This window comes from Nocardia otitidiscaviarum NBRC 14405 (assembly GCF_000308635.1).
Lineage (GTDB): Bacteria > Actinomycetota > Actinomycetes > Mycobacteriales > Mycobacteriaceae > Nocardia > Nocardia otitidiscaviarum.
Genome location: NZ_BAGD01000039.1, coordinates 1 through 56,187, shown reverse-complemented (window position 1 = coordinate 56,187; position 56,187 = coordinate 1). Strand labels below are relative to the sequence as shown.

58 protein-coding genes (1 of these 58 only partly in view) are annotated in these 56,187 nt (G+C 68.2%); 21 read left to right on the top strand and 37 right to left on the bottom strand.

The window, feature by feature from the left end; genetic code table 11:
- From ON31_RS06825 to ON31_RS06810, 4 genes are all read right to left on the bottom strand, one after another.
- Window positions 1–954 carry the 5' portion of an acyl-CoA dehydrogenase gene (locus ON31_RS06825; protein WP_039810597.1) on the bottom strand. The gene continues 204 nt to the left of window position 1, outside the view, so only the first 954 of its 1,158 coding nucleotides appear in the window; its start codon is at window positions 952–954; its stop codon lies off the left edge, out of view.
- A gap of 170 nt (window positions 955–1,124) precedes the next feature.
- Complete coding sequence (locus tag ON31_RS06820; protein ID WP_081592272.1) at window positions 1,125–1,880, bottom strand: TetR family transcriptional regulator; 756 nt, start codon at window positions 1,878–1,880, stop codon at window positions 1,125–1,127.
- Window positions 1,881–1,936: 56 nt separating this feature from the next.
- Entirely contained in the window at window positions 1,937–2,452 is a 516-nt protein-coding gene (gene purE / locus ON31_RS06815; protein WP_039810491.1) for a 5-(carboxyamino)imidazole ribonucleotide mutase, read from the bottom strand.
- On the bottom strand, window positions 2,445–3,668 hold the full coding sequence (locus ON31_RS06810; RefSeq protein ID WP_039810489.1) for a 5-(carboxyamino)imidazole ribonucleotide synthase: 1,224 nt from the start codon (window positions 3,666–3,668) through the stop codon (window positions 2,445–2,447). The genes purE and ON31_RS06810 overlap by 8 nt, the downstream gene beginning before the upstream one ends.
- A 65-nt stretch (window positions 3,669–3,733) precedes the next feature.
- On the opposite strand from ON31_RS06810, the gene ON31_RS06805 reads away from it, so the two are divergent.
- Complete coding sequence (locus ON31_RS06805; RefSeq protein WP_029925691.1) at window positions 3,734–4,276, top strand: GtrA family protein; 543 nt, start codon at window positions 3,734–3,736, stop codon at window positions 4,274–4,276.
- 3 nt (window positions 4,277–4,279) lie between these two features.
- Here the strand turns inward: ON31_RS06805 and ON31_RS06800 are convergent, their stop codons facing one another.
- The 3 genes from ON31_RS06800 to ON31_RS06790 all read right to left on the bottom strand — a co-directional run bounded on the left by ON31_RS06800 (window position 4,280) and on the right by ON31_RS06790 (window position 6,894).
- Window positions 4,280–5,587 (bottom strand): sensor histidine kinase, encoded by a 1,308-nt coding sequence (locus ON31_RS06800; RefSeq protein WP_029925689.1) that lies wholly within the window; start codon window positions 5,585–5,587, stop codon window positions 4,280–4,282.
- 69 nt (window positions 5,588–5,656) lie between these two features.
- On the bottom strand, window positions 5,657–6,334 hold the full coding sequence (locus ON31_RS06795) for a response regulator transcription factor (RefSeq protein ID WP_029925688.1): 678 nt from the start codon (window positions 6,332–6,334) through the stop codon (window positions 5,657–5,659).
- A gap of 35 nt (window positions 6,335–6,369) precedes the next feature.
- The gene (locus ON31_RS06790; protein WP_039810487.1) at window positions 6,370–6,894 is read right to left on the bottom strand and encodes a PH domain-containing protein; all 525 of its coding nucleotides are present in this window, start codon (window positions 6,892–6,894) and stop codon (window positions 6,370–6,372) included.
- A gap of 147 nt (window positions 6,895–7,041) precedes the next feature.
- On the opposite strand from ON31_RS06790, the gene ON31_RS06785 reads away from it, so the two are divergent.
- Together ON31_RS06785 and ON31_RS06780 are read left to right on the top strand one after the other, a co-directional pair.
- Window positions 7,042–7,995: an acyl-ACP desaturase gene (locus ON31_RS06785; protein ID WP_039810484.1), complete on the top strand. Its 954-nt coding sequence runs from the start codon at window positions 7,042–7,044 to the stop codon at window positions 7,993–7,995.
- Between the two features lie 74 nt (window positions 7,996–8,069).
- Complete coding sequence (locus ON31_RS06780; RefSeq protein WP_051036941.1) at window positions 8,070–8,942, top strand: serine/threonine-protein kinase; 873 nt, start codon at window positions 8,070–8,072, stop codon at window positions 8,940–8,942.
- Here ON31_RS06780 and ON31_RS06775 read toward each other — a convergent pair.
- Window positions 8,920–9,717: a biotin--[acetyl-CoA-carboxylase] ligase gene (locus ON31_RS06775; RefSeq protein ID WP_039810482.1), complete on the bottom strand. Its 798-nt coding sequence runs from the start codon at window positions 9,715–9,717 to the stop codon at window positions 8,920–8,922. The genes ON31_RS06780 and ON31_RS06775 overlap by 23 nt on opposite strands.
- Window positions 9,718–9,842: 125 nt before the next feature.
- Between ON31_RS06775 and ON31_RS06770 the strand changes: the two genes are divergently transcribed.
- Window positions 9,843–10,298, top strand: coding sequence for an acetyltransferase (locus tag ON31_RS06770; RefSeq protein ID WP_195119780.1), 456 nt, complete (start codon window positions 9,843–9,845; stop codon window positions 10,296–10,298).
- Window positions 10,299–10,785: 487 nt separating this feature from the next.
- On the opposite strand, the gene ON31_RS06760 is transcribed toward ON31_RS06770, so the two are convergent.
- From ON31_RS06760 to ON31_RS06745, 4 genes are all read right to left on the bottom strand, one after another.
- Window positions 10,786–11,142 carry a hypothetical protein gene (locus ON31_RS06760; protein ID WP_039810477.1) on the bottom strand — a complete coding sequence of 119 codons (357 nt, stop codon included), beginning with the start codon at window positions 11,140–11,142 and terminating at the stop codon, window positions 10,786–10,788.
- Between the two features lie 15 nt (window positions 11,143–11,157).
- Window positions 11,158–11,538: a DUF1707 SHOCT-like domain-containing protein gene (locus tag ON31_RS06755; protein ID WP_039810474.1), complete on the bottom strand. Its 381-nt coding sequence runs from the start codon at window positions 11,536–11,538 to the stop codon at window positions 11,158–11,160.
- Between the two features lie 91 nt (window positions 11,539–11,629).
- Entirely contained in the window at window positions 11,630–13,429 is a 1,800-nt protein-coding gene (locus tag ON31_RS06750) for an acetyl-CoA carboxylase biotin carboxylase subunit (RefSeq protein ID WP_039810472.1), read from the bottom strand.
- A gap of 135 nt (window positions 13,430–13,564) precedes the next feature.
- On the bottom strand, window positions 13,565–14,461 hold the full coding sequence (locus ON31_RS06745; protein ID WP_029925670.1) for a sulfurtransferase: 897 nt from the start codon (window positions 14,459–14,461) through the stop codon (window positions 13,565–13,567).
- 166 nt (window positions 14,462–14,627) lie between these two features.
- On the opposite strand from ON31_RS06745, the gene ON31_RS06740 reads away from it, so the two are divergent.
- Window positions 14,628–15,461: a helix-turn-helix transcriptional regulator gene (locus ON31_RS06740; RefSeq protein ID WP_029925668.1), complete on the top strand. Its 834-nt coding sequence runs from the start codon at window positions 14,628–14,630 to the stop codon at window positions 15,459–15,461.
- Here the strand turns inward: ON31_RS06740 and ON31_RS06735 are convergent.
- From ON31_RS06735 to ON31_RS06715, 5 genes are all read right to left on the bottom strand, one after another.
- Complete coding sequence (locus ON31_RS06735; protein WP_039810471.1) at window positions 15,369–16,025, bottom strand: Maf family protein; 657 nt, start codon at window positions 16,023–16,025, stop codon at window positions 15,369–15,371. The two genes, ON31_RS06740 and ON31_RS06735, sit on opposite strands and share 93 nt — an antisense overlap.
- A gap of 75 nt (window positions 16,026–16,100) precedes the next feature.
- The gene (locus ON31_RS06730) at window positions 16,101–16,415 is read right to left on the bottom strand and encodes an acyl-CoA carboxylase subunit epsilon (protein WP_039810587.1); all 315 of its coding nucleotides are present in this window, start codon (window positions 16,413–16,415) and stop codon (window positions 16,101–16,103) included.
- Between the two features lie 215 nt (window positions 16,416–16,630).
- On the bottom strand, window positions 16,631–18,271 hold the full coding sequence (locus tag ON31_RS06725) for an acyl-CoA carboxylase subunit beta (protein WP_039810469.1): 1,641 nt from the start codon (window positions 18,269–18,271) through the stop codon (window positions 16,631–16,633).
- Between the two features lie 263 nt (window positions 18,272–18,534).
- Window positions 18,535–19,875, bottom strand: a complete 1,341-nt coding sequence (lat, locus tag ON31_RS06720; protein ID WP_081592270.1) for an L-lysine 6-transaminase — start codon at window positions 19,873–19,875, stop codon at window positions 18,535–18,537.
- A 64-nt stretch (window positions 19,876–19,939) separates the two neighbouring features.
- Window positions 19,940–20,392, bottom strand: coding sequence for an Lrp/AsnC family transcriptional regulator (locus ON31_RS06715; RefSeq protein WP_029925658.1), 453 nt, complete (start codon window positions 20,390–20,392; stop codon window positions 19,940–19,942).
- A 55-nt stretch (window positions 20,393–20,447) separates the two neighbouring features.
- On the opposite strand from ON31_RS06715, the gene amaB reads away from it, so the two are divergent.
- Window positions 20,448–21,977, top strand: coding sequence for an L-piperidine-6-carboxylate dehydrogenase (gene amaB, locus ON31_RS06710; RefSeq protein ID WP_039810582.1), 1,530 nt, complete (start codon window positions 20,448–20,450; stop codon window positions 21,975–21,977).
- 21 nt (window positions 21,978–21,998) lie between these two features.
- Here the strand turns inward: amaB and ON31_RS06705 are convergent, their stop codons facing one another.
- Complete coding sequence (locus ON31_RS06705) at window positions 21,999–22,847, bottom strand: SDR family oxidoreductase (RefSeq protein ID WP_039810466.1); 849 nt, start codon at window positions 22,845–22,847, stop codon at window positions 21,999–22,001.
- Window positions 22,844–23,806, bottom strand: a complete 963-nt coding sequence (locus tag ON31_RS06700) for a patatin-like phospholipase family protein (RefSeq protein WP_039810579.1) — start codon at window positions 23,804–23,806, stop codon at window positions 22,844–22,846. Before ON31_RS06700 ends, ON31_RS06705 begins: the two co-directional genes overlap by 4 nt.
- 68 nt (window positions 23,807–23,874) lie before the next feature.
- Between ON31_RS06700 and ON31_RS06695 the strand changes: the two genes are divergently transcribed.
- Complete coding sequence (locus tag ON31_RS06695; protein ID WP_051036940.1) at window positions 23,875–24,525, top strand: TetR/AcrR family transcriptional regulator; 651 nt, start codon at window positions 23,875–23,877, stop codon at window positions 24,523–24,525.
- On the opposite strand, the gene ON31_RS06690 is transcribed toward ON31_RS06695, so the two are convergent.
- Complete coding sequence (locus ON31_RS06690) at window positions 24,476–25,021, bottom strand: histidine phosphatase family protein (protein ID WP_029925649.1); 546 nt, start codon at window positions 25,019–25,021, stop codon at window positions 24,476–24,478. The genes ON31_RS06695 and ON31_RS06690 overlap by 50 nt on opposite strands.
- Window positions 25,022–25,135: 114 nt before the next feature.
- Between ON31_RS06690 and ON31_RS06685 the strand changes: the two genes are divergently transcribed.
- The 6 genes from ON31_RS06685 to ON31_RS06660 all read left to right on the top strand — a co-directional run bounded on the left by ON31_RS06685 (window position 25,136) and on the right by ON31_RS06660 (window position 32,571).
- The gene (locus ON31_RS06685) at window positions 25,136–29,659 is read left to right on the top strand and encodes an ATP-dependent helicase (protein WP_085996351.1); all 4,524 of its coding nucleotides are present in this window, start codon (window positions 25,136–25,138) and stop codon (window positions 29,657–29,659) included.
- A gap of 18 nt (window positions 29,660–29,677) precedes the next feature.
- Window positions 29,678–30,448 (top strand): DNA-formamidopyrimidine glycosylase family protein, encoded by a 771-nt coding sequence (locus ON31_RS06680; RefSeq protein ID WP_039810465.1) that lies wholly within the window; start codon window positions 29,678–29,680, stop codon window positions 30,446–30,448.
- An 85-nt stretch (window positions 30,449–30,533) separates the two neighbouring features.
- On the top strand, window positions 30,534–31,115 hold the full coding sequence (locus ON31_RS06675) for a Uma2 family endonuclease (RefSeq protein WP_039810462.1): 582 nt from the start codon (window positions 30,534–30,536) through the stop codon (window positions 31,113–31,115).
- A gap of 127 nt (window positions 31,116–31,242) precedes the next feature.
- Window positions 31,243–31,722: a MarR family winged helix-turn-helix transcriptional regulator gene (locus ON31_RS06670; protein ID WP_039810461.1), complete on the top strand. Its 480-nt coding sequence runs from the start codon at window positions 31,243–31,245 to the stop codon at window positions 31,720–31,722.
- 85 nt (window positions 31,723–31,807) lie between these two features.
- On the top strand, window positions 31,808–32,128 hold the full coding sequence (locus ON31_RS06665) for a DMT family transporter (RefSeq protein WP_039810458.1): 321 nt from the start codon (window positions 31,808–31,810) through the stop codon (window positions 32,126–32,128).
- A 32-nt stretch (window positions 32,129–32,160) separates the two neighbouring features.
- Window positions 32,161–32,571, top strand: coding sequence for a DMT family transporter (locus ON31_RS06660; protein ID WP_051036939.1), 411 nt, complete (start codon window positions 32,161–32,163; stop codon window positions 32,569–32,571).
- A 103-nt stretch (window positions 32,572–32,674) separates the two neighbouring features.
- On the opposite strand, the gene ON31_RS06655 is transcribed toward ON31_RS06660, so the two are convergent.
- From ON31_RS06655 to ON31_RS06640, 4 genes are all read right to left on the bottom strand, one after another.
- Entirely contained in the window at window positions 32,675–32,941 is a 267-nt protein-coding gene (locus ON31_RS06655) for a DUF4235 domain-containing protein (protein ID WP_039810455.1), read from the bottom strand.
- A gap of 4 nt (window positions 32,942–32,945) precedes the next feature.
- A complete protein-coding gene (locus tag ON31_RS06650) occupies window positions 32,946–33,251 on the bottom strand; it encodes a DUF3618 domain-containing protein (RefSeq protein ID WP_039810452.1) in 306 nt (101 codons plus the stop codon).
- Window positions 33,248–33,685, bottom strand: a complete 438-nt coding sequence (locus ON31_RS06645) for a phage holin family protein (RefSeq protein ID WP_255222007.1) — start codon at window positions 33,683–33,685, stop codon at window positions 33,248–33,250. Before ON31_RS06645 ends, ON31_RS06650 begins: the two co-directional genes overlap by 4 nt.
- A 159-nt stretch (window positions 33,686–33,844) precedes the next feature.
- Window positions 33,845–34,450, bottom strand: a complete 606-nt coding sequence (locus tag ON31_RS06640; RefSeq protein WP_039810449.1) for a dihydrofolate reductase family protein — start codon at window positions 34,448–34,450, stop codon at window positions 33,845–33,847.
- Between the two features lie 237 nt (window positions 34,451–34,687).
- Here ON31_RS06640 and ON31_RS34535 point away from each other — a divergent pair, with 237 nt between their 5' ends.
- Complete coding sequence (locus ON31_RS34535) at window positions 34,688–35,659, top strand: DUF6630 family protein (RefSeq protein WP_051036938.1); 972 nt, start codon at window positions 34,688–34,690, stop codon at window positions 35,657–35,659.
- A 154-nt stretch (window positions 35,660–35,813) separates the two neighbouring features.
- On the opposite strand, the gene ON31_RS06630 is transcribed toward ON31_RS34535, so the two are convergent.
- Window positions 35,814–36,149: a hypothetical protein gene (locus tag ON31_RS06630; RefSeq protein WP_039810447.1), complete on the bottom strand. Its 336-nt coding sequence runs from the start codon at window positions 36,147–36,149 to the stop codon at window positions 35,814–35,816.
- Between the two features lie 183 nt (window positions 36,150–36,332).
- Between ON31_RS06630 and ON31_RS06625 the strand changes: the two genes are divergently transcribed.
- The 3 genes from ON31_RS06625 (at window position 36,333) to ON31_RS06615 (ending at window position 39,649) form a co-directional block, all read left to right on the top strand.
- Window positions 36,333–37,712, top strand: coding sequence for a serine hydrolase domain-containing protein (locus tag ON31_RS06625; RefSeq protein WP_039810445.1), 1,380 nt, complete (start codon window positions 36,333–36,335; stop codon window positions 37,710–37,712).
- A gap of 34 nt (window positions 37,713–37,746) precedes the next feature.
- Window positions 37,747–38,481 carry a MerR family transcriptional regulator gene (locus ON31_RS06620; protein ID WP_039810443.1) on the top strand — a complete coding sequence of 245 codons (735 nt, stop codon included), beginning with the start codon at window positions 37,747–37,749 and terminating at the stop codon, window positions 38,479–38,481.
- 958 nt (window positions 38,482–39,439) lie between these two features.
- Window positions 39,440–39,649 (top strand): hypothetical protein, encoded by a 210-nt coding sequence (locus ON31_RS06615; protein WP_218007291.1) that lies wholly within the window; start codon window positions 39,440–39,442, stop codon window positions 39,647–39,649.
- 440 nt (window positions 39,650–40,089) lie between these two features.
- On the opposite strand, the gene ON31_RS06610 is transcribed toward ON31_RS06615, so the two are convergent.
- From ON31_RS06610 to ON31_RS06600, 3 genes are all read right to left on the bottom strand, one after another.
- Complete coding sequence (locus ON31_RS06610) at window positions 40,090–40,545, bottom strand: hypothetical protein (RefSeq protein WP_039810439.1); 456 nt, start codon at window positions 40,543–40,545, stop codon at window positions 40,090–40,092.
- A 621-nt stretch (window positions 40,546–41,166) separates the two neighbouring features.
- Window positions 41,167–41,646 (bottom strand): DUF4265 domain-containing protein, encoded by a 480-nt coding sequence (locus ON31_RS06605; protein ID WP_039810565.1) that lies wholly within the window; start codon window positions 41,644–41,646, stop codon window positions 41,167–41,169.
- A 234-nt stretch (window positions 41,647–41,880) separates the two neighbouring features.
- Window positions 41,881–42,228 carry a hypothetical protein gene (locus ON31_RS06600; RefSeq protein WP_174385103.1) on the bottom strand — a complete coding sequence of 116 codons (348 nt, stop codon included), beginning with the start codon at window positions 42,226–42,228 and terminating at the stop codon, window positions 41,881–41,883.
- Window positions 42,229–42,237: 9 nt separating this feature from the next.
- On the opposite strand from ON31_RS06600, the gene ON31_RS06595 reads away from it, so the two are divergent.
- Window positions 42,238–42,672 carry an SMI1/KNR4 family protein gene (locus ON31_RS06595; RefSeq protein WP_051036936.1) on the top strand — a complete coding sequence of 145 codons (435 nt, stop codon included), beginning with the start codon at window positions 42,238–42,240 and terminating at the stop codon, window positions 42,670–42,672.
- 415 nt (window positions 42,673–43,087) lie between these two features.
- A complete protein-coding gene (locus ON31_RS06590) occupies window positions 43,088–43,546 on the top strand; it encodes a hypothetical protein (RefSeq protein WP_039810434.1) in 459 nt (152 codons plus the stop codon).
- A gap of 65 nt (window positions 43,547–43,611) precedes the next feature.
- On the opposite strand, the gene ON31_RS06585 is transcribed toward ON31_RS06590, so the two are convergent.
- The 4 genes from ON31_RS06585 to glpD form a co-directional block, all read right to left on the bottom strand.
- Window positions 43,612–43,917 (bottom strand): transcriptional regulator, encoded by a 306-nt coding sequence (locus tag ON31_RS06585; protein WP_039810432.1) that lies wholly within the window; start codon window positions 43,915–43,917, stop codon window positions 43,612–43,614.
- Window positions 43,905–44,375 carry a hypothetical protein gene (locus ON31_RS06580; RefSeq protein WP_147287052.1) on the bottom strand — a complete coding sequence of 157 codons (471 nt, stop codon included), beginning with the start codon at window positions 44,373–44,375 and terminating at the stop codon, window positions 43,905–43,907. The genes ON31_RS06585 and ON31_RS06580 overlap by 13 nt, the downstream gene beginning before the upstream one ends.
- A gap of 414 nt (window positions 44,376–44,789) precedes the next feature.
- Window positions 44,790–45,377 (bottom strand): hypothetical protein, encoded by a 588-nt coding sequence (locus ON31_RS06575; RefSeq protein WP_039810427.1) that lies wholly within the window; start codon window positions 45,375–45,377, stop codon window positions 44,790–44,792.
- 165 nt (window positions 45,378–45,542) lie between these two features.
- A complete protein-coding gene (gene glpD / locus ON31_RS06570; RefSeq protein WP_039810424.1) occupies window positions 45,543–47,282 on the bottom strand; it encodes a glycerol-3-phosphate dehydrogenase in 1,740 nt (579 codons plus the stop codon).
- Between the two features lie 194 nt (window positions 47,283–47,476).
- On the opposite strand from glpD, the gene glpK reads away from it, so the two are divergent.
- Complete coding sequence (glpK, locus tag ON31_RS06565) at window positions 47,477–48,973, top strand: glycerol kinase GlpK (RefSeq protein ID WP_039810422.1); 1,497 nt, start codon at window positions 47,477–47,479, stop codon at window positions 48,971–48,973.
- Window positions 48,974–48,982: 9 nt separating this feature from the next.
- On the opposite strand, the gene ON31_RS06560 is transcribed toward glpK, so the two are convergent.
- From ON31_RS06560 to ON31_RS06540, 5 genes are all read right to left on the bottom strand, one after another.
- A complete protein-coding gene (locus tag ON31_RS06560) occupies window positions 48,983–49,696 on the bottom strand; it encodes a chymotrypsin family serine protease (protein WP_051036935.1) in 714 nt (237 codons plus the stop codon).
- A gap of 144 nt (window positions 49,697–49,840) precedes the next feature.
- Window positions 49,841–51,028 (bottom strand): aminotransferase-like domain-containing protein, encoded by a 1,188-nt coding sequence (locus ON31_RS06555; protein ID WP_039810556.1) that lies wholly within the window; start codon window positions 51,026–51,028, stop codon window positions 49,841–49,843.
- Between the two features lie 169 nt (window positions 51,029–51,197).
- Window positions 51,198–52,493 (bottom strand): DUF8176 domain-containing protein, encoded by a 1,296-nt coding sequence (locus tag ON31_RS06550; RefSeq protein WP_051036934.1) that lies wholly within the window; start codon window positions 52,491–52,493, stop codon window positions 51,198–51,200.
- A gap of 91 nt (window positions 52,494–52,584) precedes the next feature.
- Window positions 52,585–53,670, bottom strand: a complete 1,086-nt coding sequence (locus ON31_RS06545) for a hypothetical protein (protein ID WP_157533607.1) — start codon at window positions 53,668–53,670, stop codon at window positions 52,585–52,587.
- 199 nt (window positions 53,671–53,869) lie between these two features.
- Window positions 53,870–55,273, bottom strand: coding sequence for an NAD(P)H-quinone dehydrogenase (locus tag ON31_RS06540; RefSeq protein WP_039810419.1), 1,404 nt, complete (start codon window positions 55,271–55,273; stop codon window positions 53,870–53,872).
- Between the two features lie 265 nt (window positions 55,274–55,538).
- Between ON31_RS06540 and ON31_RS06535 the strand changes: the two genes are divergently transcribed.
- Window positions 55,539–56,018, top strand: a complete 480-nt coding sequence (locus tag ON31_RS06535; RefSeq protein ID WP_029925601.1) for a gamma-glutamylcyclotransferase family protein — start codon at window positions 55,539–55,541, stop codon at window positions 56,016–56,018.
- Window positions 56,019–56,187: the final 169 nt, after the last annotated feature.

The following is a 56,187-nucleotide window of genomic DNA, read 5'->3' as shown; positions in this document are numbered from 1 at the left end:
GAGGTTCTGCTCGCCGCGCTCGGCGCGGGCGGCGGAGGTGTAGACCATGAGGCGGGCGGCCTCCACCTTCATGGCCATATCGGCCAGCATGAACTGGGTGTTCTGGAAGTCGGCGATGGCCTTGCCGAACTGCTTGCGGTCCTTGGTGTAGGCGATGGCCGCGTCCAGCGCGCCCTGGGCCAGGCCGACGGCCTGCGCACCGATGGTGGGGCGGGTGTGGTCCAGGGTCTGCAGGGCGGTCTTGAAGCCGGTGCCGGGTTCGCCGATGATGCGGTCGCCAGGGACCTTGCAGTTCTCGAAGTACAGCTCGGCGGTCGGGGAGCCCTTGATGCCCAGCTTGTGCTCCAGCGGACCCACCACGAAGCCCTCGTCGTCCTTGTGGACCATGAACGCCGAGATGCCGTTGGCGCCCTTGTCCGGGTCGGTCACGGCCATGACGGTGTACCAGTCGGACTTGCCGCCATTGGTGATCCAGCACTTGGAGCCGTTGATGATCCAGCCGTCGCCGTCCTGGCGGGCGCGGGTGCGCATGGAGGCGGCGTCGGAACCGGCCTCGCGCTCGGACAGGGCGTAGGACGCCATCTTGCCGGCCACGATGTCGGCGAGGACCTGCTGCTTGAGTTCCTCGGAGCCGTTGAGGATCAGGCCCATGGTGCCGAGCTTGTTCACCGCCGGGATGAGCGAGGAGGATCCGCAGACGCGGGCGACCTCTTCGATCACGATGCACGTGGCGACGGAGTCCGCGCCCTGGCCGCCGTAGGCCTCGGGCACGTGCACGGCGTTGAAACCGGCGGCGTTGAGGGCGGTCAGCGCCTCCTCCGGGAACCGGGAGTTGCCGTCGACGTCCTTGGCGTAGGGCGCGATCTCCTTCTCGGACAGACCGCGAATGGCCTCGCGCAGCTCGTGGTGGAAGTCCTCGAGCTGGAACAGATTGAAGTCGGGGTTGCCCGCCATGAGTTCACTCCTGGTTCGTGGTTTCGGATCGCCGCTGCTCGCCAGCGCCATCTCCAGCATCTCGGCACTCAGTGCCAACCGTCGCCGAGTATACGCCGCCAAATCGCGGCCACGTGCGGTTACTACCCCATCAGGCTGTGGCACGCAGTGTCAGATTCGACACGTGCGGATCAGTCCAGGGTATCCAGGCGACGGGCCAGCAGATCGGCGACCTGCCGGGGCGACAGCGTGCGCGGGAAGACGGCCACGACCAACTGGTCGGATTCGTCCGTGGCGTCCACACCGCCCCGCGGAATGGCATCCAGTGCCGCCCGCAGATCGGCCGGGCTCGCATCGGACTCCCCGCGCACCATCCGGCGCAGCAGATAGTTGTGCGTCGCCGTCACCGCCGCGGTGAACTGCACCAACGCCAGATCCGACTCGCCGCGCAGGCGTTCGCGCAGGTAGTCGGTGAACAGCCGCTCGTAGCGGAAGACCGTCACGATCTCGCGCTCCCGCAGCGCGGGCACCTGCCGCACCACGCGATACCGCCGCGCCGCCAGCTCCCGCCACTGCGTGAACCGCTCGAACACCCCGACGACCGCCGCGAGCACACCCGCCCACGGATCGCCGTCCCACCCGTCCAGGAACTCCCGCGCCTGCGCCAACTGTGATTCGTGATCGGCGAAGACCACATCCTCCTTGGCCCGGAACTGCCGGAAGAAGGTGCGCCGGGAGATCCCCGCCGCCTCCGCGATCTCATCGACCGTCGTCGCCTCGTACCCCTTCTCGGCGAACAACCGCAACGCCTGATCGACCACGGTCAACCGCCGCGCGGTCGCGATGGCTCCCCCGCCGCCGCGTGCCTTCGCCGCACCGGCGGTCGCGTCGCGAACCCGCGCCGCGGTGCCGTCGCCACGCTCGGGCGTGCCCCTGGAATCACCCATGCGGTCTCGAACTCAGCTGTCGCGGAACGGAGTTCGCGGTGCGGTGGCCGCCGTGCTCATCCCAGCAACCGGGTGCGCAGGGCGTCGTCCTTCTCCAGGACGAGCTTTTCCAGATCGGCCTGGAACTGCTCCATGCGCACGCGCAGGTCCGGATCGGCGGCGGCCAGGATGCGGACCGCCAGCAGACCGGCGTTGCGCGCGCCGCCGATGGAGACCGTGGCGACCGGCACACCCGCGGGCATCTGCACGATGGACAGCAGTGAGTCCATGCCGTCCAGGTACTTCAGCGGCACCGGGACGCCGATCACGGGCAGCGGGGTGGCCGAGGCGACCATGCCGGGCAGATGCGCCGCCCCGCCCGCGCCCGCGATGATCACCTGGATGCCGCGGCCCGCCGCCTCCCTGGCGTAGTCGAGCATGCGCTGCGGGGTGCGGTGCGCCGACACCACACCCACCTCGAAGCGAATGCCGAACTCCGCCAAGGCTTCCGCGGCCGCCTGCATGGTCGGCCAGTCGGAGTCGGAGCCCATGATCAGGCCGACCTGCGGCGCGGTGCGCTCGGTATCACTCATGATGCGGATCCCATCCGTCGGTCCATACCGCGTGCGACATCCAGTGCGCCGCCCGCTCGGCCTGCTCGCGTGTGGCGGCGACATCGTCGCCGAGGATATTGATGTGCCCGATCTTGCGGTCGGGCCGCTCGCCCTTGCCGTAGAGGTGCACCCGGGCGTCCGGCATGCGGGCGAAGAGGTGGTGCAGCCGCTCGTCCATGGACATGGCGGGGGCTTCGGGCGCGCCGAGGATATTCGCCATCACGGTGACCGGGGCCAGCGGCGCGGTATCGCCCAGCGGATAGTCCAGCACCGCGCGCAGATGCTGTTCGAACTGGCCGGTGACCGCGCCGTCCATGCTCCAGTGGCCGCTGTTGTGCGGGCGCATGGCCAGCTCGTTCACCAGCAGCTCACCGGCATGGGTCTCGAACAGCTCCACCGCCATCGCGCCCGTGGTGCCGAGTTCGGAGGCCAGCCGCAGCGCCAGGGCCGACGCCTCGGTGGCACGCTGCTCGGGCAGCTCCGGGGCGGGCGCGATCACCACGGCGCACTGGCCGTTGCGCTGCACGGTCTCCACCACCGGCCAGACGGCGGCCTGCCCGAACGGCGAGCGCGCCACCATGGCCGACAGCTCGCGCTTCAGGTCCACCTTGGCCTCGGCCAGCAGCGCGACACCGTGCGCCAGCTGGTCGTCGGCGATGCGGGTGGCCTCGGCGGCATCGGCGGGCATCCACACGCCGCGACCGTCGTAGCCGCCGCGCACCGCCTTCAGCACGACGGGCCAGCCGTGCTCGTCACCGAACGCGACGGCGTCGGCCGCCGACGCCACGGCGGTGAACACCGGCACCGGCACGCCCAGCTCCGCCAGCTTGCGGCGCATGGCCAGCTTGTCCTGGGCGTAGACGAGCGCGCCCGGCGGCGGCTGCACGTTCACGCCCTCCGCGATGAGCGCCTCCAGGTGCTCGGTGGGCACGTGCTCGTGGTCGAAGGTCACCGCGTGCGAGCCGACCGCGGCCTTGCGTAGCGCGGCCAGGTCGGTGTGGGTGCCCAGCACCACCTCGGGTGTCACCTGGGCGGCCGGGTCGTCGGGCCGTTCGGCGAGGACGCGCAGCCGCTGCCCGAGCGCGACCGCCGCCTGATGGGTCATCCGCGCCAGCTGACCGCCACCGATCATGGTGACCGTGGGCATGGCCGAGGAATCGAAGGAACGTGCGCTCACGTTCGACAATATTGTCATGGTGCCCCGGGGCCCCGTGCCTGCGGGTTGCCGACCCGGTATCGCGGGCACGTAGACTCGGCCTCGTGTCATTTGTCGACGACGTGGTAAAACTGCTGCCCACACCGCTGCGGGATCTCGCGATCCGGCATCACGAACTGATCAAGTTCGCGATCGTGGGCGCCACCACGTTCGTCATCGACAGCGGCATCTTCTACTTCCTGAAATTGACCATTCTGGAACCGAAGCCGGTAACCGCCAAGATCATCTCCGGGGTGATCGCGGTGATCGCCTCCTACATTCTCAATCGCGAATGGACGTTCGAGAATCGGGGCGGACGGGAGAAACACCACGAGGCCCTGCTGTTCTTCGCGGTCAGCGGTATCGGCGTGGTGCTGAGCTTCACACCGCTGTGGATCTCGCGGTACATGCTGCACCTGCAGGTGCCGAATATCAGCCTCACCGCCGAGAACATCACCGACTTCATCAGCGCCTTCATCATCGGCAATATCCTGCAGATGGTGTTCCGGTTCTGGGCCATGCGGCGCTGGGTCTTCCCCGACGAGATGCGCCAGATCGAAGAGGAACTCGAGGATCTGCTCGGCGAGGAACAGCTCGGCCACAGCTAGCCGCTACCGCGGTTCGGCGACCACCTCGCCCTGGACGCGGTTCGCGGCGGGCGCGCCCAGGAAGACCGCGAACAGCGCCGGGCGGCGACGCTGCAACTCCAGTCGGCCGCCGTCGGCCTCGATGAGGGCGCGGGCCAGCGCCAGCCCCACACCCGTGGAACCACCCGCCGAGAAACCGCGGTCGAAGATGTGCGGGGCGAGTTCGTCGCGCACCCCGTGGCCCTCGTCGGCCACCTCCACGCACACCAGCGGCTCCCGGTCCCGCCCGCCCGTCACCGTGCGCACCGACACCGTGCAGGTGCCGCCGCCGTGCATGAGGGCATTGTCGACCAGCACCGCCACCGCCTCCCGCAACCGGGAACCGGTGATGGGCGCGCGCAGCGTCGGATCGCCCGCCAGCACCAGTTTGCGACCCGCCTCCGCGAACGGATGCCGCCATTCCGACACCACCCCGCGCAGTTCGTCGATCACCGGCACCGGATCGCGCTCGGCCGCGCCCTCGTCCCGGGAGGCGCGCACCAGATCGTCGATGGCGTCGGTGAGGCGATCCACCTGCGCCATGGCCTCCTCGGCCTCGTGCACCACATCCGGGTCCGAATACTCCGACAGCTCGTCCAGGCGCAGCCGCACCGCGGTCAGGCGGCTGCGCAGCTGATGCGAGACGTCGGCCACCAGGGCGTGCTCGCGTTGCAGGCGACCCGCGATCTCCACGGTCGCCGAATCCAGCACATCGGAGACCCGGTCCAGTTCGGTGATGCCGTGGCGGCGCGGGTCGGCACGGAAGTCGCCCATGGCCAGCCGGGCGGCGCGAGCCGCCACATCGCGCAGCGGATCGGCCACCCGGCGCGCGGTCACCGTGGCCACCGCGATACCCGCGCCCAGCGACAGCAGCACCAGGCCCGCCACCGCGCCGAGCGCCTTGCGCTGCATCGAATGCATCGGGGAGGCAGGGGTTTCCAGGCGCAGCGAGACCGAGGTGCCCATGGACAGCGACTCCACGATGGGATCGTCGACGTAGTCGACGCCGACGTCCACGCGGTGCGCGACGGTCCGCTCGGTCGGATAGATGATGGTCAACCGGCCGCCCGCCGGAATGAGCGGGCGCACCGAGCGCAGATCCAGCTCACCGTGCACCAGACCGTCCGGTTCCTGCGCGATCACCTCCGTGGAGATCCGCTCCAGGCGGCCACGCAGATCGTTGCGGGTCATATCCTCGACCCACTGCCACGCCGTGTACGCCAGCGGAATGCCGAGGACCAGCGTCGTCAAGGTCAGCGCGGCCACCATGGACATGAGAATTCTGCGCCGCATCGTCGACATGCCTCGCTTCACTGGGGGCTGCTCGGTGGTGCGCGCCTGCGCACGGACCAGGCTGTTCACCTAGTCGGTATTGAAGCGGAAGCCTACGCCGCGCACCGTCACGATCCGGCGCTCGGCCACCGGCCCCTCGTCGCCGATCTTGCGGCGCAGCCACGACATGTGCATGTCCAAGGTCTTCGAACCGCGCAGGTCCGCGTCACCCCACACCTCGCGCAGGATGGTCTCGCGCGGCACCACCTGTCCGGCCCGGTCGATCAGCACCTTGAGCAGTTCGTACTCCTTGTTCGCGAGATTCACCTCCACCCCGTTCACCAGCACCCGGCGCGCGGCGGGCTCCAGGCGGATACCGCCGACCTCCACCGCCTCGTCCCCGATTCCGCTGCGGCGCAACAGCGCCCGCACCCGGGCCAACAGCTCGGCCAGTCGGAAGGGCTTGCCCACATAGTCATCGGCGCCCGCGTCCAGACCCACCACGAAATCGACCTCGTCGGTGCGGGCGGTGAGCATGAGCACGGCCAGATCCGCACCACGCGCCCGCACCTGCCGGCACACCTCGAGGCCGTCCATCCCGGGTAGCCCGAGATCGAGGATCAGCAGGTCGTGCTCGCCCTCCAGGGCACGCTGCAGAACCGCGGGGCCGAAGCTCTCCACGGTCACCGAATAACCCTCACGCCCCAGCGCCCGCGACAGCGGTGCGGCGATGGCCTCGTCGTCTTCGGCCAGCAGTACGGCGGTCACGGACCAAGACTACGGGTAGAACCGGGCCGAACGCGCTAACGACCGTTGCCGTTGCGCGGGTCCTGTTGCACCACATCGAAAACCTGGTGATACACCAGCCCGTGCACCTGCTGCACCCGCGGGATGTCGGTGAACTCGAGCGGCTCCTCCGACGCCGAGGTGATGGTCAGGGTGCCCGCGCCCAGCAACCGGTCGGACAGGCCGTGACTGAACTGCACACTGGAGATGCGCGTCATCGGGATGTCGATGCCGGTGTGGGTGAGCACGCCCTCCCGGACCAGCACCCGGCGGTCGGTCACGATGAAATGCGTGGTTCGCCAGGCGATCAGCGGGACGATGCACCACCAGATCACCAACAGCACCCACGCCACCGGCACCGCGATCATGAACGCGGTGCGCAGTATCCCCAGCGGAGCGCGCGACGCGAGACCGAAGCCGAAACCGGCCAGCGCGGTCACGAAGATGAACGCGACAGCGGGCAGGAACAACATCTTCCAGTGCGGATGGCGATGCAGCAGCAGCTGTTCGTCCGGTGCCAGCGCTTCCTCCGGATATGCCATACCGGCAGATTACCCCGGAAGGATGCTTCGAATACCGCACGCGGGACCTTGTTCTGCGGCACAATCGTTCGGCTGTAGGGGGAACCATCAGCTAGTCCCGCGCATGTGCACAGTCCTGCTCCACCCCGCAAGACACAGGAGGCGTGTGTGACCAAGGATCTGACCCAGCTCGAAATACTCATGGCACTGGAACCGGTGGCCGAACAGAATCTGAATCGGCATCTGTCCATGGCCAAGGACTGGCATCCGCACGACTACGTGCCCTGGGACGAGGGGCGCAACTTCGCCGCCATGGGCGGTGTGGACTGGGATCCGGAGCAGTCCAAGCTCAGCGAGGTCGCCAAGGTCGCCATGGTCACCAACCTGCTCACCGAGGACAATCTGCCCTCCTACCACCGGGAGATCTCCGAGAACTTCTCCATGGACGGGGCCTGGGGCACCTGGGTCGGGCGGTGGACCGCCGAGGAGAACCGCCACGGCATCGTGATCCGCGACTACCTGGTGGTCACCCGCGGCGTCGACCCGGTCGCGCTGGAGCAGGCGCGCATGGTGCACATGACCAACGGGGCCAAGTCGCCCGCCGAATGGGGCGGTTTCCTCGACAATGTCGCGTACGTGACCTTCCAGGAGTTGGCCACCCGGGTCTCGCACCGCAATACCGGGCGGGTGTGCGAGGACCCTGTCGCCGACCGCATGCTGCAGCGCATCGCGGCCGACGAGAACCTGCACATGATCTTCTACCGCACCCTGTGCGGGGCCGGACTGGATCTGGTGCCGGACCAGGCCATCGCGGCGATCACCAAGGTGCTCACCAACTTCGTGATGCCCGGCTACGGCATGCCCAACTTCCGGCGCAACGGCGTACTCATGGCCAAGCACGGCATCTACGATCTGCGCCAGCATCTCGACGAGGTGGTCAAGCCCGTGCTCAAGCAGTGGAATATCTTCGAGCGCACCGATTTCGGGACGCGCGGCGAACAGGCGCGCGAACAGCTCGGCACCTGGCTGGAGAAGATGGAGGCCGATGTGCTCAAGTTCGAGGAGCAGCGCGACCGGCTGCTCGCCCGCGAGGCCGCGCGCGGCGAACTGCAGCCCGCCTGAGCGTTTTCCAGCCGTTATAGCCAGGCCGTAGGGTGTTCCCCCAGTGAGACTTGTCCGGTACGAGAGGATCTGGCGTGGGGGACGGTCAGCTGGGTCGGTACCGCCTCGACGAACTGCTGGGCAGTGGTGGATCGGGGCAGGTCTGGCGTGCGCACGACACCCTGACCGACCGCACCGTGGCACTGAAGGTGCTGGCCCCGGCTCTCGCCGCCGACCCCTCCTATCGGCGGCGCTTCGAACGTGAAGCCCGCGCCGCGGCCCGCCTGCGCGGGCCGCACGTGGCGCTGCTGCACACCTTCGGGGAGCTGGAGGGACGGCTGTTCATCGAGACCGGCTTCATCGACGGGGTCGATCTCGAGGCGCTGCTGGAATGGGAGGGGCCGCGCCCGCCCGCGGCGGCCGTGACACTCGTCGCGCAGGTGGCGACGGCACTCGACGAGGCGCACGCGGCCGGGGTGATCCACCGGGATGTCAAGCCCGCCAACATCATGGTGGCGCTCGACGACATCGCCTACCTCATCGACTTCGGCACCGCCCAGCAGGACGGGCAGACCCCGGTGACGCTCTCCGGCATGGTGGTCGGCACCCCCGCCTACATGGCCCCGGAACGGTTCACCGGCACCGCCTCCGCACGCTCCGACATCTACTCGCTGGCCTGCGTGCTCTACGAATGCCTCACGGGCGAACGACCTTTCCGAGACCGCAACCCGGCCCGCCTCATGTACGCCCACGTCAATGCCGACCGCCCCCGCGCCTCGGTGGTCCGCCCGGAGCTACCGGGAGCACTGGACGCCGTCATCGCCCGCGGCATGGCCCGCGACCCAGCCGACCGCCATTCCAGCGCAGGAGAATTCGCGGCCGCCGCCCACGCCGCGCTCGCAACCCCCGGCCCCCCGACTCTGATCGGACGGGTCAGGAGGTTGCTCAGGCCGGGCGCAGGTGGGTGACGTCGCCCGCGGTGACTGCGTGGTCGCCGATGCGCAGGCGGCCGTGGTCGTCGATGTCGGTGGCGATGCCGGTGAGTGCCTGGCCGTTGGGGAGTTCGGCGCGGACCTCGGCGCCCAGGGTGGCGCAGCGTTCGCGATAGGCGGCGGCGAGGTCGGTGACCGACCAGTTCGCGGCGCGCCAGGTGGTGAGGCGGCGGGCGAATTCGCGGAGGATGGCCAGGGCCAGATCGGTGCGGTCGGTTTCGGCGGCGCCCAGCAGGGCGAGCGAGGTGGCATGCGGGACCGGGAGTTCGGCCTCGGTGAGGCTCACGTTCAGACCGATCCCCATCACCACGGCGGGATCGGGTGCGCTGGCCGCGACCTCGGCCAGAATGCCGGACAGCTTGCGCCCGTCGACCAGCACATCGTTCGGCCACTTCAACGCGGCGTCGACGCCCGCGACCGCACGCACGGCGTCCACCACCGCCACCCCCGTCAGCAGCGGCAGCCACCCGAGCACCTCCGGATCGATCCCCGGCAGCCGCACCAGGATCGACATGGCGATCTGCGCCCGCGCCGGACTCTCCCACGCCCGCTCGTGCCGCCCCCGCCCCCGCTCCTGCGCCTCGGCGAGCAACACCACCCGATCCACCCCCGGATCCGCCGCCCGCGCGACCAGATCCGCATTGGTCGACCCGGTCGACTCCACCACCTCGATCCCGGTGAAGAACCCCAACTCCGCCGCCCCGGCGATCTCCCGCCGCAGCCGCTCCATATCCAAAGGCGCCCGTTCCATGCCCGGCACGCTACTCCCCCACCCCCCGCCGCCCGGTCCGGCCGCACGCCGCGCGAGCCCCTTCCCGACATCGCCGCACCGCGCTACCCGTACCCGGATATCAGTGGCGTCGAATACGTCCGGCCGTGCAGAATCCGACGGTGATTCGATTGCGTGCGAGCGTGGGACCCGTCGAATACCCGAGGCTCGTCGAGATCTGGCGTAGCGCGGTCGATGCCACGCATCATTTCCTCGCCGACCCGGACCGCGACGAGATCGAGGGGCAGCTGGCGGGCGGGTACTTCCCTCAGGTCCGGTTGACCGTCGCCGAGTTCGACGGCCGCGTCGTGGGATTCGCCGGAACGGCGGCGGGTGATCTGGTGATGCTGTTCGTGGACGCCGAGGCGCGCGGGCAGGGGGTCGGCGGTGCCCTGCTCGATCACACGATCGCCGAGCACGGCGTCCGCACCGTGGACGTCAACGAACAGAACGATCGGGCCGTCGGCTTCTATGTCCGCAAGGGGTTCGTCGTCACGGGCCGCAGCGAGACGGACGGAGAGGGTCGCCCGTACCCGCTGCTGCACCTGGCACTCCAGAGTTGACCACCCCGGTCAGCCGCATCTCCCGCAGTTCGGGTCGCGCACGCGGAGGCCGCCTTGGATACGGTGCGCGGGGATCGACCGGCGTTCGCGCGCGCGGCGGTAGCCGAGCGCACATCGGCACCCGGCTCGACATCATCGGCCGCAGAGCCGACCGCCCCGCGGCCGCCGGGCTCGCCCGCCTGGCGAGCACCGGGGGCTTCGGTGCGGGCGGGTTCGGTCCGCTGCGGTTCGGTCCAGGGTTGTGGTTCGGTGACGGTCGGTTTCGGCGTGCGGGTCCGCCAGGTTGTCCAGCTCGCCGCGGCCGCGTATTCGGCGTGGTGTTCGCTCCAGGCCCACATGTGCGTCTCCGCTCGGCTCGGTATCGGGTGGTGCCCCGAGAGTCCCACCGCGACCTGTGTGGGCACGAGCGATTATTTCCGCTCAGCCGAGCGAATCCGCAGGTAAAGCAGAGTTTTTCGACGTTCAGGAAATATCCGGACCGGACGGGTCAGCGGTCGACGGGGATGTCGCGTGGTTCGAGGCCCAGCGCGCCCTGGACGAAACGCCGCACCGCCGTGCGGCCGTCGGCGAGAGCGGTGTCGTAGCCGTCGCGGGCCCAGCCGGAGATGACGGCGGTGCCGTCGCCCTCGGGCGTCGCGCCGATCTCCGCGACCATCTCGGCGGTGGTGGGCACGCACACCGCCCAGGAGAAGTGCGTCTCGTCATCCCATTCCAGCGCCCGCCGCACCACATAGTCGGGATCGGTGATGCCGCCATCGGCCAGCGCGGGCCGGTCGTCGATGCGCTCATCGGCGCGCAGGGCGCGCAGATACCATCCGCCCGCGTTGATCTCGATGGGTTCCATACAGCCCTTCCGTCGTCAGTGCCAGCGGCCGTGCCCGCGGCGGTCCCCGAACAGCAGCGCGCCCACCAGCGGAATGGCGAGGAAGAACCACCACTGGTGGGTCACCAGAAACAGGATCAGCGCGAGAATGGTGACCACCGGCATCACCCGTTCGGGCACTCCGGCGGGTAGACGGAATCCGCGCGCGGCCGGTTTCGGCTTCTCCAGCGACACCGGCGCGGGCAGATCCGTGAACACCTGCTCGAGATCGCCCCGCGTCACCGCCGCCGCCACGATCGCACTGCGCTCGTCGAATTCGGCCACGCTCAACCGCCCGGCGGCGAAGTGATCCGACAGCCGCCGCATGGCGTCCTCGCGTTCGGCGGTGCCGATGCGAATGTCGGGTGGTTCAGCCATACACCGACCTTAGCGCCAGCGCGAACGGGCCGCGCACAGCTGGCGCGGCCCGTTCGAGAAGCATTGCCGGACTACGGAATCCGGCGCGAACTCACTTGATCTCGGCGAGCACGGTGCCCTGGGTGATGGCCGCACCGGCCTCCACCGTCAGTCCGGTGATGACACCGGCCTTGTGTGCGGTCACCGGGTTCTCCATCTTCATGGCCTCGAGCACCACCACCAGGTCACCGGCCTCGACCGACTGCCCCTCCTCGACGGCGACCTTGACCACGGTGCCCTGCATGGGCGCGGTCACGGCATCACCGGAGGCGGCGCCGCCACCGGCCCCGCCACGCTTGCGCGGCTTCGGCTTCTTGCGGATGACACCCGCGCCGTTGCCGCCACCGGTCGCACCCGCGCCGACGGTGAACTGTCCGGGCAGCGACACCTCCAGGCGACGGCCGCCGACCTCGACGACCACCTTCTGACGGGGCTCATCGTCGTCCGCCTCGATGGGCTGGCCGCCGGTGTAGGGCTCGATGGGGTTGTCCCACTCGTTCTCGATCCACTTGGTGTAGACGTCGAACTTGGTGCCGTCGCCGATGAAGGCCGGGTTCTCCACGATGTGGCGGTGGAAGGGGATGACGGTGGCCAGGCCCTCGACCTGGTACTCGGCCAGGGCGCGGCGGGCGCGCTGCAACGCCTGCTCGCGGTTCTCGCCGGTGACGATGAGCTTGGCGAGCATGGAGTCGAACTGGCCGCCGATGACGCTGCCCTCGACCACGCCGGAATCCACGCGCACGCCGGGGCCGGTCGGCTCCTTGTACACGGTGACCGGGCCGGGGGCGGGCAGGAAGTTGCGGCCCGCGTCCTCACCGTTGATGCGGAATTCGAAGGAGTGCCCGCGCGGCGTCGGATCCTCGGTGATGCTCAGTTCGTGGCCCTCGGCGATGCGGAACTGCTGGCGCACCAGGTCGATGCCGGCGGTCTCCTCGGTGACCGGGTGCTCGACTTGGAGGCGGGTGTTCACCTCGAGGAAGGACACGGTCTCGCCCTGCACCAGGTACTCCACGGTGCCGGCGCCGTAGTATCCCGCCTCGCGGCAGATCCGCTTGGCGGATTCGTGGATCTTGGCGCGCACCTCGTCGGAGAGGAACGGGGCGGGGGCCTCCTCGACCAGCTTCTGGAAGCGGCGCTGCAGCGAGCAGTCACGGGTGCCGGCGACCACCACATTGCCGTGCTTGTCGGCGATGACCTGGGCCTCGACGTGGCGGGCCTTGTCCAGGTACTGCTCCACGAAGCATTCGCCGCGACCGAAGGCGGCGGTGGCCTCGCGCACGGCGGAGTCGAACAGCTCCGGGATCTCCTCGATGGTGTGCGCGACCTTCATGCCGCGACCGCCACCACCGAAGGCGGCCTTGATGGCCACCGGAACGCCGTACTGCTCGGCGAACGCGACGACTTCCTGCGCGTCCTTGACGGGGTCCTTGGTGCCCGCGGCCATGGGGGCCTGCGCGCGCTCGGCGATGTGGCGCGCGGTGACCTTGTCGCCCAGATCGCGAATGGACTGCGGGGAGGGTCCGATCCAGATGAGGCCCGCGTCGAGCACGGCCTGCGCGAAATCGGCGTTCTCCGACAGGAAGCCGTAGCCGGGGTGGATCGCGTCGGCGCCGGACTTGGCGGCGGCATCGAGGATCTTGTCGAACACCAGGTACGACTCGGCCGAGGTCTGACCACCCAGGGCGAACGCCTCGTCGGCGAGCTGCACGAACGGCGCGTCGGCGTCCGGTTCGGCGTAGACGGCGACGCTGGCGATCCCGGCGTCCTTGGCAGCCCGGATCACGCGCACGGCGATCTCGCCTCGATTGGCTACGAGGACCTTGGTGATCTGCGCGTTGGCATGGTTGGGCACTGAGCCTCCTGTGCTCTCAAAGCTTTCGTCTTGGGCAGTGTAGGCAGTCTGCCAACAACCACCGAGTCGGGATAGGGCTACCGAGGAGTAGGCCCGAAGAGTGACCGATGCGACACTCTACAACGCCCGTGGGCGCTACCTGCGCGCGGCGATCTCGGGTGCGGTACCCGGCTCGGCTCCCATGACGATCGGCATTCCGACCGCATTACCCCATTCGGTCCAGGAGCCGTCATAGTTACGCACCCCCTCGATACCGAGCAGGAAGGTGAGCACGAACCAGGTGTGCGCGGACCGCTCGCCCACCCGACCGTAGACGATCGGCGCCGCGCCGACCGCACCGTAGACGACGTCGAGTTCGGCGCGCGGCCGGAAGCGCGAATCGGGGCCGACGGCGGTCATCCACGGAATGTTCACCGCCGTGGGGATGTGGCCGCCGCGCAGTGCGCGTTCCAGTTCGTGATCGGTGAGCAGGGTGTGTTCGCCCGTGTACTCCGCCAGCGGCCGCACATCCACCAGCGATCCGCCGAGGCCGTCCACCACGTCCTCGCGGAACGCCCGCGCCGTGCGGTCGTCCCGGTCCACCTTCGGGTAGTCGCCCGCTCCGGCGAAGGGCACCTCGAAGGTGGTGTCGCGAGCCTCGGAGATCCATGCGTCGCGGCCGCCGTCGAGCAGTCGCACATCCTGATGCCCGTACAGGTGCATGGTCCAGACCGTGGCCGCGGCGGTGCCGTTGCCCTTGTCCCCGTAGACGACCACGGTGTCGTCGCGTTCGATGCCCTTGATGCGCATGAGTTCGGCGAACCGTTCCGCGTTCACGACATCGCGGGTGAGCGGGTCGATGAGCTCGGTTCGCCAATCGATCTTGATGGCTCCGGGGACGTGACCGATGTCGTAGAGGAGAATGTCCTCATTGGTCTCGATGATCTTGAGTCCCGGCGCGCCGATGTTTGCCGACAGCCATTCTGTGGTTACTAGTCGGTGAGGATATGCGTAGGTGCCGAACGAGGGATTCGGGTCCGGGGCGACGGGCAAGGTGTCGGTCCTTCACGCTCGGTGGGTAGGTTGTGACGGTTGAAGATCTCTGCACCGATCGTAAGCGGGTGGCGGTAACGAAACTCGTTTCAGATCACGAATCAGATGATTGAACGAATAAAGCGCAGCTTCATCCGATAAAGTCTCCCGGGAGGAGGGGTGAGCTATGTCCGATTCTTGGCCACGACGGCGTCTGCTCGCGATCCTACGTGGCGCCAGCGAGCCTCTCGACGCACAGGAACTCGCCCGGGTCACCGGCCAGCATGTGACTACGGTTCGTTTCCATTTGGACGTGCTCACCCGCGAATCGCTCGTACGCCAATTCCAGCAGCCGCCGCGCGGTCGCGGACGCCCGCGCATCGGCTATACCGCCGTACAGCGATCAGTGGGTTATCAGGAGCTCGCGCAGGTGCTGGCCGACCAGCTGGGCACCGACCCGCGGCGACGCTCCGATGCCGCCGTGGCGGCGGGCCGGGTGTGGGGCGCGAAGATGGAATCGGTCGACCAGCCCGTCGAAACGCTGGACGACGCCAAGGACCTGACCATCACCCTGGCCTCCGAACTCGGTTTCGCACCGGAACGCGATCCGGCCAGCGAGACCGACGAACAGGCCCTGGTCCGACTCACCGCCTGCCCGCTGCGCGAACTCGCGCGCACGCATTCGGAGGTGGTGTGCGGCGTGCACCTGGGTCTCATGCGTGAAGTGCTGGACCGCAACGGCGCCCGCGATCACGTGCAGGTGCGGCTGCATCCGTTCGTGGAGCCGGAACTTTGCGTGGCACGCCTGGAGCTGCTGAAACCCCCTGCGGGCGAACCGGTCCCGGCCACCGCCGCGGAGGAGCCGCCGACCGAGGCCGACGAGGTGGAACCGCGCCTGGCCCCGGCCACCAGCCGGGTGGCGCCACAGTTACGCAGTGTCGATCCCCAGCTCCGCGGCGCCGACCCACAGCTCCGCAATTCCGACCCCCACCTCGGCAAGCAGTCGACGAACCAGCGGTAGCCCGATTCCGATGACGCTGGACGGATCGCCCTCGATCCGCTCCACGAACCAGCCGCCCCGGCCGTCCAGCGTGAACGCCCCGGCCACCTGCAACGGCTCCCCCGACGCCAGGTACGCCTCCAGCGCCTCGGGTTCGGGTTTGGCGAAATGCACTGTGGTGCCGCTGCAATCGGCGGCTTCGGCGACGATCTCCCCGTCGCGCAGGCGCAGTACGCAGTGTCCGGTGAGCAGATCCGCGGCGCGCCCGGCCATTTCGGCCCAGCGCGCCCGCGCCACCTCGACGGTCAACGGCTTGCCCTGTAGCTCGCCGTCGATCAGCAGCATCGAATCGCAGCCCACCACAACGGAATCGGCGAAGTCGACGGGATCGAGGGTGGCGGCGACGGCGCGTGCCTTGGCTCGCGCCAGTTCCACGACCACCCGTTCCGGGGTGGCGCTGGCGGGCAGTGCGGCGGCGACCGCGTCCTCGTCGACATTCGACACCCGGACCACGGGTTCGATACCCGCGTTGCGCAGTACGCCGCGCCGGGCCGGGGACGCGGAGGCCAGTACGAATACGGTCACGGCGCTCAGTATTCCAGCAGGCGCGTCCGACGCCGCGCGTGGTCGCGCGGAAGCGGTCGCACCCGGTGGAGCCGCTCAGTCCCGCAGGTGGGACAGGGCCGGGAACGCGTAGGGCGAGAATGGCGAAGTGCCGCGGTGCAGCAGGGTCGGGCGGCCCCACATATCGGCCGGGCCGGTGGCGGCGGGAGCGGCGGCGGCACCCGCCGCGGCCGCGGTGAGCACGGCCACCAGGGCGGCCAGCTCGTCGTCGGTCGGATTGCCCTTCAGCACCTGCACCACCGGGCCCGCGTGGGCCGGTTCGGCCGCGGCGACGGGCGCGTCGACCACCTCGACGAACTCGTCGACCGCCAGATCCAGTTCGGCGGCGCGCAAAACCTCTTCATCTGCCATGGTCGTCACAGCGCCAGTCCTCCTGTCCGTTCACCGCTCGTGGCGGTTGGTTCGCGTCCGGATCGGTTCCGGTCCGCAAACGGTATTCGTTGGTTCCCTCGACGGCGAGGGTTTGGCCATAACCATTTTCACTCGGATGGGGCGATGGTGCGCGGTATGGAATTGCACGTCCGTACCCAACTCAGTGTGCGCCCCATACCGCGCTTATCGCCGCATCAGAGCGGAATGTTGCCGTGCTTCTTCGGCGGCAGCGTCACCATCTTGCGTTCGAGCAGACGCAGGGCGGAGACGATCTGACCGCGGGTGTGCGAGGGCGGGATAACCGCGTCCACATAGCCGCGCTCGGCCGCCACATAGGGGTTGACCAGGGTGTCTTCGTACTCGTTCTGCAATTCCAGGCGCAGCGCGTCGACGTCGCTGCCCTCCGCGGCGGCCTGCTGCAACTGCTTGCGGTAGACGAAGCCGACCGCGCCCGACGCGCCCATGACGGCGATCTGCGCCGTCGGCCACGCCAGATTCACATCGGCCCCCATGTGCTTGGAGCCCATGACGTCGTAGGCGCCGCCGTATGCCTTGCGGGTGATAATTGTGATCTTACCCACAGTAGCCTCACCGTAGGCGTAGAGCAGCTTCGCGCCGCGGCGGATGATGCCGTTGAACTCCTGGCCGGTACCCGGCAGGAAGCCCGGCACGTCCACCAGGGTGATGATCGGAATATTGAAGGCGTCGCAGGTGCGCACGAAGCGTGCGGCCTTCTCCGAGGCGTCGATGTCCAGGCAGCCCGCGAACTGGGTGGGCTGGTTGGCCACGATGCCGATGCTGCGGCCGTCGATGCGGGCGAAGCCGACGATGATGTTCATCGCGCGCTCGGCCTGCACCTCCAGGAACTCGTCGTCGTCGACCAGGCAGCGAATGACCTCGTGCATGTCATAGGGCTGGTTCGGCGAGTCCGGGATGATGGTGTCGAGTTCGAGGTCCTCCTCGGTGAGGGAATCCTCGATCGCGCCCTCGATCGGGTCCGACGCCGGAAAGCGCGGCGCCTCGGCCCGGTTGTTGCTCGGCAGGTAGGACAGCAGGTCCTTGACGTAGTCGAGCGCGTCCTGCTCGCCGGAGGCGACGTAGTGGGCGACACCGGACTTGACCATGTGGGTGTGGGCGCCGCCCAGCTCCTCCATGGTGACCTCTTCACCGGTGACGGTCTTGATGACGTCCGGACCGGTCACGAACATCTGCGAGGTCTGGTCGACCATGACGACGAAGTCGGTCAGCGCGGGCGAGTACACGTGCCCGCCGGCGGCCGGGCCCATGATGAGCGAGATCTGCGGGATCACGCCGGAGGCCTGGATATTGCGGTGGAAGATCTCGCCGTAGAGACCCAGGGAGACGACGCCCTCCTGGATGCGCGCGCCCGCGCCCTCGTTGATGCCGATGAGCGGGCGACCGGTCTTGAGTGCCAGATCCATGACCTTGACGATCTTCTCGCCGTACACCTCGCCGAGGGAGCCGCCGAACACGGTGACGTCCTGGGAGAAGATGCAGACGTCGCGGCCGTCGACGGTGCCGTAGCCGGTGACCACGCCGTCGCCGAGGGGACGGTTGTTCTCCAGGCCGAAGTTCACGCTGCGGTGCCGGGCCAGTGCGTCGAGTTCGACGAACGAGCCCTCGTCCAGCAGGGCGAGAATGCGCTCGCGCGCGGTCATCTTGCCCTTGGCGTGCACCTTGTCGACCACGGCCTCACCCACCGGGTGCTTGGCTTCCTCGAGGCGACTGCGCAGGTCAGCCAACTTGCCGGCGGTGGTGTGGATATCTGGGGCGCCCGCCGACCCCGGCGAAGGCTGCTGCTGGACACTCGTCATGGCCGCGAGTGTAACCAGTACCAGGCCCCCTTTGTAATCCGCCGGGTGCTACTGACCGGTATCGCTATTGGCTACCCGCCAGTAGAAAAGCGCTGGTCGGAACGGGTGAATTGCCTGCTGGTCACCGATTCTCGACGGCCGCGAACCCAACTGTTCCGCGCGCGGAACAGTTGCCGGATTCGGTGTCGAATAGGGGTTTCCGCGCGCGGCGGAACAGGCCGGTGCGACGTGCGGTCGACACCGGCCCTGTTCCGGGCCGAGCCCTAGCGGGTCAGCACGCGATCCAGGGCGTCCACGGCCTCGTCGAGTTCGGCGACGGTGACGGTGAGCGGCGGCCGGAACCGGATGCCGCGCTCGCCGGTGCCGAGGATCAGCACCCGCTCCTCCTCCCGCAGGCGCGTCAGCACCTCGTCACGCAGACCCGCCGACTCCAGGGTGACGGCGCACATGAGACCGCGCCCGCGCGGATCGCTCACCGCGGCGTGGTCGACAGCCAGGGTCGTCAGCCGCTCCAGCAGATGCTCACCCAGTTCCTTTGCGGCCGTGACCAATCCGTCCCGCGAGATGACCTCGAGAAGCCGCCGCGACCGCACCATGTCGGTGAGGTTGCCGCCCCAGGTGGAGTTGAGCCGCGAGCTCACCCGGAAGACATTGTCGGGCACCTCGTCCACCCGGCCGCCCGCCATGATCCCGCACACCTGAGTCTTCTTGCCGAAGGCCACCACATCCGGTTCCAGCCCGAGCTGCTGGTAGGCCCACACGCTGCCGGTCATACCGACGCCGGTCTGCACCTCGTCGAGAATGAACAGCGCGTCGTTGTCGTGGCACAGATCCTGCATGGTGCGCAGGAATTCCGGCCGCATGTGCCGGTCGCCGCCCTCGCCCTGGATGGGTTCGGCGATGAAGCAGGCGATATCGTGCGGATGCGCGGTGAAGGCGCGAATGGCCTGGTCCAGCGCGCGGCGCTCGGCGGCCTCCAGATCGCGCCCGGAGGCCAGGTACGGGGTCTCGATGCGCGGCCAGTCGAATGTGGGGAACCGTGCCGTCTTCACCGGATCGGTGTTGGTGAGCGACATGGTGTAGCCGGTGCGCCCGTGGAAGGCTCCGGTCAGATGCAGCACCTTGGTGCCGAGTTCGGCTGGGCGACCGTGCATTTCATTGTGGCGGCTCTTCCAGTCGAAGGCCGTCTTGAGGGCGTTCTCCACCGCGAGGCCGCCACCGTCGATGAAGAACAGGTGCGGTAGCCGGGGATCGCCGAGCACCCGCGTGAAGGTCTCCACGAAGCGGGCCATTTCGACGGTGTAGATATCGGAGTTGCTGGGCTTGTTGATCGCCGCGTCCGACAGGCTCGCGCGGAAGGCGCGGTCGTCGGCCAGCGCGGGGTGGTTCATCCCCAGCGCGTTGGAGGCGAAGAACCCGAACATGTCGAGGTAGACGTCACCGGTACGGGCGTCGACCAAACGGAGACCGCGGGATTTCCGCAGGTCCAGGACCATGTCGAAACCGTCCGCGAGGATGGAAGCGGACAGGATTTCGTGCACCCGGGCGGGGGTGACCAGTGTCGTTTCGGCAACCGCCCCGAGCCGATCGAATTCGAGGGTCACGCCACCACTGTAAAGGAAAATTAACGGCGAGACCCGTAAACAACGAAATAATTACGATCTGGAGCTACTTGTCATAGAATGTCTGCAGAATGATGGTGCTTCGTGTCCTGACGTTCGCGGTCGCGCGGATCTCTTGCAGCAGTTGCTCCAGGTGCCGGGGGGACGCCACCCGGACCAGCAGCATGTAGCTCTCCTCGCCGGCCACCGAATGACATGCCTCGATTCCGGGTACATGTTGCAGGAGCGCGGGCGCGTCATCGGGCTGCGACGGGTCGAGAGGAGTGATCGCGACGAATGCCGACAGCATCTGACCCAACGCCTCGGGATCCACATTCGCCGTGTAGCCGCGAATCACGCCACGCGCCTCCAACCGCCGCACCCGCGACTGCACGGCGGAAACCGACAGGTTCGCCTTCTCGGCAAGGTTGGACAGGGTGGCGCGACCATCGGCAATCAGTTCGCGTATCAGCAGTCGATCGATATCGTCGAGTACGGGTTTCGCCGGTGTATCCGCCATCAGCGAAGACTAACGCGGCGAACCGAACTCGGTGGTGGGAACCCAGGAGGTGCAGATGACTCAGGCATTGACCGAGCGCAACACTCGCGAGCTGAGGAACCGTGCCGAGGCGCTGTTGCAGCGGCTCGGCGTGGCCATGCCGGAGCCGGGTCCGCTACCGGCCCGCACTCCTATCACCGGCGGTGACTTGGCCAGCCTGCGAGCGAGTTCCCGGGCGGAGGTGGACGCGGCGGTCGAGCGGGCGGCGACGGCCTTCCGGGACTGGCGCACCGTGCCCGCACCGGTGCGCGCGGCGGTGGTGCGGCGGCTGGCCGCACTGCTGGCCGAGCATCAGGAGGAACTCGGCGAACTGGTAACGCTGGAGGCGGGCAAGATCCCGGCCGAGGCGCGCGGCGAAGTGCAGGAGATGATCGACATCTGCGAATTCGCCATCGGCCAGTCGCGCCAGCTGTACGGGCGCACCATGCCGTCGGAACGCCCGGGGCACCGGCTCATGGAGACCTGGCATCCGCTCGGGGTGGTCGGGGTGATCTCGGCGTTCAACTTCCCCGTGGCCGTGTGGGCCTGGAATACCGCGCTGGCGCTGGTGTGCGGTGACACCGTGGTGTGGAAGCCGTCGGAGACCACACCGCTCACGGCGCTGGCCTGCCACACCCTGCTGCGCCGCGCGGCGGTCGAGGCGGGGGCGGATCCCGAAGTGCACCAACTGGTTCAGGGCTCGGCCGAGGTGGGTGAACAGCTGGTCGACGACGCCCGGGTCGCACTGGTGAGCGCCACCGGGTCGGTGCGCATGGGCCGCACGGTGGCCCCGCGGGTGGCGGCCCGGTTCGGCCGCTGCCTGCTGGAGTTGGGCGGCAACAACGCCGCGGTGGTGACGCCGTCGGCGGATCTGGATCTGGCCGCGCGGGCCATCGTGTTCGCCGCCGCCGGCACCGCCGGGCAGCGCTGCACCACCCTGCGGCGACTCATCGTGCACGCGGACGTGATCGGACCGCTGCTGGATCGAGTGGCGGCCGCGTACCGGCAACTGCGCGTGGGCAATCCGCTCGACGAGGGGGTGCTGGTGGGTCCGCTCATCAACAGTGCGGGCTACCTCGGCATGCAGGCCGCGCTGCAGCGCGCGCTCGAGGACGGCGGCGAGTTGATCTGCGGCGGTGAGCGGGTGGAGGGTTTCGGCGAGGACGCCTTCTACGTGCGCCCCGCGCTGGTACGGATGCCCGCCCAGACCGCGGTGGTGCGCGAGGAGACCTTCGCCCCCATTCTCTACGCACTCCCCTACCACGACCTGGACGCCGCCATCGACCTGCACAACGGTGTGCCGCAGGGCCTTTCGTCCGCGATCTTCACCCGCGACCAGCGCGAGGCGGAACGCTTCCTGGCCGCCGACGGCTCCGACTGCGGTATCGCCAATGTCAATATCGGCACCTCGGGTGCGGAGATCGGCGGCGCGTTCGGTGGCGAGAAGGAGACCGGCGGCGGTCGCGAATCCGGCTCGGACTCGTGGAAGGCGTACATGCGCCGGGCCACCAATACCGTCAACTACTCGACCGAACTACCGCTGGCACAGGGCATCCGCTTCGAGTAGTCGCCGACCGTACGAAGAGGGTCAGCTCTCCTCGGTGGTGATGGCGCGGATCTGCGCCTCGTACCGCTCGCGGGTGGCGGTGTCGGCGGGGTGCAGGGCGCGGTCGCCGCCGAACAGGCGGCGGACCAGGCGGACCGCCGGTTCGGGGGCGGCGGCCAGGGCCACGTCCACCGGTCCGAGGTAGTTGGGGACGGCCACCTCCGCCTTGCGGGTGCGGACGGTCTGGACGACGGCGGCGGCCACGTCCTCCGGGTCGACGGTCGGAAGGCCGTGTCCCAGTGTCAATCCCGACGACAGGCGGGTGCGGACGGCGGAAGGCAGGACGCAGCTGACGCTCACGCCGTGCTCGGCGAATTCCAGCCGGGTGGCCGCGGAGAGGCCGACGGCGGCGAACTTGCTGGCGTTGTAGACGGCCAGCCCCGGCAGCGGGATCTTGCCCGCCAGCGAGGCGACATTCACGATATGACCGGACCCGCGGTCGATCATGCCGGGCGCGACCGCGCGCATACCGTGGATGAGCCCCCAGACGTTCACGTCCATGGTGGTGCGGCCCACCGCGTCCGGTTCGTCCAGGAAGGCCCCTGCGGGCATGACACCGGCATTGTTCACCAGGATGTCGACGCCGCCGAATTCGGTGACCACCCGGTCCCACTGTGCGCGATCACGGACATCGAGTTCGAATGCCTTGGCTCCCAGGGCCGCCGCCGTGGCCTCGGCGGCGGCGGTGTCGACGTCGGCGATGGCGACCTGCGCCCCCTTGCCCGCGAACAGCTCGGCCGTGCACCGGCCGATCCCCCGCCCGGCCCCGGTGACCAGAACCCGGGCCCCTCTCGGATCGATTGCGGGATAACCGCTTCCGAAGATGCTCATGCGAATTCCCCTTGCTCCATGGCTTTGCGGGTGCTGACCAGACTGTGTTCGAAGGTCTCTCGGCGGCGGCGGCCGTCCATGAAGTTCGGCCCCATCACCGCCAGGTCCTCGGCGTCGGCCCCGAGGCACAGCACCTTGGTGCCGGTGGCGCGCACCCGCGCGATCTCGTCGTCGAGCCGCGCGGTCATCCGCCGGCGCAGTTGGCGTTCGAGGAGGTGTCCGGGGCCGGTGGCGGGCACCGGGGTGGCGGAGGCCATGGGGGTGAGCACCACGATTTCGTCGAGGTGATCGGGAATGAGCAGATCCACCGAGGCGGTGGAGGCCGCGCCGCCGTCGATGAAGCGGCGTCCGGCGATGGGTACCGGCGGGAACCAGCCCGGCACCGCCCACGAGGCCCGCAGGGCCGCACCGAGATTCGCCTTCGGTGCGCCGGGCGCGCCGAACGCCACCCGCTCCCCGGTGGCGTAGTCCATGGCCACCAGCCGGGCCGCCGGATGCGGCAACCAGCCACCGTCGGGCCGCAGCCGGTCGGCCAGCCGCTGCAACCAGCCCGGATCGCCGCCGCCGACGGGCAGCAGTCCGCTGGCGGCGGTCAGCAGCCGCTGACCGCCGGAGATCCGACCGTCGCGCAGGGCGCGCAGCGTTCCCGCGGGCGCGCCGAGGCGCGGTCGCGGCAGCGGCGGGAACCGGCCCGGCTCCGCGCGCATATGCGCGGTCAGCACCGGATCGCTCGACTCCCCCCGCTGCATGGCGACCAGGTCGTCCACCGCGATGCCGCTGCCGAGCAGGGTGACCATTTCGGCCCCCGCGGAGGTGCCGATCATGGCGTCCGCCGTGCGCGGATCCCAGTCCAGGACGTCGCGCGCCGCGGCCAGCGCGGCGATGATCCACGCCGCGCCGAGCGTGCCCCCGCAGCCGATGGCCAGGCCACGTCGCTGTGACCCGTTGCTGTTACTCATGGTTTCGAACACTAGCAGTTCTCGAATACCGGCGGTATCCCAAAACTGTGGGTACATAGAATCGACGCATGCCACGTCTCACCCGGTCCGAGAGCCAGGCCCGCACCCGCGCGGACCTGCTGGCCACCGCGCGTGACCTCTTCCTCACCGACGGCTACGCCAAGACCAGTCTGGAGCGCGTCGCCGAGGAGGCCGGATATTCCAAGGGCGCGGTGTACTCGAACTTCCGCACCAAATCCCAGCTGTGCCTGGAGGTGCTCGAACTCATTCACGAGACCAAGTTCGGCGAGGTGAGCGCGCTGCTGGCCGCGCACGAGGCATTCGACGAGCGCATGGCGGCCTTCCAGGACTGGGCCGAACGCACCCTCGGTGATATCGGCTGGACCATGCTGGAATTCGAGTTCGCCATCGTGGCGCGCGACGATCCGGCGCTACAGGCCGCGCTGGTGTCGAATCTGTCGCTGATTCGCGGTACCGTCGCCGCGCAATTGCAGAGTCTGGCCGGATCGCTGGGCATCGCGCTGCCCATGCCACCGGAGGACGCCGCCACCGCGGTGCTGAGCCTCGGGCTGGGGCTGGGGATTCAGCGGGCCATCGACCCGAGCCTGTCGGCGCGGCTGATCACCGATGCGGTGCGGTCCATGATCACCCCCGGGGCAGGCGGCGGGGTCACGCCCGGAAGTGCAGGGTCCACTCGCCTCGGTAGTGCAGCCGGGTAATGCTCACCGGCGGAATGTCGATGCGCCAGAACGACTTCGCGGGCGCGTCCAGCGCCACCAGTAGTGCGCACCGGATGACGGCGGGATGGGTGATGGCGATGGTGGGCTCCCCGTCGGCGGCGATATCGGCCAGCCACTGGGCCGTACGCTCGATCACGTCCACCACGGACTCGCCCCCGTGCCCCTTGAAGGTGGGGTCGGTGAGCCAGGCGTAGAGGTCCTCCTTGGGCACCGTCATGAGTTCGCCGCCGCGCCACGCGCCCGCGTCCAGGTCGCGTAGTCGGTCGTCCTCGGCGCCCAGCAGTCCCATCAGGGCGGCCGTTTCGACGGTGCGGCGTTCCGGCGCGGTCAGCACCCGGGCGGTATTGAGGCGTCCGCAGGCGGAGGCGGCCCGCCGTCCGGCTTCGGTGAGCGGTTCGTCGACGGGGAATCGTGCCTTGCGCATCGCCTCGGTCATGCCGTGACTGACCAGGTCGAGTCTTAGCACCTTCTGCACGGTTGGAAAGCGTACGCGCGGCATCGGCGGGCGTACTTCGATTGCCCGCCGTTGTCTCGACTGTGACCGGGTGATATCCGGATGATGTCGGTGCCCGGGTGCAGACTGGGGGGCATGGATCGGTTCTCCCCCGCCACCCGGCAGTGGTTCGACGGCGCGTTCCCGGCGCCGACGGCCGCGCAGTTGGGGGCCTGGGAGGCCATTTCCGCCGGGGAGCACACGCTCGTCGTCGCGCCGACCGGGTCGGGCAAAACGCTGTCGGCGTTCCTGTGGGCCATCGACCGGCTGGCCGCACGCGAGCCCGCGGAGGGACCGCGCACCACCTCGGTGCTGTACATCTCGCCACTGAAGGCGCTGGCCGTGGACGTGGAGCGGAATCTGCGCGCGCCGCTGGTGGGGGTGACGCAGACGGCCGAGCGGTTGGGGTCGGAGCCGCCGGAGATCCGGGTGGGGGTGCGGTCGGGGGATACCAGCGCCGCGGATCGGCGGTCCATGCAGCGCACGCCGCCCGACATCCTCATCACCACGCCCGAGTCGCTGTTCCTCATGCTCACCTCGGCGGCGCGCGAGACGCTGCGCGGGGTGCACACCGTGATCGTGGACGAGGTGCACGCCATTGCCGGGTCCAAACGCGGTGCGCACCTTGCGCTTTCACTGGCTCGACTGGATTTGCTGACCGAACGCCCGGCACAGCGGATCGGGCTGTCGGCCACGGTGCGCCCGCCCGCCGAGGTGGGGCGGTTCCTGGTGGGCAATGCCCCGATCACCGTCGTGTCGCCACCCGCGCCCAAGACCTTCGACCTCACCGTGCGGGTGCCGGTGGCGGATATGACCGAACCGGACGAGTCCGGGGAGGCCGCCTCCATCTGGCCGCATGTGGACGAGGCCATCGTGGACCTGGTGCTCGAACACCGGTCCTCCATCGTGTTCGCCAATTCGCGGCGACTCTCGGAACGGCTCACCGCCCGGCTGAACGAGGCGTACGCGGCCCGGCTCGGGGAGACGGTGGATACCGAGCACGCGCCGCCCGCCCAGCTGGGTCCGTCGACCGAGGTGGTGCACGGCGCCGCACCGCTGCTGGCGCGAGCGCACCACGGCTCGGTGAGCAAGGAGCAGCGGGCGCTCATCGAGGACGACCTCAAGAGCGGGCGGCTGCGCTGCGTGGTGGCCACCAGCAGTCTGGAACTCGGCATCGATATGGGTGCGGTGGAATTGGTGGTGCAGGTCGAAGCGCCGCCCTCGGTGGCGAGCGGGCTGCAACGCGTCGGACGAGCCGGACACCAGGTGGGCGAGATCTCGCGCGGCGTGATCTTCCCCAAGCACCGCACCGACGTCATCCACTGCGCGGTGGCGTCGATGCGCATGACCTCCGGGCAGATCGAGGAGCTGAAGATTCCGGCACACCCCCTGGACATCCTCGCCCAGCAGACCGTGGCGGCGTGCGCGCTGGAACCACTGGACGCCGATGCCTGGTTCGAGGTGGTGCGGAGTACGGGAAGCTATGCGGCACTGCCGCGTTCGGCCTACGAATCGGTGCTGGATCTGCTGTCCGGGCGGTATCCGTCCGACGAGTTCGCCGAACTGCGGCCGCGCATCGTGTGGGATCGCGACGCCGGGACGCTCACCGGACGGCCGGGGGCGCAGCGATTGGCGGTCACCTCCGGCGGGGCCATTCCGGATCGCGGGCTGTTCCCGGTGTTCATGGTGGGCGAGAAGGCTTCGCGCGTCGGCGAACTCGACGAGGAGATGGTGTACGAATCCCGCGTCGGGGATGTGTTCGCGCTCGGGGCCACCAGCTGGCGCATCGAGGAGATCACCTTCGACCGGGTGCTGGTCACCCCGGCGTTCGGGCTGCCGGGGCGACTGCCCTTCTGGCACGGCGACTCGCTGGGCCGCCCGGCCGAATTGGGTGCTGCGCTGGGCGAATTCGTGCGGCAGGCCGGGCAGGCGGTCGAGGTGTCGGCGGCTGCGGGGCTGGACGAGAACGCCACGGCGAATCTTGTTGCGCTGCTGGAGGAGCAGCGGGCGGCGACCGGACAGCTGCCGACGGACAAGACGCTGCTGGTGGAGCGGTTCCGGGACGAATTGGGTGACTGGCGGCTGGTGCTGCATTCGCCGTACGGGCTGCCGGTGCACGCGCCGTGGGCGCTGGCGGTGGGGGCGCGGCTGCGGGAGCGGTTCGGGGTGGATGCCGCGCCGACACCGTCGGACGACGGGATCGTGGTGCGGCTGCCGGACACCACCGACGAGCCACCCGGGGCCGAGCTGTTCGTCTTCGAACCGGATGAGATCGACGATGTAGTGACCGAGCAGGTGGGCGGTTCGGCGCTGTTCGCCTCGCGATTCCGGGAGTGTTCGGCGCGGGCACTGCTGCTGCCGCGCCGCGATCCGGGCAAACGGGCTCCGCTATGGCAGCAACGGCAGCGGGCGGCGCAGCTGCTCGATGTGGCGCGCAAGTTTCCGGACTTCCCCATGCTGCTGGAGACGGTGCGCGAATGCCTCCAGGACGTGTACGACCTGCCCTCGCTGCGCGATCTGCTGAGCCGGGTGGCGCGGCGGCAACTGCGGCTGGTCGAGGTGGAGACCGCCACGCCGTCGCCCTTCGCGAATTCGCTGCTGTTCGACTACATCGGCCAGTTCATGTACGAGGGCGACAGTCCCCTCGCCGAGCGGCGGGCGGCGGCGCTGTCGCTGGACTCCAGCCTGCTCGCGGAACTGCTGGGCCGGGTGGAACTGCGCGAACTGCTCGACGCGGCGGTACTCGAGCTGACCGAGCGGGAGTTGCAGCGGCTCACCCCGGAGCGGCACGCCCGGGATCTGGAGGGGCTGGCCGATCTGCTGCGGCTGCTCGGGCCGCTCACCGCCGAGGAGGCGGCGCTGCGCTGTGTCGCGGACCCGCGTGAGTGGTTCGCGGAGTTGGTGAAAACCCACCGGGCGCTGGAGGTCTCCTTCGCGGGATCAACCTGGTGGGTGGCGGTGGAGGATGCCGCTCGACTGCGGGACGCGCTCGGCGTGCCACTGCCCATCGGCGTTCCGGCGGCATTCGTGGAACCGGTGGCCGATCCGCTGGGCGATCTCGTCGGCCGCTACGCCCGCACCCACGGACCGTTCACCCTGGACGCGGTGGCGCACCGCTTCGGGCTCGGCCCGGCCGTGGCCGCTACCGCCCTGCACCGCCTCGCGCTCGAAAAGCGAGTGGTGGAAGGCGAATTCACACCCGGAGCGGCGGGCGCCGAATGGTGCGACAGCCAGGTGCTGCGCCGACTGCGCCGCCGCTCGCTCGCCGCCGCCCGCAAGGAGGTGGAGCCGGTCGCCACCGCCGCCCTCGGACGTTTCCTACCCGCCTGGCAGCATGTCGGCACCGGGGAACTGCGCGGCGTGGACGGTGTCGCCGCCGTGGTGGAACAGCTTGCGGGCGTGCCTATTCCGGCCTCGGCCTGGGAATCGCTCGTGCTGCCCTCGCGGGTGCGCGACTACACCCCCGCCATGCTGGACGAACTCCTGGCCACCGGTGAGGTGCTCTGGTCCGGCCACGGCGCGATCACCGCCAAGGACGGCTGGGTCGCCCTGCATCCGGCCGACCAAGCGCCCCTCACCCTGCCGCCGCCCGACGAACTGGAACTCGGCGAGGTACACATCAGTCTGTTGACGGCCATGGGCGCGACCGTGATCGGCGCGGCCGCCGCCCCGGGTGCGGGCGAATCCGCGACCGCCCAGGTGGTGCCGAGTTCCGGTGGGGCGTACTTCTTCCGGCAGTTGGCGGAGGCCACCGGCACCGAGGACGAGGCCCCGGTCGTGACCGCCCTGTGGGAGCTGGTGTGGGCGGGCCACGTGGGCGGTGACACCTTCGCCCCCGTGCGCGCGCTGCTCTCCGGCACCACCCGCACCACCACCGCCCACCGCACTCCGCGCCGCGCCCCGCGCGGACGCATGTACCTCCCCCGCGCGGGCGCACCGACCCGCACCAGCCCGCCGCAGGTGGCCGGACGCTGGTCTCTGCTTCCGGAGCGGTTGGCGGACAATACGATTCGCGCGCACGCCACCGCCGACGTGCTGCTGGAACGCTACGGCGTACTCACCCGCGGCTCGGTCCAGAGCGAGGGCGTACCCGGCGGCTTCGCCCTCATGTACCGGGTGCTCACCGAGTTCGAGGACCGCGGCCGCTGCCGCCGCGGCTATTTCGTGGATTCCCTGGGCGGCGCGCAGTTCTCGACCACGGATGTGGTGGACCGGCTGCGCTCCTACGAAACCGAGGCAGCCGGTTCCGCTCTCGCGCTGGCCGCCTGCGATCCGGCGAATCCGTACGGGGCGGCGCTGCCGTGGCCCAAGGCGGCGGCCGAGGGGGCGGGGCATCGGCCGGGGCGCAAGGCCGGGGCGCTGGTGGTGCTGGTGGAGGGCGAGCTGGCGCTGTATCTGGAGCGCGGCGGCAAGACGCTGCTGACCTTCACCGAGGATCCGGCGGTGCGCACGGCCGCCGCCGGTGCCCTGGCCGGACTGGTACACGCCCGGCGCGTGGATTCGCTGGTCATCGACCGGGTGAACGGGGAATCCGTGCACGGCAACACCTTCGCCGACTTCCTGACCTCGGCGGGCTTCGCCCCCACCCCGCGCGGTTTCCGACTACGGAGCCGTCCGTGACCGTCCCACGGCAGCGATATGCCCGAGGGTGACACCGTCTTCCTCGCGGCCGAGCGGCTGCGCGCGGCGCTGGTCGGAAAGACGCTGACCCGCACCGATTTCCGCGTACCCCGCTACGCCACCCTCGACCTGCGCGGTGAGCCGTTGGACAGTGTCGGCAGCTACGGCAAGCACCTGTTCGTCCGCACCCCGCGCCTCAGCATCCACACCCACCTGAAAATGGAGGGCACCTGGCGCGTCTACACCCCTGGACAACGCTGGACCAAGCCGGGTTTCACCGCCCGCCTCATCCTCGCCACCGCCGACACGGAGGCGGTCGGCTTCTCCCTCGGCCAGGTGGAGGTGCTGCCCCGCACCGACGAACACACCGCCACCGACCACCTCGGCCCCGACCTGCTGGGTCCGAATTGGGACCCCGACGAAGCCCTCCGCCGCCTGCGCACCCACCCTGACCAACCCATCGGCCTCGCCCTCCTGGACCAACGCAATCTCGCCGGAATCGGCAACATCTACCGCAGCGAAATCTGCTTTCTCCGCAAGGTCCACCCCGCCACCCCGATAGGTCACATCGACGACCTCCCCGCCCTGGTCGACGAAGCTCACCGAGTCCTCACCCAGGCCGCCCACCACCCCCCATGGCGAGCTTTGGCCTACGGCCGCCACCACCGCCCCTGCCCCCGCTGCGCCACCAACCTGCTCGCCCGCCACCTCCCCGACCCCGACGAACCCACCCGCGCCGACCGCAGCATCTACTTCTGCCCCCGCTGCCAGCCCCCAGCATTCGAATAGGTCCCGCGCCGGGCTGCGGACCAGCGAATACGGCGTGTCGTGTGCAAGACTTGCCTAGGGTTCGTACCCGCGAAGGGAGGCAGCGGTGAATGTCGTGTCCTGGCCGGACCGTCTCTTGACCCTCGACGACTGGATCGCACTCCCACACGAAAACAATCGCTGGTATGAACTCGTCGAGGGGGTTCTCGTCGTGTCGCCCAGGCCGATGTCCCAACACCAGCGCGCCATGTGGCGTCTGGCCGCGCAACTCGAACCGCAGTTGCCGACCGACCAGGGCGTCCTGACGGAGGTCGAACTCGTCATCGAGCCGGGCACACCACCGACCGTCCGAGTCCCCGATGTGCTGGTCGTCCCGACGAGCCGTATAGCCGCCAATCTGCCCCGCTGGGAACCCGCGGACGTGCTGCTCGCCGTCGAGATACTCTCCGACGGCAGCCGACGCACCGACCGCGTCACCAAGTTCGCCGAGTACGCCGAAGTAGGTATACCCCACTACTGGCTCATCGACCTTGACGAACCGTCGAGCCTCACCGCGTTCCAGCTCATCGGCGAACACTACGAAAGCGCGGGCGAGTACTCCGGCCGGGCAACGCTGGCCGTCGGGAACAGTCGCATCATGCTCGATCTGGCCGCTCTGACCAGCGCACGCCCGGGCGGTGCCGATTGAACGCGGATGGCCCGGATCGGTCGGGCCGCGGTGAGCAGATACCGGCGATCGGGACAAGCGTCTGCGGCCGAGGGGCGGTCTGCGGGTGCCACTGGTGTTGTCGCCGCGAACCTGTTACGGTACATGCATGTACATGCAATCACCTGACACGAAACGGGTGCCACGGAGTGGCGTCAGCGCCGCCTGGTCGAAGGTTGCCGCGCTGACCTCCGCCGTGGACGCGAACCTCGATCGGTGGCTCGCCGATACCTATCGCGTCGGGCTGACGGAGTTTCGCGCGCTGAGTTTGGTGAGCCAGTCCCCCGAAAAGGAGTTGCGCGTCAACGATCTCGCGCAGAGCGTCGGCCTGAATCAGAGTTCGGCGACGCGCTTGGTCACCCGCTTGGAGTCGAAGGGTTACGTCCGTCGCGATCTCTGCGCGGACGACAAGCGCGGCGTCTATGCGGTCATCACCGAACAGGGCGAGGCATTGGTCCGCAGTGCGCGATCCCCGTACGAAGATCGCATCACCGAACTCCTGACTGCGGCTTCAGCACACTTCCCCGGCGTCGATATCAGGCAGCTCGGATCGGCCCTGCGGGAGATCGAAGCACTGCTCGATTCCTGAATTATCCGCTGTCACAACATCTTTCTTTGTTGCCATATATCTGCATGTACATGCATTTATAATCCAACCTGAAAGGAACTTCACCATGAGCTGGCTCTACCTGGGCATCGCGGTCATCTTCGAGGTCGCCGTCGGCATCGCCGCGGGCAAGGCACAGGGCTTCACAAACCTGCGGTGGACGATCGGCACGCTCGTCAGCGGCGCGATCGCCACCTTCTTCCTCAGCCTCGCCCTGCTGACCTTCGACGTCGGTGTCGGATACGCCCTGTGGACCGCACTGGCCGGCGTCTCGATCGTCGTCATCGGCGCGCTGTTCCTCGCACAGCGCCTGACCTGGAAGAAGCTCCTGGGCATCGCCGTCGTCATCGTCGGCGTCGTCGGACTCAATCTCGCCGGAACCGTGTAACCCCCTCCCCCATTCGTGAAAGGACAACTCCAATGACCACCACGCCACTTTCGGCACCCGCAACGGTCGAACAGAAGACCGGGCCCTGGCTGGCACTCCTGGCAGCCGGCGGTTTCGAGATCGGCTACGCCCTCAGCGTGAACGGCAGCGAGGGATTCACCAACCCACTCTGGTCGGCCGTCGCCATCGTCTTCTTCCTCTTCACCCTGTACTTCCTCAGCGTCGCCTTGAAGAAGATCGACGTCGGGATCGGGTACGCCGTATGGGCCGGTATCGGAGCCGTCGGCGCAGCCCTCCTCGGACCGGTCTTCTTCCACGAAACCCTGACCCTGGCCAAAGCATTCTGGCTCGCGGTCATCATCGGCGGAGTCATCTGGCTCAAACTCGCGGACAGCGCCACACTCGACCGCACCCGAGACGTGCCTGCCGCCGCACAAGCCTGACGCACAGCTGAGCACCGCCGCGTGATTCACCACGCGGCGGTGCTTTTCACTGTCGTGCCGGAGTCATCGTCGCCCGAGACCGTCATGACAGCCGCCGGGCGTGTCAGCTGGGCCAGGTGCCGGTCAAGCGGTGGGTGGTGGTGGCGCCGGCGCGGTCGACGGCGGCCTTGACTCCAGCGAATATCGCCCCCTGGACGACGGCGGCGAGCAGGACCTCGCGCCAGCTTCGATCCGGGTCGGTTGCTTCCGGGACCTGCTCGTCGTGGCGGAGCATCTTCCAGGTCTGCTTGAATACCGCCGCGGCGAGCAGGCCGCTGACCGCGCCCAGGACGAGACCGATCGGCTTGTAGGCAATGTCGACTGATTTCACTGGATCACCCGTTCCGTCGGCGACGCACCGCCCACACCGCGATCACCACGCCCGCCACACCCGCGAGTACGAGGCCGGGGTGACTGCGTGCCTGCTCGGCGGCGTCGGTGGTCTTGTGCTTCAACTGTTCCGCCTTGGCGGCGGCCTGGTGTTTGGCCACCTCAGCCCGGTCCTGCGCGCGGGCCTTGACGTCCGTCTTGGCCGCGAGCGCTTCGACGGTGTGCCCGAGTTCTTCACGGGTGTGCTCGACCTGCTCGCGCCGCTCGTCGACGGAAGCCGCGGTCTTCTTCTCCGAGTCCGGCTGATTCATCGGTGTGCGCTTTCCTTGATCTGAGCGATATCGGCTTTGACGGTTTCGATGGTTTGCTCGGGTGTCGGCGGGGTGGCGTGATCGACCTCCTTGCGGCCGATCAGCGCCAGCACCGCGGTGATCACGGCGAGCAGGGCCGTGACGATCAGCGCCGACGCCCACATCGGCAAGGCCACGGCCAGCGCCGCGATCACGGTGAAGACCAAGGCCTGCAAGGTCAGGAATCCGACCACGGCGGCACCGCCGAACAGCCCGCCGCTGATTCCGTACCGCTTGCCCTTCTCCCGCATCTCCGCCTGTGCCAGCCTCAGCTCCCCACGCACCAGCTCGGTGAGCTGCTGCGACGCCTGCTGCACCAGCTCACCGACCGGCTCCCGGCTCGGATCGTGGGTGGCTGGCCCGGGTCCGATGTGCTGCGATTGCGCACCCGACACGGCAATCACCTCCGCATTCACTGTCGCTCGACCGTCGCGTCCGGGGACCCCGAACGCCTCTGTCAACGGCCTACCCAAACCCGTGCGTCTGACACAGCGGCAACCCGCACGCGAGCGGCCCTACCGGGAAGATCCGGCCGTGAACGCGGATGCGTGACGTTACGCAGGGGCACCGAGGGGCGGGTGTTCGAGGACGCGGGGCCGGTACTCGACCAGCTGGGTACGGCCGTCGAAGGTGCGATGCCCGATCATCTCGAGCGCGACGTCCGGATAGCCGTCGTAGATGCGTTCCGCACCCGTGGCACCGGTGATGACCGGGAACATCACGACCCGGAACCGGTCGACGAGCCCGGCCCGCAACAGGGAACGGCACAGGCTCAGGCTGCCGATCGTGCTGAGCGGCCCCGAGCCGTTCGATTTCATGGCGCGGACCGTCTCGATGGCGTCGTCGCGGACGAGCGTGGAGTTGGCCCACGTCAGCGGCTCCTCGAGCGAGGCGGAGAACACCACCTTGGACGCTCGCGTGAGCCCGTCGACCGACGCCTCTTCTTCGGGCCTGAATTCGTCCTGACCGTCCGGGACCTCACCGGCGGCGAAGCCCGACATCAGGCGGTAGGTGTTGGCTCCCATCAGATAGGTCGGCTCGGGCTGCTCGCCGAGCCAGGCGAGATACTCCGGGCCCTCGAGGCCCCAGAAACCGGGCCACCCCTCTCCCGATGCATAGCCGTCGAGGGAGGTGATGAAGTCGACGAGAAGCTCAGACATGGCGGTGTCCTTTCCACGGTGTCATGAGCTTGGACCGGCCTGAGGCCGCAAATTCATCGGCTCCCACGCGCAGACTGCGACAGTGTGGAACGCCATCCCATCGACGAATCCGCCGATACCCCTTGGCGGGCCATGAAGCGCTCCGCCCGTTGACCCTCGCTGGGCGGGCCCGAGATCGGTTGGTATCGGCATGAACTGGCACCGGAGTGTGTCGGCCCCGCTGGCTATGGTTCGGGCATGGCGGAACTACCGAACAAATCAGTCCTCGTCCGCACGTGGTTCGGTGACGACCGCGAGTGGGGGACCTTGGTCCGAGAGACCTTGACACCCAGCGGGGAAGGGTTCCTGGCATACACGACGCTGGTCGACGACCCGGCATTCGAGGGCCTGAGCCCCGAAGCGCTGCGGGCGAAGCATCCGGGCGGGGCGCTGGTGTCCTTCCTCGCGGATGAGGTCACCCTCACCCATCCCGAGCATCCCATCCTGGCAGTCTGGAGCCTGCCGCCCCGGGGTGACAACCGAGTCGGCTACCGGCCGTTCCGGGTCGTGCCCGCTCAGTTGGCTAGCGTGGAGAACAATATCAACGAAGCGAACTTGGACTGGGCAGACTTTGCGGACAGGGTGGACGCGGACGGCATCTACCGCGGCGAAGTGGTTGCGAAAGAATCCGATTTCGACTTCAGCGTGCGGTCCATCATGGCGCAACGACTGGTCCACCTCACCCCGGGTCTCGCCGAATCGCTTCGCTCCGCCGAATCTCCGGACGGGATCGCGAGTATGGCGATCATCTCCCGCGAGCAGGATCCCCGGTCTGTCCGCGAGCAGTTGGCAACGCTGAGGTCCTGTCCTGCGGCGCTGTCCTGGGATTGGGTCGCCGCGTTCAACGCCGAACATGCCGACAGCCCTCGCGCCGACTACATCGAGGCGTTCCTGGAAGAGATCGGTGAGCACGCTTTTGCCCTCGGAACCGTACTGGCGTCGCTGAACTCCGGCGAAGACTACTACCTGGTCTTCGTGACACCGACCCAGTTCGAAGAGCTCTCTCGGCTTCTCACCCAGCACCGGATGGGCGTTGAAAGCGTACGGCGTGACAGCTTTACGTCCCGCATCACCCCGGAACAGAGCGCCGCGATCAAAGCCTGGGCCCGAACCCATGGCAGCAAGCTCACCGCCCGCGGAGCAATCACCTGGATCGAAGACCCATCCTGAAGTCGGCAGATCCGTATGCTCGTCGGCGGTTGCCGCAGCCCGCGCCGAACCGCGGCGAACGAGTACGTTCCGGCCCGCACTGGCCGTTCCGAATAGCGCGGACTCGACAATGCCGGGCGACAACTTTCCCCTCCCGCTGAAGTCCGCTTATTCCTCAGACGACGGAAGGGCGGCTCAGGCTCGACCATAGCGGGCGGCCCTGTTCGGCGAAACGGCGCGCAAGCTCACGGCGAGCAATGTCGTCACCGATGGCGTTGTTCACGCAGAACCGGCCCTCGGCAGCGGTCAACAGCTTCACGTTGACCAAGCGGATCGAGGAAAGCGGACCCGCGACCGTCGCGACAGTCATCGTATCGCTGTCGGCGGGTAGGTCCGCGGAGATGCCATACACCTCGAGCTCATAGCCATTGGTCGGTTCGGCGTCATCCCATGCGGTGGGGTCGGCGAGACCGCTGCTGGCAACTCGCAGACCGGGACGGTCGTAGTGCATCGAGAATCGGCGCGGTGCTCGACGACGGCGTAGGTCAGTTCCTCCACCCACTGGGTGACCGAGCCTCCTATCCAGCTGCCTTCCACACGGTGCCGTCGTGCGGGTGGGCAGGTCGGGCCGTTGCCGGAAAGATCTCCCCCAGGGCTTGACCTTGCCCCAGGGGCAGGGTTCGAGCATGAAGGCATGAGCGAAACAGCACAGAAACTGTCGGAATTCGTAGCGGTGTCGGCGGAGAGGTTGGGTGTGCCGGGCGTCGCCGTTGGTGTATCGGCCTGTGGTCGAGAAGATTTCGCATGCCACGGGGTGACGAGCGTGGACAATCCGCTTCCGGTGGACCAGGACACCATGTTCGCGGTCGGTTCGGTGAGCAAGACATTCACCGCGACCGCGTTGATGCGGCTGGTCGCGGAGGGCCGGGTGGAATTGGATGCGCCGGTGCGGCGGTATGTCCCGGAATTCGCTCCGACCGATGCGGTCGCGGAGGAAATCACCGTGATGCGGCTGCTCAACCATACGGCCGGGCTGGAGTGGAAGTTGGGCGTCGATACCGGCGAAGGCGACGACGCTTTGGCGCGGCACACGGTGAAACTCGCCGAATCGCCACTGATCGCGCAACCAGGAACGCGGGCGTCCTACAGTCAGGAAGGTTTCAACCTGGCTGGCCGAGTCATCGAGAATGTCACCGGATCAACCTTCGAAGGGGCCATCGGGTCGCTGTTGTTGAAACCGCTCGGACTGGCACACAGCCACTACATGGTCAACGCCACCATGACCCGGCGGTTCGCGGTGGGACACAACGCCGACGCGGACGGCGCACTCACGGTTGCCAGGCAGTGGAAGGACAACCGCTCCAACAACCCCGGCGGCGGCATGGCGACGTCGGTGCGGGATCTGTTGGGCTGGGCTCGGTTTCATCTCGGCGACGGCCGGGCCGAGACCGGCGAGCGCATTCTGCCCCCGGAGTTGCTGCACCGGATGCGGCAGCAGACGGTGGAGTTGCGCGGCACCACGCTGGGTGACGCCTTCGGCATCTGCTGGTTCCTGCGCGAGGTGGACGGTGTCGCGACCATTGGTCACGGCGGATCGGGCAATGGCCAGTTCGCGGACCTGCTCATCGTGCCGGAGCGCAACTTCGCCGTGGTTGTGATGTCGAACGCCGGACCGGACGCGGGACTGGTTTTCAACCGGGACTTGGTGAATTGGGTGCTGGAACATTACCTCGGGGTGGTCGAGCGTGATCCGGAACCGCTGCCCTACGACCAGGCGCGGGCGGCGGAGATCATCGGGTATTACGAGAACGAAATGATGCGGCTCACGCTCACTGCTGAGGGGACAGCGGTCACGATCGGATGCGCCATCAAACCGGATGTCCGTGCGGCCGCGGACACCGAGATGCCGCCCGATCTGCCACCGGCTATCCTCGGCCTGCTGCCTGGCGGGGCGGACGAGTACATCGTCACCGAAGGTGGTCTGCGAGGACAGCGTGGGTTCTTCACTCGTGCGGAATCCGGTGCCGTGACCGGAATCGATCTCGCCGGGCGGTTGTTCGCCCGGGTGGGATGACCGCCACGGAAGACATACCAGTGAAGGAACACGCATGATCACGATCGGGCAGCTCGCACAGTATGCCGGAGTGACGGTCAAGGCTGTGCGCGTTTACCACGAGCGCGGGCTGCTGCCCGAGCCCGCGCGCGACGCCTCAGGCTATCGTCGCTACCGCGCCGAAGACGCCATCGATCTGGTCAAGATCAAGACACTGGCGCGCGCCGGTGTTCCCTTGGCGCGGGTCAAACTCTTGCTGACGGCGAACGCCGACGATTTCGCGACAGCGATCGCCGAGATCGACCGCACGCTCGCCGAACGCGCCGACGAAATCCGCCGCACCCGCGAACAGATCGCCGGATTGGGCTGCGGCGATCGCCTGTTCGTGTCCGACGATGTCGCCGACTACCTGGACCGCCTGCAACAACTCGGGGTCAGCGACCGGGCAGTCCGGATGGAGCGCGACGTCTGGATTCTGATGCAATCGGTAGCTCCGGAACAGGCGGCGGCCTGGATCGCCGACAAGCTCGACGCCATCGACGACCCGCAATTCCGGGCGATCTACCTCGACTACGACGCGGCGTTCGATTGGTCTGCCGACGACCCGCGCCTGCTGGACCTGGCCGACCGCACCCGACGGTGGCAGACCGCCAGGCACCTCGGAGCCGAACGAACGGCTCCGGCATTGGACCCGAAACTGACCCGCCTGGTCAGCGAATCCGTCGGAATCACCTCGCCAGCCTGGGAACGTCTCACGCAACTCGCGCAGAGGGCGGTCGTCGAACCCTGATTCGGCACCGCCAGAGCACTGTCGGTCCGAGGCCATCCGATCGACGGCTGGTCGAGACTGGTGCCAGGGTCGTAACTCGGCCAGTGAAAGGGTTCCGTTGTCCGGTCATGGATCTCCCTGGCTCCGGTAGCCGCCATATGGCGTCGAATACCAGCAGATTTCGACGACTACGACCAGTATCTAGCGCTGAAACCAGAAAGCGAGGCGCACAAGAGGTTTGTCCAGCAGTCACTACGGGAAGCCGGTCGCCGCCACCTGGTACCCCACGGATTCCGAGCCGTCGGCTCCAGCGGTCGTCAGTGGATCTACGACGGCGGCTGGTGGCTGTGCAACGTGTACTTCGAGCGTTCGATCCGCTCACCGCGTGGTGTCGGAGTTGTTCTACGACACCGCCGATGACCACCGCCATCTGGCCTTGCTGGCTGCGGCCGAGCGGCCCGGACCGAAGTATTGGGCCGGAGAGCGCGTCGAGGGTGAGCACTGGCGCCTGGATGCCTACAACCACGCCACCGCACTCGGGGTAACCGGGGATACCGATGCCGCGCGGGAGGTCCTCACCGCGGCTGCTGCCAGGGTGCGCAAACCAGGAGAGACCCCTGCGCCACCGACCGCAGCACAATTCGAACCACTACGACTCGCAATGACCAGCCCCGAGGCATGCCGCAGCTACGGACCAAGCGATCTCGTCGCCACTGTTCGAAGCGCTCTGCATCGTGGATCTCCACACCTATCAGACGTTCGTGAGCGAGAACTGGACCTTGGAGTCCCTGTTCGGGCACTTCGCATCAGAAATGGAGCGACGAAAAATCCTGCTCTGGGGCACAGAGGGTGAGGCAGATGGCGGATCGACGTATCCGCCTCATCGGTGGAGCCGCAGTTCCCAATCGCCCGGCAAGCCATCGGCCCGATCACCGTAACCAAGGGCGAGCTGATCGTCGTGAACTATGAAATCCTCACGATGGCCGGACAATTCGAGGACCAATGCATCGACGGGGAAAAGGACTGGTACGGCTCCGGCATCGAACTGCCCAACGGCGACTACGTGTGCACCGTCAGCCAACTCACCGAACCCGAACTCAGCAGGACACACGACGGCCCGGACTTCCACCTCCAGCTCATCCCCGGTGAGACACCGAAATGGACCAGCACCGCCTGGTTCGACCTCTGACCTGAGATAGCTGGCAAATAGCTCATCCGCCGTTTGAGGCGAGTGAGACATCGGCGGTGCAGGATGTTGGCCGCACTCGAGCATCTGCCTCGACGCGGATCTCGCCAAGCGATCGATCCGAATGCCGACCCGGATACGAGCCCCGGCCTTCTCCCACTTCCGTGCAGTTTTCTGCGCTTCGCCCGGGTGGCTGTGCGACAAGATCCGAAACCCCTTGGGCTCGGGCGTCGTAGCCTTCCCGTCGTCCGTGGCCAGCAATCCGGTCGGTGCGACATGCTCACCCTGTATGTGTTGCAGTGCCCGCACGAAAATCTCGAACTCGTGGCGACGCTCAGCAGCCAGCGCGGTGCCGGCGTTCCACGGAGAACTCGTCGAACAGGTCCGACGTCGTTGCCATTCGATCGGCACGAACATGAACGGCCCGGAATCCACTCGGATCGTCACTCTTCATCTGGGCCGACCTGTGGGCCGACGGCCTTTCCGATCTCGGGGCGGCTACGCTCTTCGAGTTCGGAGCGCTCGGGCTCGACTTGGGTATCGAATGAGCAGCCGCAGAACCAGTGTTCGATCTCGTCGACTTCGGACCAGCCCGTGGGTTCGGCCATGCGTATCCGGTCGCGCGTGACCAGCACCTTGGTGATCCCACCGCACTCGTGGAACAGGATCAGCTCGACATTGTGGCTCCATGACGAAGTTTCGATCAACACCCGCTGTAGGTCGAGAAGGAGCGGATCGTCCTTTGAGCCGTAGAACTTGCGCTCACTGCGGCTTGCGATCGGTAGACGAGACGATCCATCCCCGCCGGTGCCGAAGTGCAGCTCGGGATGGGCCTCGACAAACCATAACGGCAACGCGAACGGCAGATCCTCAGAGATCACCACAGTTCTGAAGCCCACACCGACCCTCGTATCGTCTCGTTCGTGCGCAGTGTCCTCACAGAGGTTGGGTCTATCTTGCAGCTACCTGCATTCAATGGCGTTGAATGACACCGCTGCTACACACCTGGCGGCAAAGGCCCGTTGTAGCGCGGAATTCGACAGAGGGTCAAAGCGCCGATATCTGCGGTTCGCCGAGGGTCTTCAGCCCTACCTGCGAGGCCAGCCAACTGGCTCGTTCGGGATGGAACTGCTCGGCGTGGATGTAAAGGGTGTGGTCGAGTCCGAGTTCGGGTACGGGTGGCAGAGAATCGAAATCCCATCGGACAGCCGCCATCTCGCCCCGGCGGCCTCCAGCGCGGATTCGACCGATCCCGGTTCTGCGCACCAGAGTTGGAGGTGTATCGGCAGGCTTCCGTGTGGATCGTCGCCACTTTCCGACCACGTCTAGCGCCTCAGCGATCTCGAATGTCCGAAACGCTGGAAACGCGGAAGAGTTTCCCACTGGTCGGATTCTTACAGCTTCAGCTGATCCACGCGAGGGGTTTGCTCCCTGCCTTCGGCATTACGAGGCATTCGCCTGACACGCCGAGGTCGCTGGATACCGTGCCCGTGGCGTCGGAAGTAGTGGACAGCTCGGCACTACAGGCCAGCCGCCGCCCGCCATTCATCGGTGACGGAACCTTCCTCGTAATGCCACCGACCCTCCTCCTCGCCCGCAACCACCAGCCGTTTCACCGCGTGCAGGTCGGCACTGGCCGGCACATGCAGGGCGACCAGGTTGAACTGGGCAAGGCCCTCGCCCTCAACCCCCAACGGCGCGAACGCATCCAACACCGCCTGCCTGGCCGCAACCTCACCGCCGCCACCGATCGGGATGATGCGAATGGTGCAGTTGTCGGAAAACTCCACCACTTCCTCGACCCACAACACGCCATCGTCATCAGCGGCGACCCGCACAACGTCCCCGGACGCGAACCCACGAACGAAGAACGGGATGTTGTTCAACGCAACGCAATCTGCGTTGCGCCGGTTCGCCCACATACTCTCGGCCCCGACAGGAGGCCATCCGCTCTCATCTTGCGGCAGCCGGAAAACGACCTTCACCAACTCACCCGACATCGTTACCTCCTGTCCCGCTACCACCTGGACAGCATGTCAGCTCGCCCCGATCCCCGCAGCAGTCCCTTTCCGGTTGTTTGGTTGCGGGTCGCCCACCGTCGTGTGGTGTGGTGGGTGACCTCGGTCGGAGGTTCCCGCAGTTCGACTCGCAGGCCGGGACGGTCGTGGTGCATCGAGATTTCCGCACCGGGCAAGCCTGTCCGGATCTGTCTGGGTCGTCGCGCCGGATGCGGGTCAGTGCTGGGCTATTGCCTCGCGGACGGCGGGCACCACCTCGAACGCCCACCGGTCGACCGTGTCGTCGCTGATGATGTCGCCGGGGCGGGTCAGGTAGACGAACGCACCGGCGCGGTGTTCGGTGACGGCGTAGGTCAGTTCCTCCACCCACTGGGTGACCGAGCCTCCGATCCAGCGGCCTTCCGCGGAGCGGGTCCGGGGCAGCGGGTCGCGGGTCGCGGGTCGCGGGTCGCGGGAGATGGTGCCCGCGACGTTGTAGATGGTGGCGATGTCGGCGGGATTTCGGCCCGCGGCCGCGGCGGCCTCGTCGATGATGGGCCGGCCCGGGCACTGCTCGAACATCACAACGGCACTGTGTACGTCGACGGGAATGCCGTCGAAGGCGCCGAGTTCCTGCCGATGGCGTACATGCTCGACTCGATCGACCGGATCCTCGACGGTCACGAATGGCGCACTACCTTCAGCGCCGAGAATCGAGCGTCGGGAATGCCCGAGGAAACACTTTACGGCCATGCCCACCAATGGGTTCCGATCGCTCACTCCATCGACGCCGGCATCTTGTTCGTCGAGCACCGCCCCGGACCGACCTACGGTCATGTCATCGAATTGAGTATCGGCTCGGGCGCTTTCGAAGGCACCCTGTGGGCCGAAACGCTGCTCGAATTCTTCGACACCCTCACGCACTCGCTCGACACTCGCACCCCCTTTCACGACCAGACCCCCAGCCTGCGAGAGTCGAACCTCACCGCGAAGAGCTACCTGCACTGGGACTTTGACTGCGACGAGTGAACCTTCCCGCTCGCGACACGCGCACACTGGCCGAAAAGCTGCCAATCGCCCTCGGAGACACCGATTCCCCGGATGTCTACCTGGACCAGGGCGTACCCGGCCTTGACCAGATCCCGGTCCTGGATAGCGCCCTGGGCCAGTCCGGCATCGAGTTGCATGATCGCGTGCCGGGGTCCGCCTGTTGGCCAAGGGATTTGGATGGGCCTCCAACGCGCGGGTCGCGGCAGATCAGTGCGTCCGGAGAAACGAGCATAGTCGTCGGATGATCGGTCGACGGCACAGCACTCAATAGCTGTCCTGCGGCACTCAGCAGGCAGTCGGCCTCGACGAGTTCAGTAGGCTGCCGACCATGAGTCCTCTCTGGCGCGGGGCAACCCGGATATTTCTGCGCAGCGGCCTGGTTTTCGGCATTGTGATGGCGCTCTATCTGGGATTGATTTCCGGCTCCGTGTGGGCTGGCGTGATCGCCGGATTGATCGGCGGGCTCCTGTTCGGTGCCATCATCACTGGACTGTCCATGATGCGGGCACGACGCGATGGCACCGGCCACGAGCTCGGAGCCGCGGTGCGCCAGCAGGTTTCGATCGACGTGCAGCGGCCCGCCGGGGAGGCGTTCGCGATGGCCGAACGAGTACTGGCCGAGGTACCGGCGACCATCACGCGGCGCGATCCAGCCGCTGGTGCACTCACCGCGCGCACGAAGGTGTCATGGATGAGCTGGGGCGAGAACCTGCAGGTGGTGGTGACAGAGCGGCTCGACGGCAGCACTGTGGCGGTCTCCAGTCGTCCGCGCCTTCCGATCACGACCGTCGACTACGGCCGCAATCTCCAGAACGTGCGGTCGATTGTGCGGGCGCTGACCGTACCGGCGTAGTGGCCAACCCGCAGTCGATAGGATCTCGCACAGGCGATGCGTCCGCAGGACCGCTCGAGATTCGGTCACGGTTCAGGCGCGGCCTGTCCGCCTTTGCGGGTGAGGGCGGCGAGGGCGGCTAGGTGAGCGTGGTAGGCGGTGCGGCCCTTGGGGGTCAGGGCCAGCCAGGTTCTGGGTTTGCGGCCGACGTAGCCCTTGGTGACGTCGAGGTAGCCGGCGCTCTCGAGTGTGGTCATCGCTTTGGACAGGGTGGATTTGTTGAGATCGCACATCTCGGCAATGACGAGGAATTCGGCCTCGGCGCAGCCGTCGAGGAATGCCACGAGCTTGAGGCGTGGCACAGTCGCGAACAGTTCGTTCAGTTCTTCCATGGCGCATGCCGCAATCGCGATTTCCACGACGGGCGTGCCGACACGTACCAAATCCACACGCCCAGAATCAGACTGGTCAGCAGCCGCGGCCACACCCGGTACTCGGAGTTCACCCAGACCAGGCACGGCACGATGACGAGCGCCAGCCACCACACGGCCTCGTCCTTCCACGGCGATGGCTCACGCGGGACGACCCCGCGTGCACGCCGCAGATCCCGCATCCACCAGAGGACCTTGAAATTCGCAACGATGATGACGATTCCGGCGACCACAAGGATCGCTCTGACTACCAGCGACAGATTGTCCTCGATCACCGTCTCGATCAGCAGCATGGCCAGCGCCGTGAGCACACCAGCCGCAACAGGCCCCCACCTGGGCACCGCAGCAGCCTCATGGGCCCGCCGGGTCGCGGCGGCTGCGGTGTCCAATGCCTGTTGTGGGGTCTGAGCGTCCTGCATGGATCAACCGTACGTACGCAGATTTCCATTTGGCAACTGATTTCCATGTGAAATAGGCGCACCTAGGTCGCTCATCGGCCTTACAGGGTGTTCGTCTGACAGGCCGAGGTCGGTGGGCACGCGTGCCGGTGACGTCGGAAGTGGTGGATGTCATTCGGCCTCGGCTGCGCGCTGGCTATCACGCGGGCGAGGGGGGCGGGGTGGTGCGCTGGTTCGGGACTCGTCCCAGGCTTGGCGGAGGCCGCTGATGCGGAGCGGAGGTAGCCGATCGCGGTGAGGCGAAATCTCACGATGAGGTCCGTTCTGTCGGGATGTGGGTGTCGGGCCGGTTTCGATGACACACCTCGCGGCGGCGACATCCGGTGGGGGTCAGACGCGGCGAGCGGGCGCGACAACTGGCCGCGGGCGGCAGTATCAGCTGAAGTACAGCACGTCGACCCCCGGAGCATTCTGCTTCACAGCTTGCTCCAGCCGCGTGCGATTCAATTCCCAGCCGATGATCCGCCTGCTCGCCGTGAACAGTCCCGGTGACGGGTGTGGAATGCCGAAATCATGGACGCCGTCTCGCCATGAGGCGGGCGGATTCGGCAATGCCGATGGTCGATCTCGCGTAGTCACGCAGATGTAGGTCAAGGGATAGCGCCCAGGTTCGGTCACCACCGCAACCGAGGTGAGCTGGGACCACGGAACGCGCACAATCTCTTTCCGGTGACCCAGGATCGGAGACTCGCCCAGGGTGATTCCGGTGGCGTCGACACGCAAGGCGACACGACGTGACCACGTCAGGTTCAGGATCTGGTAGAGGTACACCAGACCACCCCCGCCGAAGAACCCCAGACATGCGATCCGTAGCAGGAGCGGACAGCTGGGAAGGAAAGCAACGAGAGCGAATCCCGCGCACACGGAGATCGTCGATACATCCCGCACGGTGAAACCGAACCGAACCTCGTAGACCGGGTTGCCCACCTGCCCATCCTGATCCGTCACTTCGTACTCCTGCACCGGCCGATGGGACGGCCCTCGCCGAGGACGCTAACCGCTGGGCATTAACGAACCATTGGCATCCGCTTGGAACAGAGTGCGCAGGTGAAAGACATACTTTCCGGCCTACGGAGCACCAGCGCCCCACCACAGGTGGGGCGCTCGCCGTATCGCTATCCCCTTCGATCAGTCGGCGGTGAGCGGAACCGGGTCCAGGACTTCCCGGCGCGCCTCCGGCGCTTCCAGGCGCAGCGCGTCGGCGGAAGTGTCGTCGGGCTGGGTCTGGGATTCGATCTCCGCGCGCACCCGGGCCTGGTAGGTGCTCACCTCGCGGGCGATATCGGCCTCTTCCCAGCCGAGCACCGGGGCGACCAGGCGGGCCACCTGGTCGGCGCAGTCGACACCGCGGTCGGCGTATTCGATGGAGATGCGGGTGCGGCGGGCCAGGATGTCGTCCAGGTGCAGCGCGCCTTCGGCTGCCGCCGCGTACAGGGCCTCCACCTGAAGGTAGGCGGGGGCGGCGGTGATCGGTTGCAGCAGATCGGGTTTGCCGTCCGCCAGGCCGAGCACCTCGTCGATGAGGGAGCCGTAGCGGTTGAGCAGGTGCTCGATGCGGTAGGGGTGCACGCCGTACTTCTCGGCGAGATGCGGGACCTGGTTGAGCAGGGCGTGATAGCCGTCCGCGCCGAGCAGCGGCACCTTCTCGGTCACCGACGGCGACACCCGGCGCGGGATGTCCACCAGCGCCGCGTCGACGGCGTCGTAGGCCATCACCCGGTAGGTGGTGTACTTGCCGCCCGCGATGGCCACCAGGCCGGGCGCGATCCGGGCCACCGCGTGTTCGCGCGACAGCTTCGAGGTCTCGTCGCTCTCCCCCGCCAGCAGCGGGCGCAGGCCCGCGTACACGCCGGTGATGTCGGCGTGCGTGAGCGGCGTGACCAGCACCTCGTTGATGCGGTCGAGCAGGTAGTCGATATCGGCCTTGGTGGCGGCCGGATGCGCCAGATCGAGATTCCAGTCGGTGTCGGTGGTGCCGACCACCCAGTGGTTGCTGCCCCACGGGATCACGAACAGCACCGAGGTGGGTGTGCGCAGGATCAGGGCCGCGTCGCTGGCGATGCGGTCGCGCGGCACCACGATGTGCACGCCCTTGGAGGCTCGCACATGGAATCGGCCGCGCACATGCGACAGCGCCTGGATCTCGTCGGTCCACACGCCGGTGGCATTGATGACCACGCTGGCGCGGGCCTCGGTGGTGCGGCCGTCCTCGCTGTCGCGCACCTTCACACCGACCACCCGGTCGGCCTCGCGTAGGAAGCCGACCACCTGGGTGGAGGTGCGGATGGTCGCCCCGTAGTGGGCGGCCGTGCGCGCCACCGTCATGGTGTGGCGGGCATCGTCGACCAGCGTGTCGTAGTAGGTGACGCCACCGGTCAGCGCGCTGCGCTTGAGCCCGGGCGCCAGCCGCAGCGCCCCGTGCCGAGTCAGATGATGCTGTCCCGGAACGGATTTCGCGCCGCCCATGGTGTCGTACAGCAGCAGGCCCGCGGACACATAGGGGCGCTCCCAGCCGAAATGGGTCAGCGGGTAGAGGAACTTCAGCGGCTTCACCAGATGCGGTGCGAGCTTGGACAGCGCCAGCTCCCGCTCCCGCAGCGCCTCGCGCACCAGCCCGAACTCGAACATCTCCAGGTAGCGCAGGCCGCCGTGGAACATCTTGGAGGAGCGGCTCGAGGTGCCCGCCGCCAGATCGCGCGCCTCCACCAGCGCCACCTCCAGACCGCGGGTGGCGGCGTCGAGCGCAATACCCGCGCCCACCACGCCGCCGCCGATCACGATCACGTCGAACGGCTCCTTACCGAGCCGTTCCCAGGCAGCGGCACGCTGCTCCGGGCCCAGGAACTGAGAGTGCGGGTGCTTCGCCATGCTCGACTCCTCCGGCCGACCGGCGCGCCGGAGGCTCCGGCGACGCGGCATTCGTATCGATGACGCTCGTGGCTCTGGTGCGGTTGCCCACGGGTAACCAGACACCAGCCTAACGCGGTCGTTCGCGACAGGAAGGAACGACGGGGCCTGTGTCATCCGCCCGTATCGGCCCGTTCGCACGGTAGCCTGCTCCAATGCGTCGCTATGTGGCCGCCATCGATCAGGGTACGACCTCGAGCCGGTGCATCGTCTTCGACCAGCGCGGGTCGATCGTCGGCGTCGCGCAACGGGAGCACGAGCAAATCTTTCCGCAGCCGGGCTGGGTCGAGCACGATGCCGAAAGCATCTGGCGCAATACCGAATCCGTGATCGCCGAAGTCCTGGAGAAGACCGGCCTGAGCGCGAGTGACATCGCCGCCGCCGGAGTCACCAACCAGCGCGAGACCACCGTGGTGTGGGATCGCGGCACCGGCAAGCCGATTCACAATGCCATCGTCTGGCAGGACACCCGCACCGCCGCGCTGGTCGGCGAACTGGGTGGCGGTGACGGCCCGAACCGGTACGCCGATCGCACCGGCCTGCCACTGTCCACCTACTTCGCCGGTCCCAAACTGCGCTGGATTCTCGATCACGTGCCCGGGGCGCGGGAACGCGGCGAGAACGGCGAACTCTGCTTCGGCACCATCGACAGCTGGGTGCTGTGGAACCTCACCGGCGAGCACATCACCGACGTCACCAACGCCTCGCGCACCATGCTCATGGATCTGCGCACCCTGCAATGGGATCCGGAGATCTGCGCGGAATTCGGGGTGCCCGTCGCGATGCTGCCCACCATCCGCAGTTCGTCGGAGGTGTACGCGGACATCACCTCCGGTGCGCTGCGCGGCGTTCCGGTGGCGGGCATTCTCGGCGATCAGCAGGCCGCCACCTTCGGACAGGCGTGCCTGTCCCCCGGCGAGGCCAAGAACACCTATGGCACCGGCAATTTCATGCTGATGAACACCGGCACCACCCCGGTGTTCAGCGAGCACGGGCTGCTCACCACAGTCTGCTATCGGCTCGGTGCGGAACCGGCCGTGTACGCGCTGGAGGGCTCCATCGCGGTCACCGGCTCGCTGGTGCAGTGGCTGCGCGACAATCTCGGCCTGATCAGCACCGCCGACGATGTGGAGGAGCTGGCCCGGTCGGTACCCGACAACGGCGGCGTCTACATCGTGCCCGCGTTCTCGGGACTGTTCGCACCGCGCTGGCGTCCCGACGCCCGCGGCGTGGCGGTGGGGCTGACCCGATTCGCCAACAAGGGCCACTTCGCCCGAGCCGCCCTGGAGGCCACGGCTTTTCAAACCCGCGAGGTCCTCGACGCCATGCGCGCCGACGCGGCCGCCCAGCGGCTGGACGTGGAGCTGGTGACCCTCAAGGTCGACGGCGGCATGGTGGTCAACGACCTGCTCATGCAGTTCCAGGCCGATATCGTGGACGCCCCGGTGGTGCGCCCGGTCGTCACCGAGACCACCGCGCTCGGAGCCGCCTACGCGGCCGGGCTGGCGGTCGGCTACTGGGCGAGCACGGACGACATCCGCGCCAACTGGTCGGAGGACAGGCGCTGGAAGTCCACCATGACCGATACCGACCGCGACCGGCTCATGGCCGAGTGGAACAAGGCGGTGGAACGCACCTACGACTGGGTGTGAGCGGGCGAATCACGCAGGTATGAGCCGGAATCCGGCTCCGGCACCACCCCGCCGATCGAGGTCCGCCACGATCGCGGTCATGGCCGTCGCGCCGCCGGTGAGCCACTGACTGGCCACCAGCGCGTCCCCGACGACGATGGGAGCCCCGGAATCGCCGATGTTCTCGGTCACCGAATTCACCACATAGGGGCCGACGGTGCCGAGCATCACCCCGCACGTCAGACCGGTGGTGATGCCCAGCTTGCACAGCGTCGTGCCGGGCGGCGGCGGTGAGGCGATGCGGCGCACCGGATTTCCGACCACGGTGGGCAGCGGTGTCACCACGGACCGGTCGAAAACGATGACGGCGTAGTCGAGTCCGGGCCCGTTCGGTCCGGGCACGAGCGGATTGCCGCCGCTGATGAACTCCACCCGGCCGACCACGACGTCACCCGCGGGTGATACCGCCACCACCTCGTCCCCGGGCCACTGCCGCCCCTGCCGGTCGTAGACGCAGTGCGCGTTGGTGATTCCGATCAGATCGCCGTGGCGGTCGTAGCCGACGGCGGTGAGGGTGCAGAACCACATCCAGGTCGCCTCCGCCAAGGGCACGCCGTGCAGCATGGCCACCCCCATGCCGCCGCCGAGAGCGATGGCGGGGCGCGGGGCGGCCTCGGCGCGCACGACGCCCATACAGAGCAGCGCACCGGCCGCCAGCGCCGCGGCGAGACGGGAACGCCTCATGCGGCCGTCGAGCCGAGCAGGGAATCGCCGAAACCGCCGGGGACAGCACCGAATCGCACCGCATTCCTTCCGTCGACCGCACGGGAGCAGCCGTGATCCCGTGTCGGGGAAGACGATACGTTCCGGCCCTCGGACCGTGGACGGTCAGCCCCGCCCGGCGGCGTGGGCGCCGGCCAAGCGGTCGATCGCCCGGCCCAGGGTCTCCGCGTCGGAGGTGGTGAAGCACAGGCGCATGGCGTGGCTGTAGTCGGTGGCGACCGCGAAGGCCGAACCGGGCACGTACGCGACGCCCGCGTCCAGGGCGGCGGGCAGCAGGGCATCGGTATCGGTGCCGTCGGCGAAGTCCACCCAGACGAACATGCCGCCCGCGGCGTCGGTGCTGACCACAGCGTCGCCGAAGCGGGCGCGCACCGCGTCGACGAGCGCCTTGGCCCGGGAGCCGTAGGCGGTGCGCACGGAGTCGACATGCGCGGCCAGCCATTCGGCGTCGGCGAGGAGGTCGGTCACGATCTGCTGGGTGAGCGCGGAACCGCACAGGTCCGCACCCTGCTTGAGCAGCTCCACCGCACGGCACACCCGGGTGGGCGCGACCATCCAGCCCACCCGCAGCGCGGGTGCGAGGATCTTGGACGAGCTCGACAGCCGAATCACGTTGGGCGAGTACGTGGCCACCGGCTCGGGGGACGGCCGGTCGAACCAGAGCTCACCGTACGGGTCGTCCTCGATGATCCAGAAACCGTACGTCTCGGCGAGTTCGGCCAGTTCCCGGCGACGCTCCGGCAGCAGCGTGACACCACCGGGATTGTGGAAGTTGCTGACGGTGTGCACGACGGCGGGCCGCGCACCGCGGGCCAGCAGTTCGCGCAGGACGTCGAGGCGCATACCGTCGGCGTCCAGGGGCACGGCCTCGATCCGCGCCCCGGCGGCGCGAAAGACCTGCAGCGCACCGACGTAGGCCGGATCCTCGACCACCACCAGCGCACCCGGATCGAGCAGCACCTCGGCGAGCAGGGACAGCGCCTGCTGCGAACCGTGCGTGACGAACACCTCGTCGATCGGCACCGGGCGGGCCAGGCGGGTGGACTCACGTGCCGCCAGCACCTCGCGCAGCGGACCCCAGCCCGGCGATTCGGTGTACTGCAAGCGCGAACGGTCCGTGAGGGCGGCGTCGGCGGCGCGGGCGATGCGATCACGCGGCATGAGTTCGGCATCGGGCAAACCACCGGCAAGGCTGATGATGTCGGCGCGCGCGGTGAGTTTGAGCAGATCGCGAATCGCCGAACTCCGCAGCCCGTCGAGACGCTGGGACAGGGGTGGAGTGAGCGGCGACATGGACACCTCCGAGGGAAAGCCGGGGTTCGCGGAACTCCACTGTTTCACAGCGCTACCAGAATATGAAATGTGATTCTCATATTCTGAGATCTTCTGAGTTCGATCCGGTACCGGGGCGCGTACAGCGGCCGCACCCGCGCAGGCGGCGGGCCCGACCCGCCGCCGTCGCTCAGGGACGCTCGTTGATGGCGACGATCAGATGCCTGCCGTCCCGGTTGACCGTGGTGATGTGCTGCCGGTACACGGTGGTGGTGCCGTCCGGGCGGTGCTCGGTGAGGTCGGCGTCGAAGATGTCCGGGGTGATCTCCACAATGCGCAGGCAGTAGGTGGTGCCCGCCGGAATCACCTCGTCGATGGCCTGCTGAATGGTGTCGGCCGGGGAGATGTTCAACGCGTCCGGAGCCACGAACTCGCGCGCCTTGGTGCCGCTGCGCTGCGCGTAGAAGGCGTGCTGGAAGCCCAGGATCGCCTCCGCCCCGGAGGCGGTGGACCCCGGGCCGTTGCCGACCGTGACCTTGCCGTCCTTGCGGGCCGGGCAGCTCAGGGCGGCACTGCTCGTGGCCGCCGCCCCGGTGGTGACCGGAAGCGGATCGGCGGACGCACCGTCGTCGGATCCGCCGCCCCGGGTGATCAGCGCGACCGTGACGACCACGGCGATCAACGCCACGACCGCGCCCGCGACCAGCAGCAGCCGACCCCGCCCGCGGCTCTCCGGCTCGGGTGGCGGTGGCGGCGCGGTCTTCGGCGCGAGCATCTTGCCGATGGGATCATCCGCCCACGACAGCGATTCCCGTTCCGTGCCGGTGGATTTCGACGCCGAGGTGGACGAACGCGCCGGTTCCGGCGCGGTGGGTGGCGGGTAACCCGACTCGCCGCCACCGCGCAGCCACGACGACTCGCGACCGGAGTTGGTGGTATTGATCCCGCCCGCGACGGCCCAACCCGAGGACTTCTTCGGCGCGGGCGGCACCTGGTCGCCGGACAGGCGCACGGTGGCGTCCGAGTTGGCGGCGGAATCGAACCGAGCGGTCGGCGGCGCGGGAGCCGGTTCCGGCGCGTGGTACTGCGGTCCGTCCACCGGCCGCCACCCGATCTCGGGGCTGGGCGACGGCGGCGCGGCCGGAGTCCACGCCGCGGCACCCGAATCGGGGGCCTTGCCGAACTCCGACAGCGGCGGACCGAAATCGGAGAGCGGCGGACCGAAATCGGCGACCGGCGGGCCGAATTCCGTCAGCGGCGGGCCGAAACCCGCGTCTTCCGTGCCGTTTCGCGCGCTGTCGGGAAAATCGCGGCGCGACAGCTGCTCGGTCTCCTGCGCGTCCGGATCGGCCGTCGGCTCCGCGTCGGCCGTCACCGCATCGCGCGACAACTGCTCCGTGGGGCGCGACTCCAACCCGTCCGACTCCGGCGGGAGCCCGGACTGCGCGTTCGCGGCGTCCGCGGTCTCATCCTTGCCGGAACCCATCACCGGTGTCCTTTCCCCACGCATGCACTGAGGGCGGCCGCGAACGACCGCCCCCACGCGACAAACTCAGCTGCCGGATTCGACCCCGAGGTCAGTACTGGACCGAACCACCCCACTGGGTGGTCGCACCGCCGACCTCGATCGTCTGGGCGGGCAATTCGCCCTGCGGGAGCTTACCAATTTCGCCCAGCGCCGCCAGTGCCGCGGAGCCACCCGGCTGCAGACGGATCCAGCCTTCGGCGGCCGCCTTGGCCGCATTGGCCTGGGTGGTGTCCACGGTGAACTCGACCTTGCGGTCCTCGGCGCCGCCGCCACCGACGAAGCCGGTCACCTTGATGGTATTGGCCTCGATGAACTCCAGCGAGACACCGGCCTCACCGTAGCCGCCCGGGGTGCTGTAGCCGACGGTGCCGACGTAGCCGTCCAGGTTGCTGAAGTGGTGGGTGTTGGCCGCGAAACCGGGCAGCAGCGCACCGCCGTCGACGTTCGCGCCGACCTCGGTGTGCGGGCCCGTCATCTCCACCACGGGCGCGGCGGGAGCGGTCTCGACCACGGGGGCCTCCCAGCGCGGCTGCACCGTCTCCGGGCTCGTCAGGGTGTCGACCGGGGTCTCCTCGTCCGGCTGGACCGCCTCCGCGTCGGCCTCGGGGGCCTGCGCCTCCGGCTGCGCCGGAATGGTTGTGCCCGGCTGGCGCGGGGTGTTCACGGCGGGCTCGGCCGGATTCTGCTGACCCGGCACCGGCAGCGGCGCCACCCGCGGGGTGGTCACACCGGGCTGCGAAGGCGACGGCTGCGGCGTCTGGGCACCGGGCTCGGCCGGTGCGCCGGGGTCGGTCTGGGTGCCGGGCTGCGTCGTGCCGGGCTGCGTGGTCCCCGGCTGCGTGCCCGGGGTCTCCCCCTGCGGTACCGGCTGCTCCGGATTGACGCCCGGCTGGCTCGGCGTGGGCCGGTTCTCGGGCTTGCGGGTGTTGTCCGGCTGCGGGGCCGGGGCGCCACCCGTGCGGGGCTGCACCTCCGGGTTCTCGGCCTCACCCGGCTGCGCCGGCGCGGTCGGCGAGGCGTTGGGATCGTTCGGAACGGCATTGGCCGGGGTGGACATCAGTGTGGCCGCCACGGCCGCACCCGCCACCGTTAGGGAGGTGCTCACCTTCATGCGGTTCGGCTTGCGGTGCTTCACTTCTCGTGTATCCCTTTCGATCCCTCATCCCGCGCGCGTCACGCGGGTGACCGCGAGTTCGCACCGGTAGGGACCGGAAAGGGTTGCACCCCCGACAATCTCGCGATCGCCCGACCGATCGCTTTCCCGCCGCGAAGTGAATCACACTGCGCGGCCAGCGGCAAGGCGGCAGGTGTTCCCACCACCGGATGTTCACCCGTCAGTCGAGATCATCATGACGCATGAGCTGGCGCGCCGCCTCGGTAACGGAGCCGGTAAGGGAGGGATACACCGAGAACGTCTGCGCCAGATCGTTCACCGTGAGGTTGTTCTGCACCGCCAGCGCGATCGGCAGGATCAGCTCGGACGCGATCGGGGCCACCACCACGCCGCCGATCACCACACCGGTCGCCGGACGGCAGAAGATCTTGACGAAACCCCGGCGCAGGCCCGACATCTTGGCGCGCGGGTTGGTGTTCAACGGCAGCATGACCGTGCGGGCGGGAACCTCGCCGTTGTCGATGGCGGTCTGGCTGACGCCGACGGTCGCGATCTCCGGGCGGGTGAACACCGCCGAGGCCACGGTCTTGAGGCGAATCGGCTGCACGCCCTCGCCCAGCGCGTGGTACATGGCGATACGGCCCTGCATGGCGGCCACCGAGGCCAGCGGCAGCAGGCCGGTGCAGTCGCCCGCGGCGTAGACGCCCGTCGCGGTGGTGCGCGAGACGCGATCGACGCGCAGGTAACCCCCCTTGTCGAGTTCGATGCCGAGACGCTCCAGGCCCAGCCCCTGGGTGTTGGGCACCGAGCCCACGGTCATCAGGGCGTGCGAGCCGGTGACGGTGCGGCCGTCGGAGAGTTTCGCCACAATGCCGTCCGCGGTGCGCTCGACCGTGTCGGCGCGGGCGTGCTTGACCAGTTCCACACCGCGCTCGGCGAGGGCGTCCTCGAGCACCAGCGCGGCGTCGGCGTCCTCACCGGGCATGACGCGGTCGCGGGAGGAGACCATCTTCACCTTCACGCCCATCTCGGTGTAGGCGGAGACGAACTCGGCGCCCGTGACACCGGAGCCGACCACCACCAGGGTCTCCGGGAGTTCCTTGAGGTCGTAGAGCTGCCGCCAGTTGAGGATGCGCTCGCCGTCGGGCTCCGCGCCGGGCAGCACGCGCGGGCTGGCACCGGTCGCGATCAGCACCACCTCGGCCTCGAGCACGCGCTCCTGACCGTCGAAGGTGGTGGCCTTCACCAGGTGGGTGGCCAGACCCGGGGCCTGGTCGATGATCTCGCCGCGACCGTGCAGCACGGTCACACCCGCGGTCTGCAACTTGGTCTTGATATCCGAGGACTGCGCCTGCGCGAGCGCCTTCACGCGGGAGTTCACCTCGGCCAACCGCACCTGCGCCTGCGACGGGTGCACGGTGATACCCAGATCGCGGGCGCGCCGCAGATCGGTGCGCACCCCGGTGGACGCGATGAAGGTCTTGGACGGCACGCAATCCCACAGCACACACGCGCCGCCGATGCCGTCACTGTCGATCAGCGTGACCGGCGCCCCGTGTTGGGCCGCCACCAGCGCCGCCTCGTATCCGGCGGGGCCGCCTCCGATGATCGCAATGCGGGTCATTGTTCCTCCGCTTCAGCTCGGCAACCGGGATCTCCGGCGCCTACCAAACTGTATTTTCCGCCCTCCGCCTCGTTCCCGGCGGGTGCGGGCCGGTCAGCCCGCCTGTCGAACGCGTCACACTGTGTTTGATTTGCCCTCCGGGCGGATTCGCGCCGCGAATCGACCGGTGTCCGGATGCGGGGTGTTCGGCAGGCGGGTACAGCGGCGAAGGGCAAATCGGAGACAGCTGGAACATACGGGGGGCTACATTCGATAGGCTCTAACAGTGCCGATTTACGCCGCCTATGGATCCAACATGGATCCGGAGCAGATGCTCAAGCGCTGTCCGCACTCCCCCGTGTACGGAACCGGCTGGCTGGAGGGGTGGCGCCTCACCTTCGCCGGGGACGACATCGGCTGGGAGGGACCGCTGGCGACGGTGGTCGAGGAGCCCGGTTCGCGCGTGTTCGTCGTCCTCTACGACGTTCCCGACGACGATGAGGTGAGCCTCGATCGCTGGGAGGGCTCGGACTTCGGGATCCACAAGAAGATCCGGCTCCGCGTCACCCCCAGCCCCGGCACCGGCACCCAACCGGTGTTGGCCTGGCTCTACGTGCTGGACGCCTATGAGGGCGGCCTGCCCTCGGCGCGCTACCTCGGTGTGATCGCCGACGCGGCCGAAAAGGCGGGCGCGCCCGAGGATTACGTGCACGCGCTACGCACCCGCAACTCCAAGAACGTGGGTCCGGGCACCTTCGGCCTCTGACCCACCCCTCGCGCCCGTACGCGCATCGTTCCCGCCGCGGGCCCGGCACCGCTGGTCGGCGACAGGGGTGCCGACCCGCCTGCCCTGCAGATTCGATCGCCTGACCTACCGACACGAGCGGGCGACCTACCGACACGAGCGGGCGACCTACCGACACGAGCGGGCGACC

Bases quoted from the DNA above. Each gene is read 5' to 3' on its own strand.
- ON31_RS06580 (WP_147287052.1), bottom strand. From the start codon at position 44,375: ATGCAGGACGCTCAGACCCCACAACAGGCATTGGACACCGCAGCCGCC.
- ON31_RS06555 (WP_039810556.1), bottom strand. From the start codon at position 51,028: ATGTCGCCGCTCACTCCACCCCTGTCCCAGCGTCTCGACGGGCTGCGG.
- ON31_RS06685 (WP_085996351.1), top strand. From the start codon at position 25,136: ATGGATCGGTTCTCCCCCGCCACCCGGCAGTGGTTCGACGGCGCGTTC.
- ON31_RS06560 (WP_051036935.1), bottom strand. From the start codon at position 49,696: ATGAGGCGTTCCCGTCTCGCCGCGGCGCTGGCGGCCGGTGCGCTGCTC.
- purE (WP_039810491.1), bottom strand. From the start codon at position 2,452: ATGAGTGATACCGAGCGCACCGCGCCGCAGGTCGGCCTGATCATGGGC.
- ON31_RS06820 (WP_081592272.1), bottom strand. From the start codon at position 1,880: ATGGGTGATTCCAGGGGCACGCCCGAGCGTGGCGACGGCACCGCGGCG.
- ON31_RS06730 (WP_039810587.1), bottom strand. From the start codon at position 16,415: ATGGCAGATGAAGAGGTTTTGCGCGCCGCCGAACTGGATCTGGCGGTC.
- ON31_RS06700 (WP_039810579.1), bottom strand. From the start codon at position 23,806: ATGAGTAACAGCAACGGGTCACAGCGACGTGGCCTGGCCATCGGCTGC.
- ON31_RS06680 (WP_039810465.1), top strand. From the start codon at position 29,678: ATGCCCGAGGGTGACACCGTCTTCCTCGCGGCCGAGCGGCTGCGCGCG.
- glpK (WP_039810422.1), top strand. From the start codon at position 47,477: ATGCGTCGCTATGTGGCCGCCATCGATCAGGGTACGACCTCGAGCCGG.
- ON31_RS06755 (WP_039810474.1), bottom strand. From the start codon at position 11,538: ATGGCTGAACCACCCGACATTCGCATCGGCACCGCCGAACGCGAGGAC.
- ON31_RS06695 (WP_051036940.1), top strand. From the start codon at position 23,875: ATGCCACGTCTCACCCGGTCCGAGAGCCAGGCCCGCACCCGCGCGGAC.
- ON31_RS06775 (WP_039810482.1), bottom strand. From the start codon at position 9,717: ATGGAACGGGCGCCTTTGGATATGGAGCGGCTGCGGCGGGAGATCGCC.
- ON31_RS06790 (WP_039810487.1), bottom strand. From the start codon at position 6,894: ATGGCATATCCGGAGGAAGCGCTGGCACCGGACGAACAGCTGCTGCTG.
- ON31_RS06760 (WP_039810477.1), bottom strand. From the start codon at position 11,142: ATGGAACCCATCGAGATCAACGCGGGCGGATGGTATCTGCGCGCCCTG.
- ON31_RS06740 (WP_029925668.1), top strand. From the start codon at position 14,628: ATGTCCGATTCTTGGCCACGACGGCGTCTGCTCGCGATCCTACGTGGC.
- ON31_RS06550 (WP_051036934.1), bottom strand. From the start codon at position 52,493: ATGGGTTCCGGCAAGGATGAGACCGCGGACGCCGCGAACGCGCAGTCC.
- ON31_RS06660 (WP_051036939.1), top strand. From the start codon at position 32,161: ATGACCACCACGCCACTTTCGGCACCCGCAACGGTCGAACAGAAGACC.
- ON31_RS06800 (WP_029925689.1), bottom strand. From the start codon at position 5,587: ATGCGGCGCAGAATTCTCATGTCCATGGTGGCCGCGCTGACCTTGACG.
- glpD (WP_039810424.1), bottom strand. From the start codon at position 47,282: ATGGCGAAGCACCCGCACTCTCAGTTCCTGGGCCCGGAGCAGCGTGCC.
- ON31_RS06625 (WP_039810445.1), top strand. From the start codon at position 36,333: ATGAGCGAAACAGCACAGAAACTGTCGGAATTCGTAGCGGTGTCGGCG.
- ON31_RS06590 (WP_039810434.1), top strand. From the start codon at position 43,088: ATGGCGCTCTATCTGGGATTGATTTCCGGCTCCGTGTGGGCTGGCGTG.
- ON31_RS34535 (WP_051036938.1), top strand. From the start codon at position 34,688: ATGGCGGAACTACCGAACAAATCAGTCCTCGTCCGCACGTGGTTCGGT.
- ON31_RS06620 (WP_039810443.1), top strand. From the start codon at position 37,747: ATGATCACGATCGGGCAGCTCGCACAGTATGCCGGAGTGACGGTCAAG.
- ON31_RS06715 (WP_029925658.1), bottom strand. From the start codon at position 20,392: ATGGCGGATACACCGGCGAAACCCGTACTCGACGATATCGATCGACTG.
- ON31_RS06615 (WP_218007291.1), top strand. From the start codon at position 39,440: ATGGCCGGACAATTCGAGGACCAATGCATCGACGGGGAAAAGGACTGG.
- ON31_RS06665 (WP_039810458.1), top strand. From the start codon at position 31,808: ATGAGCTGGCTCTACCTGGGCATCGCGGTCATCTTCGAGGTCGCCGTC.
- ON31_RS06810 (WP_039810489.1), bottom strand. From the start codon at position 3,668: ATGACAATATTGTCGAACGTGAGCGCACGTTCCTTCGATTCCTCGGCC.
- ON31_RS06605 (WP_039810565.1), bottom strand. From the start codon at position 41,646: ATGTCGGGTGAGTTGGTGAAGGTCGTTTTCCGGCTGCCGCAAGATGAG.
- amaB (WP_039810582.1), top strand. From the start codon at position 20,448: ATGACTCAGGCATTGACCGAGCGCAACACTCGCGAGCTGAGGAACCGT.
- ON31_RS06725 (WP_039810469.1), bottom strand. From the start codon at position 18,271: ATGACGAGTGTCCAGCAGCAGCCTTCGCCGGGGTCGGCGGGCGCCCCA.
- ON31_RS06630 (WP_039810447.1), bottom strand. From the start codon at position 36,149: ATGCACTACGACCGTCCCGGTCTGCGAGTTGCCAGCAGCGGTCTCGCC.
- ON31_RS06650 (WP_039810452.1), bottom strand. From the start codon at position 33,251: ATGAATCAGCCGGACTCGGAGAAGAAGACCGCGGCTTCCGTCGACGAG.
- ON31_RS06640 (WP_039810449.1), bottom strand. From the start codon at position 34,450: ATGTCTGAGCTTCTCGTCGACTTCATCACCTCCCTCGACGGCTATGCA.
- ON31_RS06670 (WP_039810461.1), top strand. From the start codon at position 31,243: ATGTACATGCAATCACCTGACACGAAACGGGTGCCACGGAGTGGCGTC.
- ON31_RS06585 (WP_039810432.1), bottom strand. From the start codon at position 43,917: ATGGAAGAACTGAACGAACTGTTCGCGACTGTGCCACGCCTCAAGCTC.
- ON31_RS06705 (WP_039810466.1), bottom strand. From the start codon at position 22,847: ATGAGCATCTTCGGAAGCGGTTATCCCGCAATCGATCCGAGAGGGGCC.
- ON31_RS06540 (WP_039810419.1), bottom strand. From the start codon at position 55,273: ATGACCCGCATTGCGATCATCGGAGGCGGCCCCGCCGGATACGAGGCG.